Annotated in this window: 38 protein-coding genes and 1 tRNA gene (1 of these 39 running past the window's edge); 15 read left to right on the plus strand and 24 right to left on the minus strand. The window is 49.1% G+C overall.

The genetic code is table 11. The annotated features are described in order from the left end of the window. Positions 1-696 precede the first annotated feature (696 nt). Positions 697-1,041 carry a cupin domain-containing protein gene (locus M2133_RS13045; protein WP_277466616.1) on the plus strand — a complete coding sequence of 115 codons (345 nt, stop codon included), beginning with the start codon at positions 697-699 and terminating at the stop codon, positions 1,039-1,041. 248 nt (positions 1,042-1,289) lie between these two features. Here M2133_RS13045 and M2133_RS13050 read toward each other — a convergent pair whose 3' ends face one another. Genes M2133_RS13050 through M2133_RS13060 form a run of 3 tightly spaced genes read right to left on the minus strand, consistent with a single transcriptional unit; the run spans position 1,290 to position 3,972 of the window. Next, entirely contained in the window at positions 1,290-2,390 is a 1,101-nt protein-coding gene (locus tag M2133_RS13050) for an endonuclease/exonuclease/phosphatase family protein (RefSeq protein WP_277466617.1), read from the minus strand. A gap of 3 nt (positions 2,391-2,393) precedes the next feature. Next, entirely contained in the window at positions 2,394-3,272 is an 879-nt protein-coding gene (locus M2133_RS13055; RefSeq protein ID WP_277466618.1) for a rhomboid family intramembrane serine protease, read from the minus strand. After that, entirely contained in the window at positions 3,253-3,972 is a 720-nt protein-coding gene (locus tag M2133_RS13060) for a rhomboid family intramembrane serine protease (protein ID WP_277466619.1), read from the minus strand. The genes M2133_RS13055 and M2133_RS13060 overlap by 20 nt, the downstream gene beginning before the upstream one ends. Positions 3,973-4,163: 191 nt before the next feature. On the opposite strand from M2133_RS13060, the gene M2133_RS13065 reads away from it, so the two are divergent. Together M2133_RS13065 and argS are read left to right on the plus strand one after the other, a co-directional pair. Further along, on the plus strand, positions 4,164-4,436 hold the full coding sequence (locus M2133_RS13065) for an HU family DNA-binding protein (protein WP_277466620.1): 273 nt from the start codon (positions 4,164-4,166) through the stop codon (positions 4,434-4,436). A 172-nt stretch (positions 4,437-4,608) separates the two neighbouring features. Further along, positions 4,609-6,402 carry an arginine--tRNA ligase gene (gene argS / locus M2133_RS13070; RefSeq protein WP_277466621.1) on the plus strand — a complete coding sequence of 598 codons (1,794 nt, stop codon included), beginning with the start codon at positions 4,609-4,611 and terminating at the stop codon, positions 6,400-6,402. A 228-nt stretch (positions 6,403-6,630) separates the two neighbouring features. On the opposite strand, the gene topA is transcribed toward argS, so the two are convergent. Beyond that, positions 6,631-8,982, minus strand: a complete 2,352-nt coding sequence (topA, locus tag M2133_RS13075) for a type I DNA topoisomerase (RefSeq protein ID WP_277466622.1) — start codon at positions 8,980-8,982, stop codon at positions 6,631-6,633. A gap of 114 nt (positions 8,983-9,096) precedes the next feature. Next, on the minus strand, positions 9,097-11,793 hold the full coding sequence (locus M2133_RS13080) for a TonB-dependent receptor plug domain-containing protein (protein ID WP_277466623.1): 2,697 nt from the start codon (positions 11,791-11,793) through the stop codon (positions 9,097-9,099). A 114-nt stretch (positions 11,794-11,907) separates the two neighbouring features. Here M2133_RS13080 and M2133_RS13085 point away from each other — a divergent pair, with 114 nt between their 5' ends. Continuing rightward, positions 11,908-12,171: a tetratricopeptide repeat protein gene (locus M2133_RS13085; RefSeq protein WP_277466624.1), complete on the plus strand. Its 264-nt coding sequence runs from the start codon at positions 11,908-11,910 to the stop codon at positions 12,169-12,171. Between the two features lie 224 nt (positions 12,172-12,395). Next, positions 12,396-14,420 carry a choice-of-anchor Q domain-containing protein gene (locus tag M2133_RS13090; RefSeq protein ID WP_277466625.1) on the plus strand — a complete coding sequence of 675 codons (2,025 nt, stop codon included), beginning with the start codon at positions 12,396-12,398 and terminating at the stop codon, positions 14,418-14,420. 1,575 nt (positions 14,421-15,995) lie between these two features. Here M2133_RS13090 and M2133_RS13095 read toward each other — a convergent pair. The 6 genes from M2133_RS13095 to dusB form a co-directional block, all read right to left on the minus strand. Beyond that, positions 15,996-19,235, minus strand: coding sequence for an efflux RND transporter permease subunit (locus tag M2133_RS13095; protein ID WP_277466627.1), 3,240 nt, complete (start codon positions 19,233-19,235; stop codon positions 15,996-15,998). Continuing rightward, complete coding sequence (locus M2133_RS13100) at positions 19,225-20,700, minus strand: TolC family protein (RefSeq protein ID WP_277466628.1); 1,476 nt, start codon at positions 20,698-20,700, stop codon at positions 19,225-19,227. Before M2133_RS13100 ends, M2133_RS13095 begins: the two co-directional genes overlap by 11 nt. Positions 20,701-20,717: 17 nt before the next feature. Further along, entirely contained in the window at positions 20,718-23,873 is a 3,156-nt protein-coding gene (locus M2133_RS13105; RefSeq protein WP_277466629.1) for an efflux RND transporter permease subunit, read from the minus strand. A gap of 83 nt (positions 23,874-23,956) precedes the next feature. Then, a complete protein-coding gene (locus M2133_RS13110) occupies positions 23,957-25,045 on the minus strand; it encodes an efflux RND transporter periplasmic adaptor subunit (protein WP_277466630.1) in 1,089 nt (362 codons plus the stop codon). A 328-nt stretch (positions 25,046-25,373) separates the two neighbouring features. Further along, the gene (locus M2133_RS13115) at positions 25,374-26,375 is read right to left on the minus strand and encodes a hypothetical protein (RefSeq protein ID WP_277466631.1); all 1,002 of its coding nucleotides are present in this window, start codon (positions 26,373-26,375) and stop codon (positions 25,374-25,376) included. A gap of 661 nt (positions 26,376-27,036) precedes the next feature. Next, positions 27,037-28,023, minus strand: coding sequence for a tRNA dihydrouridine synthase DusB (dusB, locus tag M2133_RS13120; RefSeq protein WP_277466632.1), 987 nt, complete (start codon positions 28,021-28,023; stop codon positions 27,037-27,039). 138 nt (positions 28,024-28,161) lie between these two features. Between dusB and M2133_RS13125 the strand changes: the two genes are divergently transcribed. Continuing rightward, on the plus strand, positions 28,162-29,421 hold the full coding sequence (locus tag M2133_RS13125; protein ID WP_277466633.1) for a peptidase U32 family protein: 1,260 nt from the start codon (positions 28,162-28,164) through the stop codon (positions 29,419-29,421). Further along, positions 29,418-29,828 (plus strand): acyl-CoA thioesterase, encoded by a 411-nt coding sequence (locus M2133_RS13130; protein ID WP_277466634.1) that lies wholly within the window; start codon positions 29,418-29,420, stop codon positions 29,826-29,828. Before M2133_RS13125 ends, M2133_RS13130 begins: the two co-directional genes overlap by 4 nt. 51 nt (positions 29,829-29,879) lie before the next feature. On the opposite strand, the gene M2133_RS13135 is transcribed toward M2133_RS13130, so the two are convergent. After that, positions 29,880-32,363 carry a prolyl oligopeptidase family serine peptidase gene (locus M2133_RS13135; protein ID WP_277466636.1) on the minus strand — a complete coding sequence of 828 codons (2,484 nt, stop codon included), beginning with the start codon at positions 32,361-32,363 and terminating at the stop codon, positions 29,880-29,882. A gap of 189 nt (positions 32,364-32,552) precedes the next feature. Between M2133_RS13135 and dprA the strand changes: the two genes are divergently transcribed. Further along, on the plus strand, positions 32,553-33,662 hold the full coding sequence (gene dprA, locus M2133_RS13140; protein ID WP_277466637.1) for a DNA-processing protein DprA: 1,110 nt from the start codon (positions 32,553-32,555) through the stop codon (positions 33,660-33,662). 299 nt (positions 33,663-33,961) lie between these two features. Here the strand turns inward: dprA and M2133_RS13145 are convergent, their stop codons facing one another. From M2133_RS13145 to M2133_RS13155, 3 genes are all read right to left on the minus strand, one after another. Next, positions 33,962-35,002, minus strand: coding sequence for a Fic family protein (locus M2133_RS13145; RefSeq protein WP_277466638.1), 1,041 nt, complete (start codon positions 35,000-35,002; stop codon positions 33,962-33,964). Between the two features lie 590 nt (positions 35,003-35,592). After that, positions 35,593-35,668, minus strand: a tRNA-Lys gene (locus tag M2133_RS13150). 64 nt (positions 35,669-35,732) lie between these two features. Further along, positions 35,733-36,890 carry an AI-2E family transporter gene (locus M2133_RS13155; RefSeq protein WP_277466639.1) on the minus strand — a complete coding sequence of 386 codons (1,158 nt, stop codon included), beginning with the start codon at positions 36,888-36,890 and terminating at the stop codon, positions 35,733-35,735. Between the two features lie 80 nt (positions 36,891-36,970). Between M2133_RS13155 and dacB the strand changes: the two genes are divergently transcribed. Then, entirely contained in the window at positions 36,971-38,443 is a 1,473-nt protein-coding gene (gene dacB, locus M2133_RS13160) for a D-alanyl-D-alanine carboxypeptidase/D-alanyl-D-alanine-endopeptidase (RefSeq protein WP_277466640.1), read from the plus strand. 5 nt (positions 38,444-38,448) lie between these two features. Here the strand turns inward: dacB and M2133_RS13165 are convergent, their stop codons facing one another. From M2133_RS13165 to M2133_RS13190, 6 genes are all read right to left on the minus strand, one after another. Next, positions 38,449-39,204, minus strand: coding sequence for a LytTR family DNA-binding domain-containing protein (locus M2133_RS13165; protein ID WP_277466641.1), 756 nt, complete (start codon positions 39,202-39,204; stop codon positions 38,449-38,451). Continuing rightward, on the minus strand, positions 39,201-40,310 hold the full coding sequence (locus M2133_RS13170; RefSeq protein ID WP_277466642.1) for a histidine kinase: 1,110 nt from the start codon (positions 40,308-40,310) through the stop codon (positions 39,201-39,203). The genes M2133_RS13165 and M2133_RS13170 overlap by 4 nt, the downstream gene beginning before the upstream one ends. A gap of 18 nt (positions 40,311-40,328) precedes the next feature. After that, a complete protein-coding gene (locus M2133_RS13175; protein ID WP_277466643.1) occupies positions 40,329-41,549 on the minus strand; it encodes an ABC transporter permease in 1,221 nt (406 codons plus the stop codon). A gap of 114 nt (positions 41,550-41,663) precedes the next feature. Next, positions 41,664-42,455 carry an ABC transporter ATP-binding protein gene (locus tag M2133_RS13180; RefSeq protein WP_277466644.1) on the minus strand — a complete coding sequence of 264 codons (792 nt, stop codon included), beginning with the start codon at positions 42,453-42,455 and terminating at the stop codon, positions 41,664-41,666. Positions 42,456-42,527: 72 nt separating this feature from the next. Continuing rightward, on the minus strand, positions 42,528-43,712 hold the full coding sequence (locus tag M2133_RS13185) for an efflux RND transporter periplasmic adaptor subunit (RefSeq protein WP_277466645.1): 1,185 nt from the start codon (positions 43,710-43,712) through the stop codon (positions 42,528-42,530). A gap of 57 nt (positions 43,713-43,769) precedes the next feature. Beyond that, positions 43,770-45,098, minus strand: coding sequence for a TolC family protein (locus M2133_RS13190; RefSeq protein ID WP_277466646.1), 1,329 nt, complete (start codon positions 45,096-45,098; stop codon positions 43,770-43,772). Positions 45,099-45,295: 197 nt separating this feature from the next. Here M2133_RS13190 and M2133_RS13195 point away from each other — a divergent pair, with 197 nt between their 5' ends. Then, on the plus strand, positions 45,296-46,165 hold the full coding sequence (locus tag M2133_RS13195; RefSeq protein ID WP_277466647.1) for an alpha/beta hydrolase-fold protein: 870 nt from the start codon (positions 45,296-45,298) through the stop codon (positions 46,163-46,165). Between the two features lie 502 nt (positions 46,166-46,667). Continuing rightward, on the plus strand, positions 46,668-47,399 hold the full coding sequence (locus M2133_RS13200) for a hypothetical protein (protein ID WP_277466648.1): 732 nt from the start codon (positions 46,668-46,670) through the stop codon (positions 47,397-47,399). Between the two features lie 27 nt (positions 47,400-47,426). Here the strand turns inward: M2133_RS13200 and M2133_RS13205 are convergent, their stop codons facing one another. Next, complete coding sequence (locus M2133_RS13205; protein ID WP_277466650.1) at positions 47,427-49,646, minus strand: S9 family peptidase; 2,220 nt, start codon at positions 49,644-49,646, stop codon at positions 47,427-47,429. A gap of 176 nt (positions 49,647-49,822) precedes the next feature. Here M2133_RS13205 and M2133_RS13210 point away from each other — a divergent pair, with 176 nt between their 5' ends. From M2133_RS13210 to M2133_RS13225, 4 genes are all read left to right on the plus strand, one after another. Next, the gene (locus M2133_RS13210) at positions 49,823-51,715 is read left to right on the plus strand and encodes a C10 family peptidase (protein WP_277466651.1); all 1,893 of its coding nucleotides are present in this window, start codon (positions 49,823-49,825) and stop codon (positions 51,713-51,715) included. 85 nt (positions 51,716-51,800) lie between these two features. Further along, positions 51,801-52,163 (plus strand): BlaI/MecI/CopY family transcriptional regulator, encoded by a 363-nt coding sequence (locus M2133_RS13215; protein ID WP_277466653.1) that lies wholly within the window; start codon positions 51,801-51,803, stop codon positions 52,161-52,163. Between the two features lie 24 nt (positions 52,164-52,187). After that, complete coding sequence (locus tag M2133_RS13220) at positions 52,188-53,858, plus strand: M56 family metallopeptidase (RefSeq protein WP_277466691.1); 1,671 nt, start codon at positions 52,188-52,190, stop codon at positions 53,856-53,858. Between the two features lie 19 nt (positions 53,859-53,877). Beyond that, positions 53,878-55,380, plus strand: coding sequence for a hypothetical protein (locus tag M2133_RS13225; protein ID WP_277466654.1), 1,503 nt, complete (start codon positions 53,878-53,880; stop codon positions 55,378-55,380). Between the two features lie 12 nt (positions 55,381-55,392). On the opposite strand, the gene M2133_RS13230 is transcribed toward M2133_RS13225, so the two are convergent. Both M2133_RS13230 and M2133_RS13235 read right to left on the minus strand, forming a co-directional pair. Beyond that, positions 55,393-56,424: an AI-2E family transporter gene (locus tag M2133_RS13230; RefSeq protein WP_277466655.1), complete on the minus strand. Its 1,032-nt coding sequence runs from the start codon at positions 56,422-56,424 to the stop codon at positions 55,393-55,395. A 79-nt stretch (positions 56,425-56,503) separates the two neighbouring features. After that, positions 56,504-57,671, minus strand: the 3' portion of a protein-coding gene (locus tag M2133_RS13235; RefSeq protein WP_277466656.1) for a S41 family peptidase. It continues 284 nt past the right edge of the window; only the last 1,168 of its 1,452 coding nucleotides appear in the window; its start codon lies beyond the right edge, outside the window; its stop codon occupies positions 56,504-56,506.

Consider the following 57,671-nt stretch of genomic DNA (forward strand, 5'->3'; position numbering starts at 1 on the left):
CCTGAGCCAGGATCAAACTCTTCGTTGTATAAATTGTTTGTTTTATTTTTTTCCTATGACTCATGACGATTAACCTAAATTTAATAGATCAAGTATTTGACGGTGTTAATTCTGTTCTGTATATAAAAGTAAAAAAGCTTATCGCTGAAATCACTTTCAACTTTCAACTCTCAACTTTCAACTATACAAAAACGTCTCTTGTACTACTTGTTGGATGTAAATCTTTCAAAGAACTTTACGCTCATGTGCTAACTTTTTAGCGAACGTGGGTGCAAAGATAAGGGTTTTATTTTATCCGATCCAAATATTTCGTGAACTTTTTTGAAAGAATTTTGTTATATAAAGCTACCCTCCTCAATATGTGACAATTCCCCCTCAGACATCAAACAGTCCGGAACCGATCAAACCCACTCCAGCGGGCAACAAGAGGGCTTTTCTTACCACTACCATGCCCTAATCAGGAGACAAACTAAAGCGCAAATTTCCTCCGGTTTTCTCGACAACTATAAGTTCCTGTATCTGAAGCTATTCGCGGGAGCATTCATTTGTTGACGGTTATCAACAAACAAATAGTCCCGGCAAAAGGAGAAAATGGTTGCGCGAATTGGGGTAAAAAGTCTTTGAGGGGGAAGTTCTCTTCGCGTAGAAAGCGGTGCGTACTTTATAATGTAGTATTTTTGTCAGAAAACGATAGAGATGGAATTAAGAAGTAAAACTTTTCTTTTTGAAGAAGAGACCAGATGGGAGGCCGTCAATGAGAATGTAAAACGCCAGATCATGGCGTACGATGAGCAATTGATGGTCGTCAAAGTGCATTTCGCTACCGGAGGGATAGGAGATCCTCACCGGCATCCGCACACGCAATCCACTTTTGTGGCTTCCGGTGTATTTGAATTTACGGTAGAAGGAGAAACGCAAATAATCCGTACCGGGGATTGTGTGTATATACATCCCGAGGCATTGCATGGTTGCCAATGCCTGGAGGCAGGCATATTGATCGATACATTTTCTCCGGCAAGGAGGGATTTTCTGAGTGAATAGCGCGAATCTAACATCTTTTAGCAGGATTAGGCTTCGCGCTTAACATATATTACACAGAAAAGTATGGCCAGAAGCTTTCTGAGCCGTATCTTTGCAGTGTGGTTTTTTCATAATAGTATTAGATTTAAGGTTAACAAAGTTGGTTAGGGGTTGTCGTGAGACAGCCTTTAATTTTTTATATGCATACGAAATGAGCCTATTTCAAGCGAAGTAGGCTCATTTTTATTTTAGGAGGGGGAGGATTTCTTTTAATCGCCCAATTGCAGGTAGCACCACATCGGGTAGTGGTCGGAATATTTCACCCGGTCGACCGTGCAATTATAGGAGGTGATATTCGACGAATGCAGGATATTATCGATACGAAACAAAAAGAGATTCTGGTTGTAGGTCGTGCCCATGCCTTTTCCGGACGCGACAAAGGCATCGGTCAGATCGCCCTGGATCACCCGGTGGGCATAGGAAAGGGGGGTATCATTGAAGTCGCCGCATACGACAAGATAGTCGGTCTTTACGTTTTTAATCTCTTCGGCTACGATCGCGGCTTGTTTGGCACGCAAGAGGAATGCCGGACCCAGTTTTTGCTGGAATGTGCCCCGGATCTCACCCAAAGCGTCCGAATCGAGGGATTTGATCAGGGAAGAATATTGCGAGCGGTCTTTCTGGGTCAGTTTAAACGACTCCAGGTGGTTGTTGAGCAATGTCAGGGTTTTCCCGTTTATCTCCAGTTCATGCAGGACCGATCCGTTGTATTGGCTTCCATATTCGATCTTCCGCGACTTTTTGATCGGATATTTGGAGAAGACAGCCAGCCCCGACGTGCTGTACCGGTGCCCGTTGAGTACGACAACCGACCGGTAGGGATACATATCCAATGCTTTAAACACATCGTCTGAGGTTAGTTCTTTCCCCGACCGGGCTACGGTATATTCCTGCAGGCAAACGATATCGGCTCCCGACTGGGCGATATATTCAATCATCCGGTTGGGGGAAAGGGGGGTATGCCGTTTCCCGGCAAAGTTCATCACATTGTATGTCAATACTTTGACGACATTCTCTTTCGGCACTTCCTGTTTCAGGTGGAAAGGATAATAGCGGGATATCGGCCCCCAGCAAACAGCGAAGACACAGATACTGATCAACAGAAATTTCCATTCGCGCGTAAAGAGCCAGTACACGGCATAGCAGAAACTGACGGTAAAAATCACCGGGAAGACCAGTCCCAGATAAGCCATCAACAGGCTTTGATCGGGCGACACCCTATCGGAATAGGCTGCGGCCAACAGCAAAACGAGACATACGATATTTGCTGATATAAAAAGAAAACGGAATAAAATACGAAGGGATTTCATATACTATTTTTTACTCGCGTCAAACAATTGTTTTTTCTCTTCTTTCGACAGGCTATCATAACCGGATCGTTTCAGTTTGTCCAGAATATCATCCAGGTTTTTACTTTCTTCCTGTTTCCGGGCGTTATATTCCTGATCGGTTTCCGTCCGTTTATACGTAACCTTCATCTTGGGTTTCTTTTTGCCCAGGTTCACCAGCCAGTCGATCAGCCGGTTGACTGGTGCGGTCATATCTTTCCCTTTTTGGATCCGGGAGGCAAACCAAATGCCCAACAGCGCCCCACCGATATGCGCCAGATGGCCGCCGGCATTGGTCGAGGTGATGGCCAAGAGATCGACGATCAGCGTAAACAGCGCCAGCCAAATCAGTTTTACCCGTCCGATCAACAACAGATTGATCTCATACTCTTTCCGGTAGAACGACACGGCAAACACAATCGCCATCACAGAGGCAGAAGCACCCATCAGGAAACTGCTTCCGGCTACAGCCTGGAAATAAGGGAAGATATTGTAGGCCACCAGGAAGAGAAGCGCTCCCGCTATTCCGCCCAGGACATACATCCCGCCCAATTGACGCTCGTTAAAGAATTGCAGGAAGATGCCGCCGAACCAATACAGCCAAAGCATATTAAAAAGAATATGCAAGAAATCGTAATGGGTGAACATATAGGTGAACAGCGTCCACGGCCGGAGCAAGAGCAATACCGGCGAGGAAGGCATCTGCAAATATTCGAGGAACGGCAGACCGGCCACATTAAACAAAAGAAACAATACGGCCGCCAGGCGAAATAACAGGAAAACGCCTACATTAATATATATAAGCTTGACCAGGATATTCCCTGAGCGGAATATCCGTTTCAGGTTAGTAAAAATATCGCCCATTTTTCGCGTCTTTTTTCTTCCAGTACCGAATCATAAAGAAACCAAACAGCATCCCTCCCAGATGGGCAAAATGGGCAACCGTATCGCCTCCGAAATTGGATACGCCCAGGAAGAGTTCGATCAGTCCGTATCCCACCACAAACCATTTCGCTTTTATTGGAATAGGGATAAACATCAGATACAAGGGCACATTGGGGAATAACATGCCGAAAGCCAACAGGATACCAAAGACAGCGCCGGATGCCCCGATCGTCACGAAGAGGTTCAGGAATTCACCCTTAGCCAATAAGCGGGTACCATTCAGGTTGATCATATCCTGACTGCTGAATATCACGTCGCGCAGATCGAAAAACCAGACCAGCTCCTGTACCAGTCCCGCACCAATTCCCGTGACCAGGTAGAAGGTAAGAAACCGTTTGGGTCCCCATACATTTTCCAGGACGCGGCCGAACATATAAACGGCAAACATATTGAAAAACACATGCGAGATGGAATGCGTATCATGCATAAACATATACGTCACAAGCTGCCAGAGGCCAAAATCGGTTGCACCCGGGAAGTGAAGGCCTAAAAGTTCAACCAGGTCAATACCCACTTTAGGCAATACCAGGCTGGCCACCCATACCAGAAGATTTATGATAATCAGGTTTTTTGTTATTGGAGGAATACTACTGAGGAATCCGGAATTATGCTGATCCATACTGTACTTTAACGTTATTTTGGGCAAAGGTAAGTATATTTTGACTGTTTTTTCGTCAAAAGCCACTAAATCATAGGACTTAAACAAAAAAAACTACTGTTTTTTTTTGCGGTATATTAAATTAATAATACATTTGATGCCAACTTACTATTACATTAAGATTTGTTTAATATATTAACTATCAAACCATCATGAACAAGACAGAATTTATCAATGCTGTATCCGAAAAAGCCGGATTGAGCAAAGTTGACGCTAAAAAAGCGGTTGACGCATTCATCTCTACCGTATCTAACGAACTAAAGGCAGGGGGTAAAGTGGCCCTTTTAGGTTTTGGTTCTTTCACTGTTGCTGAAAAAGCAGCACGCAAAGGAGTTAACCCGAAGACCAAAGAAGCGATCAATATTCCGGCTAGAAAGTCAGTAAAATTCAAAGCAGGATCTGAACTGAACGAATTGGTAAAGTAAGTGAGACCCTTACATAATTGGGAAGGATGCAATCTGATTGTATCCTTTTTTTGTACCTTTGCTTCTTCGAATCGAAGATAGGATGCGCCTCGGCATAATCAAACAAGTTTGCTTCTGCGCTCGGCTTTCACTATCTTTGCGCCGGAAATCCGGAATATAAGATCCTAAATATATGACTATCGAACAACAAATCACTACTTCCGTAGTAGGTGCCATCAAGCAATTATACGGTGCGGACGCAACTGCCGATCAGGTACAGTTGCAAAAAACAAAGAAAGAGTTCAAGGGACATCTTACCCTGGTGGTATTCCCTTTTCTGCGGGTTTCGCGCCAATCGCCCGAAGAAACAGCACAGAAGATCGGCGAATATCTGCGGGAAAACGAACCGGCGGTTGCCGAGTTCAATGTGATCAAAGGGTTTCTGAACCTCACCGTCGCTTCTTCCTGTTGGGTCGCATTGCTCAATGAGGTGAACAGTCAACCGAATTACGGCCTGCGCGCCGCCACCGAACAGTCTCCGTTGGTGATGGTCGAATATTCTTCTCCGAACACCAACAAACCCCTGCACCTGGGACATATCCGCAACAACCTCTTGGGTTATAGCCTGGCAGAGATACTGAAAGCCAACGGCAACCGGGTGGTAAAAACCAATATCGTCAACGACCGGGGTATCCATATCTGCAAATCGATGCTCGCCTGGCAGAAATGGGGCAATGGCGCCACGCCGGAATCGACCGGCAAGAAAGGCGACCACCTGATTGGCGACTTCTACGTGCTCTTCGACAAGCACTACAAACAGGAACTCAAAGAGCTCGAAGCCAAAGGTCTGATCCCTAAAGAAGCCGAAGCCCAATCTACCCTGATGGCCGAAGCCCGCGAGATGCTTCGTCGCTGGGAAGCCGGCGACACGGAGATCTATGCCCTCTGGGAACGGATGAACAGTTGGGTATATGCCGGTTTCGATGAGACCTACAAAATGCTCGGCGTTGATTTCGATAAGATCTATTACGAGTCGCAAACCTATCTGGAAGGCAAAGGCGAGGTATTGAGAGGATTAGACAACGGTGTCTTCTACCGCAAGGACGACGACTCGGTCTGGGCCGACCTGACACCCGATGGATTGGATGAGAAATTATTGTTACGCGCCGACGGTACATCCGTTTACATGACCCAGGATATCGGTACGGCCAAACTGCGCTTCGACGATTTCCCGATCGACAAGATGATCTACGTCGTGGGCAACGAACAGAACTACCACTTCCAGGTGTTGTCGATCCTGTTGGATAAATTGGGTTATGCCTTCGGTAAAGGGCTGGTACACTTCTCTTATGGTATGGTAGAATTGCCCGAAGGAAAGATGAAAAGCCGGGAAGGAACCGTTGTCGATGCCGACGATCTGATGGCGGAGATGATCCATACCGCCCGCGAGATCTCCGAAGAATTAGGCAAGCTCGATGAGATGACACCCGACGAAGCTGCAGATATCTCACGTATCGTCGGACTGGGCTCACTGAAATACTTCATGTTGAAAGTAGATCCCCGGAAGAACATGACCTTCAACCCGAAAGAATCGATCGACTTCAATGGAAACACGGGACCATTTATCCAATACACCTATGCCCGTATCCGCTCCGTCCTGCGCAAGGCGGCGGAACAGCAGATCGAGCTGCCCACGCAATTACCGGCGAATACCCCATTGACCGAAAAAGAAGAAGGGCTTATCCAGTTGCTCGCCAACTATGCCTCAACGGTTGAAGAAGCAGGCCGCGAATACAGTCCGGCCCTGATCGCCAATTACGTCTACGACCTGGTCAAAGAATACAACCAGTTCTACCACGACTACTCCATCCTCCGGGAAGACGATCCGGAAATCAAAAAATGCCGCCTCGTCTTATCCGCCAACGTCGCCAAAGTCGTCAAATCCGGCATGGCACTACTCGGCATAGAGGTACCGGAAAGGATGTAATACATTTCTTCTGTGTAACTTCGTGTTCGTGGTGGTTCAAAATTCCGGGAAATAGCAATTTGTCACCCTATAGGTAGTATTTCGTCGTACTACCTATAGTATGGCGCCGTACTATAGGTAGTATGAGCGCGTACTATATATAGAAACACTTTTTAACATGTCGTTTTGATAGAAGACAAAAAAGCCGCTTGTTTCCAGGCGGCTTTCTATTTTTATTGTGAAGGAAGATCAGGATTTCTTCCGGACGGCTCTTTTCTTTGCCGGGGCGGGGTTTTTATCGGCTTCTGCGATGATGGCCATCGTTTCTTCCAAGGTCAGCTCTTCCGGTTTAGGGCCTTTCTTGGGGATCTTGTAATTCTTCTTTTTATAAGAGATATACGGACCGTAACGGCCATTGAGGATCTCCAGTTCGGGCTCGGCGTCGAACTTCTTGATAAAGCGCTGTTCGTCTTTTTGTTGTTTCTCTTCGATCAGGGTGATCGATTCGTCCAAGGTGATTGACAGCGGATTCAAATCTTTCGGTATGGAGATAAACTTCCCGGCATGGCGGATAAAAGGTCCGAAGCGACCGACTGCTGCCACGACTTCTTCGCCTTTGTATTCACCAACCGTACGGGGAAGGTCGAACAATTTCAAGGCTTCTTCCAGCGTGATCGTCTCGATCGATTGTCCTTTCATCAGCGAGGCGAATTGAGGCTTGGGTGCTTCTTTGTCTTCCGGGTTGGCTTGTCCGATCTGAGCGATCGGGCCGTAACGGCCGATCTTGACAAAGACCGGTTTACCGCTCTTGGGATCAACGCCCAGTTCACGCTCACCCACTCGATGTTCCGTGCGCTGTGCTTTTACTTCTTCCACCTGCGGATGGAAGAATTTATAGAATTTATCAATGGCTTTGCTCCAGACGAGCTGGCCTTCAGCGATGGCGTCAAAATCTTTCTCTACGTTAGCCGTGAAATTATATTCCAATACATTGGGGAAGTTCTCCATCAGGAAGTCGTTCACCACAATCCCGATATCGGTAGGGATCAATTTATTCCGGTCGGCGCCGACCTTTTCCGTTTTCACCTTTTCTTTCAGACTGCCTTTGGAGAGGGTGATCACTTCATACGAACGTTCCGTACCTTCTTTATCGCCTTTAATGACATACTCCCGGTTCTGGATCGTATGGATGGTCGGTGCATAGGTAGAAGGGCGTCCGATGCCCAGTTCTTCCATGCGGCGTACCAGGCTGGCTTCGGTATAACGCGGCGGACGCTGCGTGAACCGTTCGGTTGCCGTTATCTCTTTCAAGCTCAATGTCTCATTCAATTTCACCGGAGGCAACAGACCGTTTTCCTGTTCTTTCTCATTCTCGTCGTCATTGCTTTCGAGATAGACCTGAAGGAATCCGTCGAACGTGATGATCTCACCGGTTGCCACGAACTTCTCCGCCCTACTTCCGCTGATAGCCACGGAGATGGTCGTTCTTTCCAGTTCGGCATCCGCCATCTGGGAAGCGATCGTACGCTTACGGATCAGGTCATACAGTCTCTTTTCCTGGTTATTGCCACTGATCTCCACCTGGCTGATATAGGTCGGGCGGATAGCTTCATGCGCTTCCTGCGCCCCTTTGCTCTTGGTATGGTATTGACGGAATTTATGATATTTCTCGCCGTATTCTTCCAGTATAGCCTCTTTGGCCGTTCCCAAAGCCAGATCGCTCAGGTTGACGGAGTCGGTACGCATATAGGTGATAAACCCGGATTCGTACAGGCGTTGGGCCACAGTCATGGTCTGCGAAACGGAGAATCCCAGTTTACGCGCCGCTTCCTGCTGCAAGGTAGACGTGGTGAAAGGAGGAGCCGGCGACTTGCGTACCGGTTTCTTCGTGATATCTTCGATGGTAAAAGCGGCGTTCTTGCAAGATTCTAAGAACGCAACGACATCTTTCTTTTCTTTAAAGCGTTTGTTCAGTTCCGCTTTCAGGATCGTCGTGCCATCGGGCAGGATAAACTCGGCGATCACGCGATAGGCTGCCTCGGAGACGAAATCGTTGATCTCGCGCTCGCGCTCGACAACCAGGCGCACAGCTACCGATTGCACACGCCCGGCAGACAATGCCGGTTTCACTTTCTTCCACAACACGGGAGACAGTTCGAATCCGACAATACGGTCCAACACCCGGCGTGCCTGTTGGGCATTGACCAGGTCGATATTGATATCGCGGGGGGTTTCGATGGCATGCAGGATCGCCGTCTTTGTGATCTCATGGAAAACAATACGTTTCGTATTCTCAGGTTTCAGGTTCAATGCCTCGAACAAATGCCAGGAGATGGCTTCCCCTTCCCGGTCTTCATCGGAAGCGAGCCAGACCATCTCTGCTTTCTTGGCTTCGTTTTTCAGTTCGGTTACCAGCTTTTTCTTATCTGTAGGTATCACATATTCCGGTGCATAGTCGTGCTCGAAATCGATACCGATCTCTTTCGCCTTCAAATCGCGGATGTGCCCGTAGCTGGAAAGAACTTTATAGTCCTTTCCCAGAAACTTTTCAATGGTTTTGGCTTTTGCCGGGGACTCCACAATGACTAAATTCTTTTGCATATCTCGTTTCGTATTTTTAAAATCGAGTGCAAACATACATAAATAATTAACGTCATCGCGTATCTACCCGATAAAAAAACCTTTATTAATAGATTTGAGGCTCAACACTTAAGCCTATTCGATCCGGATTTTCTCCGTCTTTCGCACGGGTATTCCATCCGTGGTCAAACCTTCGAACACAACATCATAGACCGTCGGCGAATCGGCAGAATAAAATTCAAGGCGTGCCTTTCCATCCTCGTCTGTCAGCAGATCCGGCTTCCAATAGATGGTGGTGCGCAAGTCGGGCAGGTAAGAGCTCTTCTGCTGGGGTGTTTCGTATTTGGGCGCATAGAACTCGACGGGCCGTTGGAATCCCAAGAGTGTAGTACTCACCTTGTTAAAGTCGGGCAAGGTTTTCACATTCCCGCCTTTCTTATAGAGGATATTCACCACCCCATTGCCTCCCAGCAGACCAAATATGGCGGCATCCGCACCTTTGTACACTTCCACCGAAGCCACATCATGGACATTGATGGTTTTGAAGATCTCCGGGTCGTTCGTAGGAATACCGTCGACCAGGATCGTGGCAAAAATACCACTGTTTATGCTTCCGACACCCCGAATAATCAGGTGTTTATTATCGAATTCATCGGTAACCACCTGAACGCCGGGAATCTCATAAAACAGATCGGCCACCGAAGAATAATTCCGGGTCTCCATCTTCTCCTCAAAATCCACGACCGTGGTAAACTTCGACGCATAAACCGACCGTTCCGGTCCCGGATCCTTCTCGACTTTGAGCGCGGTGACCATAATCTCTTTCAGGTTGACCACCTGCATATTTTCATCATACTTCGCCCTCTCTTCCGCTTTCTTGAGTATAAGATTCAGATCTTCCTCTTCTTCAAAGGAGATATCCTCTTCGATTGTTTCCGGTGGCAGCTGCCGAAGGGCCCGGTCTAATGCCCCGGCAAAGGGATAGGTTATTTTATCCATATTCAGTTGAACATGATTTTTCCCTTTGAAATTCAGCGATTGCATAAATAGTTTGGTACTGTCTGAATATTCCATCCCGGGAAAAACAAATTGACCTTTTTCATTGGTAAAGGTCTGATCGATAAAGCTTCCCCCCTCCTGGTCGGTCAGCATCAGGGTAACCTCTCCTTTCGCGATGGGTTTATTCGATTCGATCTGCGTAACGGTGCCCGTCAGCGCCATCCCCATTTCCGGCCGGATCATCGGGTAGGTATAATTTCCTTTCAGCGCCTGCGCGACATCATAGCGCCGCCAGCCCTGGGTCATCAACAACAGGTCTAAAGCATACACGGCTTTCGTTTCGTCGGAACGGAAGTAATAGGCCGGATCTTCGATGTAGCCTTTCAGTTCCGAAGTCAGTAACAAGGTCGAAGCGATCGTATGCAGGCTATCGATTTCCACATCCCGGCTGTCCGTTATGGCCACAGACAAATTGCCTTTCAGCGGAGCGCCTTTTTCATCCCTCAGATCCAGTTCCATCGAGATCTTCTCGCGGATGGCATAGGCTGCCTTGTCGGCATTCATCCGCAATACCGGTTCATCCCTTACCGGAGAGAAAACCAAACGTTCGCTCAAGGGATTCAGGTCTTTGTCCAGCAGCATCACCTGCAGTATGCCCTGTGGCAGAATATCCCAGGGGAACACCATCTCTTTTCGCTTGGGAGAATACGAATCGAAGAAATACACCTCGCCGTTTTGGTGAATCAGAATGTACAGATTATCCTTCACCGGTTTATCGCCGGGGGCGACCAGATGCACAAACAGATTCCCCCCTCTCCCATTCGCTTGTATGCCATACACACCGGACACGCCTTTGGGCAGATCAAACCGTTTCTTCTGGTTCTTACTGTTCACGCATTCCAGGTAATAAGAATCCTTCTCCCCGGCAATAAGCCCGAACAGGCCCATACCATTATGTAGCGTTTGTATTTCGGTCCCCCCCTCCCCTTTATCGTTATAGATGGTGCCGGTGATCTCTTCCGGCAAACCCGCTGCGTTGACCGCTTTGAAGGCGACACGCGTCAGGGCGCCGTTAATCAGGTATCCACCTTCCGGATAGAAGGTCACCTCATAATCCTCATCGGCTGTGGGTAAAGGGATATAATGACTGAAGTTATCGACTTCCAGATAAATCGCGTGTTGCGGTTCGCCTTTCTTCGGCAGCTCATATGCAAAGCGGGCAACCGTATCTTTCTCCATACGTACCGGGCGCATCTCGCCTCTCCGGTTTAGTATCATCAACTTATCGGGTTTGATCTTCTCATCCGAATATCCGGCGGTATAATAAAGATCGATATGGACCTTCCGTTCTTCCGGCAGATAGTCCAACGTATAATGCGGACGGATCTGCGAAGCGATCACACTACTGACCTCTATCTTCCGCCGGAAATAGCTATCCTCACCCATATTCTCCATATACCGGGTATAGGCGCGCAGCGTATAGGTGCCTTCCGCCAGGTCTTCCGCTATGGGGCAATGGCCATAAAACAGGTCATTCTCCGGACGGATCATCACCCGTTCGACGACAGAGTCCGCCGGGTTGATCAATTCCACATACACATAACGGCTTCCCGCCTCCGACGAATGCAGGAAGGCATCTGTCAGATACGCTTTAAACCAGATCTTTTCTCCCTGAAAGAAAGAGGTCCGATCCAGGTGCAGATACAATTTCTCCTGCGGATAGATAGACACTTGCGCGCCCATCCGCTCCAAAACCATTTTTGAAGTAATCGAGGTTTGTGCCTGAAGAGAAAATGCCAGGAGAGAACTCAGGCAAAAGACTATGGCTAACATACATTTTTTCATAAAAAATAGATTGAATTGAGATTAAAAACAACTATCCACAAAATTAAAAAGATATTTCATATTTCCTAATCGCTCCATCAAAAGAATGGTTAACTTCGCTTTATGGAAACAATCAAACAATATATACGTGAAGGGCGGATTGATGAAGCCCTCCAACGCTTAGACAATTATATTTCAACCCATAACGATTCGGATGAAGCGTATTACCTGCGAGGGAATGCCTACCGAAAAAAGGGAGATATGCGCCAGGCGCTTAATAATTATCTGCAAGCGATAGAAATCAATCCCGAAAGCCCCGCCGTCCAAGCCCATAATATGTTAATCGACATCCTTAACTTCTACGACAAAACCCGGTATAATCCTTGAATTTTCTTCCCTTTTCTTCTCCATCTTCAAAAAAAAAACGCCCGAATTGTCGTAATGTCAAGAAAATTGTCGTAATGTCAAGAAAATTTGTCGTAATGTCAAGAAAAAGTTATGTTTTTCAAGGGCCAGTCTCATTTTCTGCCTTTACCTTTGCCACACGGAAAAGAAAATCCACCAACAGCTATCCGTATCTCAAGTATAAACATAAAGAAATCGTAAAACGTATGACAAAAAAATTACATCTGGTACTTACTCTATTCTTGATTGGGGTAACCCTTAGTTTAAATGCTTTCGCCGAAGGGGCGGAGCCAACAAAAATAATTCGAGTAGATCAGCAAGTTTCCGGCGGTGCCGGCGATGGCTCCTCCTGGGATAATGCTTATAAGGAATTGAGTGCTGCGCTGACGTATGCCGCCACCGACGACGGCGACGCAGGCGCAGAAGCCGCCCCCGCCCCCATCGAGATCTGGGTGGCTGCGGGGGAATATAAACCGACTGCAGTCACTGGCCCCATCACAGACGCTGACCGCGACGCCACCTTTGCAATCCCTGCCCATGTCACCGTCTATGGCGGCTTTGACGGAGGGGAAGAAAATCGCGATCAGCGCAACTGGGTTAATAACCAAACGATCCTCTCGGGGGATTTGTTAGGAGATGATACTGCCGGAGATCTTACCCTTAATAAAAACGACAACAGCTATACGGTGGTACGCCTTACTGGCGGCACGCTCGATGGGTTTTATATCACGGGAGGTAAGGGCGACGGCCAAGGCGGCGGAGTCTATGCCGAGGGCGGTACACTACGCAACAATACGATCTACGACAATAATTCCGCCAGCAGCGGCGGCGGAGTCTATGCCATCAACGGCGCCACCCTGACGAACAATACGATCTACGGCAATAAAGCCGGCTACGGCGGCGGAGTCTATGCCTACGGAGACGTCACGCTGACCAATAATACGATCTACGGCAATACAGTCTACATAGGCGGCGGAGTCCATGCCTACGGAGACGCCACGCTGACGAACAATACGATCTACGGTAATACAGCCTCCAGCGACGGCGGCGGAGTCTTTGCCTACGGAGACGCCACGCTGACCAATAATATCCTCTGGGAAAATAAACTTACGGCTGGCGGTATTCAGGATCTCTACGTTTCCTCCTCCGGCTCCTCCTCCGGCTCCGGCTCCCATAACCTGATCGGCAGCGAGATCGCGGGGGATGGTAGTTTTTCTGGCGATAACCCCCTGATCGGCTCCACCTATGACCCCCTCTTTGCCGATGCCGCCAACGGCGACTTCCGCCTGCTGGAAGGTAGCCCGGCCATCGATGCGGGAGATAACGACGCTTATAAAGGCAAAGGTTATCCTGACACCGACGCCGCCGGCGATAAGCGCATCCAGGGAACGATCAATATCGGCGCCTACGAAACGGTAGTGCCGACCAACGCCGACCCCGCCACCTACCACAGTCTCACCCTCGAGCTGGCCCCGGGCATCGACCTATACAACTATACCGCCGGAACGCATTCCATCGCCGAAGGCGATCACCTCTTCCTGCAGTTCCTGCCCGAAGACCCGACACTCACAGCGGAGGATCTTATGCTGGTGATCGATGGCGTCGACACGCCTTTTACCGTGCCCGCCGCCGGATCCTACTACAGCTATATCCTCAACCCCGTTACGGCCGATCATACGATCCTGATCGCCCAGCGCGAATATACCGTCACCCTGCCCGAAACGGAAGGCATCACCTATAATGTCGGCGCCGGAGCGCATAAAGTGGCCTATGGCGCACCGTTTAGCTTTACCCTTACGGGTGACTTCGACCCAGCACAGATCCATGTCTATCACAACGGCCAGGAGATAAGCCCCTCCAACCTCCCCGAAGGGGAGGCTCTGCGAAGCGAAGCGCTTCCTATCTCCTCCCCCTTGGGGGGAGGCCGGGTGGGGGCATCCCTTTCCTACACCATCGACCGTGTCACCGGCCCGATCACCATCACCCTCGAAGGCACCTCGCCCACGTCGAACACCTCGCTGACGCAAGGCATCCGACTGGCAATTGACAATGGACAATTGACAATTGACAATGAAATGGCCACTGCGGTCGACGTGGCGGTATATAACGTCACTGGCCAAAACGTGGTGCAACTTCGTGGACTTCGGGGTTCGAAAACAGTGGCTTTGGCCGCCGGTATCTATTTTGTTCGGGCAGGCAATCAGAGGTGGAAAGTGATGGTTAATGATTAATTGTTAATTTTTAATTTTTAATTGAGAAAGGGCCAGGGTAGACTTAGCGATAATACGCTGGGGTCTATCCTGGCTCTTCTGCGTACGCCTGACGCGCGCTTTCAAATGAAGATTTGCGATATCAGTATCTTGGCTCCTCTTCTTAGACAAGAAGAGGGGGACCACGGCTTGCCGTGGTGGAGCAGTTTGATCTTTTGAATCAGTTTGATCTCCTGGAGCAGTTTGATCTTTTGACAAATGATAAATACCTATCTCATACAAAATTAGGATCAAACTACCCCACCATCGCCTACGGCTCTGGTCCACGGGGTTGACTCAAAAGTATCAGATATACGAACTAAGTGTCCCCGCCTGGTCAGGCGGGGGGGACCGCTGCTTGCAGCGGTGGGGTGGTTGTCTTTTCTGTCAAGAATCTGTACTTCAGTACGGTATGTATGTAAACAACCACTCCACCATCGCAAGCGATGGTCCCCCTCGCCTGACCAGGCGAGGACACACAGATAGTATATCTTATACTTTTGGGTCAGCCCCAGCCGAGATAGTCCACTTGCTATTATCCTGCACCTTCACATTTCCTTCTATTTACCGCTCCGCGCCTACTAACTACTAACTACCCACTACTATCTTCTGAAGAAAATCGGAACGTTTGAAGTAGCGAGCGCAGAAGCCAAGTTTACTTGGATTATGCCGAGTCACGCCAAACGACTAATGTAAATGAAGATTTTCTTCAATGCGATTTCTAAACCATTGAAAAAGAGGCGCTAATATTTCCTTCAGAAACTACCGGTAGTTTGCGCACGAACTACCGGTAGTTTGTTCGCAAACTACTAATACTTTGTTCGCAAACTACCGGTAGTTTGAAAAAGGGGGATTGCGGCAGGTCCATAGATCGAATAATATGCGCTAAGACTTTTGCGTTCACTGACAAATATTCACCTGACTAACCCGGCATTTTTATCCTCCGGCAGCCCTTTGAAAAAGGCCGGCGGCCTTTTGCCAAACTCCGACGGCCTTTTCGGAAACCCTGCCGGCCTTTTCGGTAAAAGAGTCGGCTTGGTAGTCGAATGGTGGATGTTAACAAATGCAAATGGCAAACCATGGTAAACCGATCATCCCGAACATAGTTTTTCGTTTTTTTACTTGCATCATACAGCCGGAATAGGCAACCATGTTAAACCGATCACTATTGGGACTCTCCAACAGGTACCAGAAAGTTACTTACAGAAATTTCACTGCTTTTTTTATTATCTAAAACAGTTATATGATTGATAAACAGAGCTGAAAGAAAATCCTGTATGATGTAAGTAAAAAAACGAAAAACTCTGTTCGGAGGGTATTTTTGGTTTTAGCCACGGATCACACGGATTTAATATGTTAGTAAATTGCGCGCGAAGAATACAAAGTAAGAGCAGTGATGCTGGGGTTGAAACCCACAGCGGTAGAGGCTACGTCTCCGGCTTCAAATCCGTCAGTTGAAACTGACGGCAAAAGAGAGCCTTCGGCACGCGCTACGCGCGCTTTCCCATATTTTGAAACTTGAAGGCTCTTTCAGCGAAAGCTTTGAGGGCTTCACGCTCACTTCTCTCGCTTCAGGGAGAAGATCGGCAGGTAGAAGAAGATGCCGATAAAAGACATGATCAGACCGCCTATGGTGCCGGCGGCCAGGGGGAACCAGAAGGCTTCTTTGGTGGTGCCGACCATAAAGGGGATGAATCCCAGGACGGTCGATACGATGGTGAGGAAGATCGGGGCGATCTTTGCATTCCAGGCCTTGAGGTATAAACGCAGGGGCTTCATGCGGGGATGGCGCAGGCGCAATTGGTTGTACTCGTTGATAATATAGATACTGGCATTGATCGTGATCCCGCAAAGGATGACAAACGAAGCAAAGCCGCCCTGGTCGAAGTTGAGTTTGAACCCATAGAACGTCAGGAACACGCCGATATAGGAGATCGGGATCACAAAGATCACCGCCAGCGGCTGCTTCAACGAGTTGAAGAGGATACTGGTCGTGAAGAAGATGATCACAATGATCAACAATAATAACAGGTACTGCTTGTTGTCCTTTTTCCCCCAACCCCAGGAATAATCCGCTTTCTCCGCGGTATAACCCATGGGCAACTGGCGGTTGAATTCCTTGAGGACACGTTCCTGGATACGGCTACCCTGGTTGGAGGCCCCGATGTATTCGTATTGCAGGCATAAGACGTACTGCTGGTTTTCCTTGGCAACCTTTTGCGGCATCTGCCCTTTCTCGACTGTCGCCAGCTCTGCCAGTTTATACGGTATGCCTTTCACGTATTGCGGCACGTACTGCATATTCCAGATATCGAACGTCTTGGATTGGCGGGAGTTCAATTTCAGTCGCTCCGTTTCGTTATCGACCACGATCGTTCCCGTATAGCGGTCGCGCTCGAACACCGGGCGCAGGGAGGCAAACAACTGGATGGGCAGGATATCCTCCTGTGCCATCCGTTCTTTATTCAGTTTGAAGGAAAACTCCTGGTAGTCGTCTTTGTACCACGAAAATTCCGAATTGATCAATACTTCTTTGATACGGCGATAGGTCAATAGCTGCTCTTTCAACGTCTCGGCCCACTCAAAGAGCTCATCGTAATTGTATCCGTACATCCGGATGCGGTAGTTACCCGCCGACTCACGCACATCGTTGCTGAACCCCTGGTCCTGCAAGCCGTACACGCCCCAACTGCCGCCACCCAATTCGAGCGCTTTGCTGATCACCCGGCTTTTCAAGGTGTACGGGAAGCCTGTCCGCTCGCTCTCCCGGGTGAAGTAGACCCGGATATTCGCCTGACGGGCGCTATAGATGCTGGTTTGGAATTGTTTGATCTCCTGGTAGGTCGACAGGTAAGACTCCATGCGCCGGACCAGGTGGTTCATCTGTTCCAGGGTTGTTCCGTTAGGCATAGAGGCGGTGATAGTCAGGACAACCTCTTCGCTGCGGGTGAAATAACTGCCTTCGTAGACTTTCTGCACAAACAGGCGCAACGTTCCTCCCAAAGCCTTATCGATCACCGGCTTTACTTTTTCTTTATAGGTATCCTTCGCTACGAAGGCATTATACTTTTCGATCAGGTCTTTCTGGAAAGGCGAGAGCGTTTCCAGTTTTTCGTCTTCCGGCTCAATCTTATCGGGAAGCATAAAGACCGGCAGCCCGAACAACAGGATAATCAGGATGCAGGCAATCACTCGCCAGCGCACGAAGAAGCGGATTTGCCGCTCGTAGTAACGGGTAAAGTAGATCGGGAAGCGACGGGTGAAATGGTGTACGCCCTGCAGCCATTTCTTCGGTTTCTTCTCTTTGGTTTTCTGGCGAATCCTGAGCAGTCCCATCTTTTCGATCAGTGCGGGAACCAGGAAAAGGGCAATGAATAACGATACGCCGAGGTTGATAATCACAACCGCGGCAAAGTCCTGCAGGTTCAAACGGATTCGTTCATCCAGGAAAAAGATAATCGCCAACGCCCCGATGGTGGTCAGGGTGGCGGTCAGGATGGAAAGGAACGCACCCCGGTTTTGCCGGTTCCGGATATGGTCGGTCATCACAATCGTATTGTCGATCACCAGACTGAGTGAGATCGTGATACCCGCCAGGGAATAGAGCTGTATCTCCAGGTTGAACAGGTAATAGAAGATCACGGCTATGCCCAGGTTGACGCTCAGGCTGATGACGATCAGCAAGAGGTACTTGGCGTTCCGGGTGATCAATAAGACAAAGAGCAACAGGATCAATACGGTCAATCCCGTGCGGATATAGATCTTATCGAGCTCTTTTTGTATGTATTCAGTCGCGTCGTAGCTGGTATGGATCTCATAGCCTGCCGGAAGGATAGAACGGATATGTTCCATCTCTTCTTTTACTTTCGAAGCCAGATCCAACTGGTTCGCGGTCTCTTCTGCCCGAAGCGAGAGATAGATCGAATTGAGTCCGTTGATGCGGAAATAGTTTTGCGGCGCTTCTTCCTGACGGGTGACTTTCAGGATCTGGTCCAGGCGGATCAGTTTGCCTTCGGCTGTTGTCAGGGTGATGCGGGTCGGGTCGAAACCGTTGTCCAGCCGTTCGGGCACCAGGGCGAGCCGGATCCATTCTTCTCCTTCGGTCAAGGCTATACCCAGGAACTCTTTATGGTAATACTCGCTGATCGCGTTCTCGATCTCGGAAAGCGTAATGCCCAATAATACCAGTTGACGGCTGTCGTACTCCAACCGCCATTCCATCGGGGTTGCTCCGCTGACATCTACGCGGTAGATACCGGCAATACTGCCCAGCCGCGGTTTGATATTCTCTTCGGCGAAGCGTTGGATAAAGATCGGGGTGGCGGCCGCATTCAAGGTATAACTGATAAATGGCCGCGATTCGTTCTCATCGGGGCGGCTCATCTCGATCACCGGATAGCTCAGCCCATTGGGCAGGCCCGGCCAGGTTTGCCGTACGATGGTCGACGCTTCGAAGCGTGCCGCGTCGATATCCGTATATTTATCCAATTCCAATGTGATCCTTCCCCAGCCATTGCCCGAGGTCGAATTGAGGTTTTTAATGCCTTTGATGCGGGCCAGCATCGATTCCAACCGGGAGGTGACTTCCATCTCGATCACACGGGCGGAGTTGTTCGGCATATTGTAGCTGACAGTCAATTGCGGCAGTGTGCGCGAGGGCGATAACTTGATCGGCAGAAGTGGGACAAAAGCCAGTCCTGCCAATGCCAGACAGACAAAGGTGACGATAATAGAAAAAGAGGCCCCCCGGAAACCCAGGGGAGAAGAAGAGGATATTTTTTTCTGCTTATCGGACATAGTGTTTATAGTCGAAATCGCGGCTGAGCGAGATGCCCCGTTCAAAGTCGTATAGTGTCAGCTTGCGGATCTTGAAGTAGCTTAGCCAGTAATTGCAAAGGGCGGAGATATAGTTGCGCTGCGCCTCTTCCTGGCGGTTCTGGGAGAGGGTCAGGCTGCTGATGTCCGCTTTGCCGATCATAAAGCGCTGGCGCGTCTCGTTATAGGCACGGATCGCCAGATCGAGGGCCTCTTCGGCGCTGCCGATCAGGGATTGTTGAATATTGAAATCGCCTACGGTCATGATCACATCTTCTTCCACTGTCAGCTCTTCCTGACGGGCAGAGATCTGGGTCACACTCAGGTTGTTCTTGGCAATATTGTATTTGCCTTTACGTACGCCCCAGTCGATCAAGGGTATTTTCAGCGAGACCGTTACAATATCCTGCTGCAACGGATCGCGGTAGGCGTCTTTGAAGTTATCCGCCACCTGGTTAAAACCGATACTGGCATTGACCGAGGCGTTGAAAAGGGCTTCCTTACGGGTTCTGTCGACCTGCTGTTCGGCTTCCATCACCTGCTGGTCGAGCGCCAGGAACTTGGGATTGTTTTCGCGGGCATACGTCAAGGCTTCATCCACCTGTATCACCATATCCCGCGGACGGCTGGGCAGCTCGAGGCGGATCTCCGTATTCTTGTCGAAGTTGAGGTAAGACGCCAGGCTGAACATGGCGCGTTTGAGGGCAATATCGGCATTCTGCAACGCATTACGCGCATTCACGGCATCGAGCTTCAGGGTCAACAGGTCGCCCTGACTGATCGAGGCGATCTTATGGCGCTCCTGCCCGGTCCGGTAGAGGGTGTCGGAGGCGGCCACCTTATCGCGTGCCAGGTCGTATTCGGCCTGCGCCATGGCCAGATTGAAGAAATAGGTCGTCGCCTGTTCGCTCACCTGCTCGAGGTTGTAGAGGAATTCCCTTTTTACCTTTTCGTATTTGATCGGTTCGATCTTTCGTTCCCAACGGAAAGGATTATAGCCGAGCAGCGACTGGGAGTAGCCGACACGGATGGGTACGGTAGTCACCTGACTGTATGTATTATCCCCGAAGTTACGGATATAACCCAGATCGGAATCGATATAGAAGCGACCGCCCAGAAGGTCGAAGTTCTGCTCGACCAAAAGGTTACCGCCGGCATAGAACGACTGTTGCTTCCGGTAGACATCGATATCATTTTCCGAATCGTAACGCCGGGTGATATCCCGGTAGTACTGGGCGGGAGTGACATTCAGCGTCAGGCTGGGCAAACGTCCCGCCTGGAACGTGCGGTATTGCCAATACCCTGCCAGGTAAAGGTTCTTACTGCGAAACGCCTCCAACGAACTATCGGCCGCCAACGTAATGGTCTTCTCCAGCGTAAGATTCATCTGTGCCTGCGCACTCCACCCTATAAACAGGAGTAAACTTATAACTATCGCTCTTCTCATAATTGATAATTCATAATTCATAATTGATAATTCGTTTGGTCTTCCTTCCGGTAGATAAACCAGTAGACCAACGGAATCACAAACAGACTCACCAGTGTCCCAACCACCATCGAAGCAATCATAGCGATCGCCAAGGGCTTTTGCAATTCACTTCCCAGGTCGTACGTAAACAACATAGGCACCATCGCGAAAACAGAAGTGATCGACGTCATAATAATCGGACGGATACGCCTGCGCCCGGCTTCGTGGATCGCTTCCATCAAGGGCTCCCCTTTCTTCCGTAGTTCGTTGATCACATCCAGTTTGAGGATGGAGTCATTGATAATGATCGCACAGGTCACTACGATACCAATGGCGCTCATCAGGTTCAACGTATGCCCGCATACCCAGAGTACGATCAGGGACGCTGCGATATCGATCGGCAACTCCAATAAGACAATAAACGGTTGCTTGAAGCTCTCGAACTGGGCCGCCAGAATGAAATACATCAACAATACCGAGATCAACAGGATCACTACCAACTCGTTGATCATCTTTTTGTTGGAAAAGAAACTGCCGGAGAAATCGATATCCCATTTGGATTCCTGAGTCGCTGAACGGGAAGCTAACTTTTCGTCGTCGAAAGCCTGCCGGATCTGGGCAACCAGTTGTTCCGGTTTCTCCACCTGATAGAAGTTGAACGGGATAAACTCGCCGTTCTTCCCCGCGGTGATACTCTTCAGGTCTTCTCCCGGGCTGATACGTACCAATGCCTGTAATGGGATAAAAATAACTTCTCCTTTTTTGTCCGGTAAGGAACGGATCAAGGTGTTTTGTAAAATGTCATGAATGGTCTGTTCATTTCCCGCCAGGGTGATCGGCAGGTATTGCTGATACGACCGGAGGGTGGCCACTTCGTTTTCTTTGAAAGCGGTTTTCAATACCCGGTAGACTTCGCTGTAATCGATATTATACAGTAATAACTTCTGCCGGTCTACCGATATGTTCAACTGGTTTTCGAAGGCAATGCCCTCCGGGTTATATCCCGTAATGCCGGCAAGGGTCGTTTCGATGCCGCGGATAACCCTCGGATCGGGCGTTTCCGCTTTGTTGCGCGCATAGAATTCGGCAACGATATCGGCTTCGCCCGTGGTGAACAGTTTTTCGAATACGGTTTCCGGCGGGGCGAATGTATAGACGGCGTGCGGATAATGCGTTCGCAGCCATTTCTCTACTTTCTGCTGTAAGGAGGGGATCTCGGCTGTCTTTTCCGTTTTGAAGTATAGCTCCGCTTCCGAAACCGAGAGTTCTTCTTCCCGGTTGAGGATAAACTGTTGCTGCCCAATGTAAGCCGTATATTGCAGGCCCTCTTGTTGGGCATCGGCAAACAAGAGTCCGACCCGCTGGCGGTTTTCCTCAACGTGGATATTCTCGTTCCATTCCACGCGCACCACCATCTCATTCTGGTCGATCACCGGCATGCGGCTGGTAGGGATCAGGGAGAACAGGACGACACAAGCCGGCACGGCCAATACGACAAGCAACAGGAATGTCGTTTTATGGCTGAATACGAAATCGACTCCGGCGTCATAGCCTTTATTGAGCGTATGGGCTTTGATCGGGTTATTGAATTTGATGTTCCACTTTGTCTTTTTCATCTCGGGAATGCCATAGACCAGTTTGTAAAGGACAGGCAACAGCATGATGCCGGTAAAATAAGAAACCAATAAGCCGATCGTCACCGCGAAAGCCTGGTCGAAGAAGATCGCTCCGGCAATCCCACTCATAAAGACCAATGGAATGAATACGGAGATTGTCGTCAGGTTGGAGCTCAACATCGGCGTGATCACCTCGTTCGTGCCTTTTTCGCAGGCTTCATCCAGGCTGTAGCCCAAGGATCGGAACTGGACAATATTCTCCGTCACAATGATCGAGCTGTCGATCATCATACCCATCGCCAGGATCAACCCGGCCAAAGAAATAATATTCAGGGAGATATTGAACAGATAGAAAAAGAGGAAACTCATCACGATACTGGTAATCATACTCAATCCGATGATGAACGGACTTTTCACATCCCCAAGGAACAACATGGCCACCAGAAAGATAAAGGTAAAGCCCAGGAGGAAGTTTTGCTTCAGGTTCGTGATCGTATAGTCGAGCAGTTCGGTCTGGTTGCGGGAAATGCTAAATTCGATATCGGGATAGATCTCGGCAAAGTGATCGGTCACCTCCATCAGCGACTCTTTCATCTCATCCATATTCTCATCCGCCTGTTTGATCACCGCCAATGTGACCGCCCGTTTCCCGTCCGCCATCGAAAGACCGGTCTCTTTCTCCGGTGAAACCGCTATTTTTGCCAGTTCTTTCAACTGGAAAAGGCGCTCGCCCTGCCGGATAAAAATATTCCCTACATCTTCAGGCGTGCGCAAGAGGGCCGAGAACTTGATGTTGTATTCGTAGTATCCGTCGCGGACCGTCATGCTTCCCGGTTCTATATTGTTTGAGGTCAGCGCCGTCTCCAGATCCTGTAAAGAAAGCCCTGCAATCTCCATCTTATTCAGATCGGGCACGATCTGCAACTGTTTCTTCTGCATGCCCGTGATATCCACCATCGCCACTTCCGGCAACTGCTCGATCCGCCGCTTGATCACACTCTCGGCAAACTCACAGAGCTCTAAGAAGGCGACATCGCCTTCTTCAGTTGAAAGTTGAGAGTTGAAAGTTGAAAGTTGAGAAGAGGACATTTCACTTTTCCCTGTTTTAACCGTCAGGTTCAAGCAAAAGACAGGTATATCCGTCGCACTGGCTTTCACCACCCTCGGGCGATCGATCTCGCGGGGAAGGTAATTCATGGCCACGTCGATCTTTTCGTTCACTTCGATAAAGGCCAGGTCGGTATTGGTGCCAAAGTCGAAACTCAGGCGGATAATGCCGGTCCCGTCGCGCGTCTCACTCTGGATATCCCGCAGGCGGGCGACCTGCATCAGTTGTTGACGGATGGGTTTGACTACCGTATTCTCCAACTCCCGAGCGGAAGTGTTCTGTCCCGAGACCTGCACGGTGATCTCCGGAATCGCAATATCCGGCAACAAAGAAACCGGCAAAGTGAAATAAGTCACCAGCCCCACAATAAAGCAGGCGGTGAAGGCCATAAGGACGGCGATGGGACGCTGGAGTAAAAATTTTAGCATAGCGAAAATTTTTAAGTTGAAAGTTGAGAGTTGAAAGTTGAAAGCGAAAAGGGCAAAGCCTGATAACTTTCAACTTTCAATTTTCAATTGTCACCATCGTTGCCTTCGGCAATGATGGTGACCGGCGCTTCATGCGCCAGGTTAATATTCCCTGAAGTAATCACGATATCTCCCGGTTTCAATCCTTCCACAATCGTATAGTAGCCGGCATTTTCCAAACCGGTTTGCGCGTAATTCCAATAAGCTTTATCGTTTACAAGCGTGAAGACAACCTGTTTGCCCGAACGCAGAACCACCGCTTCTTTGGGTACGACCAATTGTTTGCCCACCGTTCGCTGCACACTGACCCGCACATTCATGCCTTCAAACAGATTGGAACGTTCGGACACGACCGCTTTGACCTGTACCATCCCATTCGTATCGACTACCGGATTGATCTCCGTGATACGGCCTTCCGCTTGGGTGTCCGGTGCGGCATAGGGGGTTACCTCCACCTTATCGCCCGTTTTAATCAAAGGCAACTCGCTTTCCAATACCGTAAAAGAGGCTTCCAGGCTGGATGGATCGATCACCGTACAGAACACCTCCGAAGTGGAAGAACTATTATATGCTTTTGCGAAAAGATTAGCCACAATACCATCGAAAGGAGCAGTCAATACGGCCTTTTCCTGTTCGTAAGTCGCCAGTTCATAAGCCGCCAAGGCCTGATCGTAACCACTTTTTACCCGGACCAGCCGCATCGTTTCCGCAGGCACCTTAGCCGAGTCTTCCAACAGATAGCCCTGTCCGATCAAGACATCCTGCAGTTCCAGTTTCGCCCTTTCCAATGCGTCTTTGGCTTGTACCTGTTTATTCCCCAATCGGAAAGTCGTCAGCTCCGCTAGTTTCTGCCCTTTCCGGACCCGGTCGCCGTTTTTCACATGAACCGCCGCAATCTCTTCCGTCGATTCAAACCGCAGGTCTGCCGACTTCCGTGCCGACAGTTTCCCGTTACTAATCAGTTCATGATGAAAATCAGACTCGTTCAGTGTTATTACTGTGACCTCGTTTGCCTCCTCCGGCAATACGGTCTCCACCGAATCCTCCGCTTCACTTGTCCCCTTCTTTTCCCCACTGCAGGCGCAATATAATCCGGATAAAAGAAGCAAGGTTAACAACTTGTAGTATTTCATACCTTTCTATTTTAGTAATCGCATCCGATAATCTGCAAATCTCGTGAAAGCCGAATGCAGAGATGAGCTTGCTCAATCTATGCTAAGGCGCATCCGATCTTCTGCAAATATAGCAATTTCCCAATACGATGTTATCGTAACCCCTTTAGAATTAAATTAATTAGAGTTAATTCACACTTTCGCAAACGCCTTCGTTTATATAATAATCACGCTTTCAATCCATTACCATTGTTAGATTATCTGGCTGCATCAAATTATTAATCACTGAAAGATATCCGTATATCAATCCGCACTAATTTAATTGGTATATAAACAATATAGAAATGAATCAGATCTCCAATTTTGCAATAGCGAAATCAGGAGACAAGCCAATAAGATAAACCGTATTATTTGATGGATCGCCCGCTAATCGCAATAGCGGTATCCCTAAATGGATAATTCGGATTAACTCAAGATCGTAATTGTATAAAAAAATCGTTTGCGGTAGTTTCTCAAAATCACGCCCCACCGTAGACTCATCGGTATGATCTGTAGAATAATCCCGTTGCAAAGCGACAATGTAATCTTGTGTCAAGGCAAGATCGCTTATGTTCTTTTGGGATACATCACCTTTTAATTCTCCGTCGATTATCTGAAAATTAGAAGAAAACAAAACTTCTTTATCCAGTATAAACTCCCCATTTTGCCGTTTATACATGGATATATAAGGAAATGAAAAAGGTGCATATACGAACACATCTCTTAAGGAGTTAAATTTGATACTGCCTTGGAAAACATCGTATCTATTCGCTATATCGCCTTCGTATGGTAATTTCCCAAAGGAATAGGAATCTTTTGTTCCTAAAACAGTAAATGGTTTATCTATTTTCGGATCAAAAACAAGATATTGGCTATTTCCCAACGGGACCATCCGCGTGATAAAACTTCCTTCTCCATAGTTTAGGACTACCTGCTCTTGTAACAAATCGCCTTCTTCTGTAATCCGAATCTCAAACTGTTTTCGTGAATTCGCATTATAGGCAAAAAGAGCGTTCTCTGGGTAATACGTCGAAAGGGAAGGTTGTACCAATTCCTCCGGACCGGAACCGATAGATATGGCTTGTCCGATCTCTATCCCCGTTTCCCGATCCACAATGTGAACAAAATTCTCCGTAGTAAATGGATTAGCCCACAAGATATAATCCTTTGTCAATCCTAATTCTCCAGGCATCATGGTCTCCAGATCATTTAAAATGATCTCGGGAATACCCTCGACTCGTTCTACCTCCCCTTGCTTCGAATGACACGAAACAAGTGCAATGAAAAGCGCTATAAACAATTTGTTTTTCATATTTCCTACTTCACTTTGTTTGACACAAAAGTAAATGGTATCCCATAAACCGGCAAATATTACTGATTACATTTTGATTATATACTGCTTGTCTCTAAATGTTTTTAAAATTTCCCCTAAGTGAAACAAAACACTCTCCTTTTTACCGCCACTACCCCTTGTCAATAATAGGAATATATAGTTGCTTCGATAATTTCAAGAATAGTAGGGCGTATTTTTTCTTTTCTGAGGGAGTATTTGTTTGTTGATAACCGTCAACACATTTGTTGATAATTATCAACAAATGAATGCTCCCGGCAATACGCTGAAATACAGCTGCGTATGAGCTTTCCGCTTTCTGCCTCAAATAAAGGGCTGTGTTCTTTCAGAATGAGTGCTGGAGATGTGAATGGACGCCACAAGATTATGGGGGTGATCCGAAGCGGGGAGGATTTCGGATAGGACGGAAAATAAAAAACCGTTTGGATAGTCCCAAACGGCTTTTCTTGCTTTCCAGTGGAATAGCCTCCCGACCGCTCCATTGCAAAGACTTGTTAACCTTAGATCTAAAATACTATGAAAAAAACTCACGGCAAAGATAGAATAAAATATCATTTGATAGCGGTAAGTTTTGTTATAAAAAAGTGTACAAATAGAACAATGCAGGCCTAATTGATATATATCAATTGATTTTGAACGGATCGGGGATATTGTCCAGGATGGTGAAAAGCTCGTCTACCGTGGCGGCACGCAACATGGCGATGCGGGTGGGTTTGAAGTCGGGAATGCCTTTGAACAGAGGGGTAGCGGCTAGGTGGCGACGGATATGCAGGATGCCTCGCCGTTCGTCCAGGCGCTCGATACTTTGGCGTACCTGTTGCTTGAGGATCTCGAGATACCAGGTGAAAGACTCGGTGGGAAGCTGCTCGCCGGTGGTCAGGTAATGTTTTACTTCCCTGAATATCCAGGGGCGGCCGATACTTCCGCGGCCGATCATTACGCCGTCGACACCGTAGCGGTCGAAACATTCACGGGCCCTTTCGGCAGAGGTCACGTCGCCATTGCCGATGATCGGGATCGTCATGCGGGGATTGTTGCGGACGGCACCGATCAGGGTCCAGTCGGCCTCGCCGGTGTACATCTGCGCACGCGTACGGCCATGGATCGAAAGGGCGGCAATGCCACAATCCTGCAACTGCTCGGCCAGGTCGACAATGATCCGGTTGTCGGCATCCCAGCCCAGGCGCGTCTTGACGGTGACCGGGATACGCACGGCCTTGACCACCTCCCGCGTGATCTCGAGCATCAGGGGAATATTGCGGAGCATACCCGCCCCGGCACCTTTGCCGGCAACTTTCTTCACCGGGCAGCCGAAGTTGATATCCAATAGGTCGGGACCAGCGGCTTCGCAGATGCGGGCGGCTTCGACCATGGCTTCCACTTCCCGCCCATAGATCTGGATCGCCACCGGGCGCTCCTCTTCGGAGACGGTCAGTTTCTGCTTCGTTTTGTTGACATGGCGGATCAGGGCGTCGCTCGACACAAATTCGGTATACACCATATCGGCGCCAAACTGCTTACACATCAGACGGAACCCCATATCCGTCACATCCTCCATTGGCGCTAAAAAAATCGGCTGTTCCCCTAAATCGATATTCCCTATCTTCATCTTTCTACTTTATTGAGACCACAAAAGTACAGCTTTTTAAGGAGATAAACTTAGTGTGTCGGCAGGGAAGTGCCGGGGTGGTGAAGGAGGCAATGGAAATAAGCCGTATATTTGTGGGGTAAAATAAAATAGGTAGTAGTGAATATACAAGATTTTGAAATTATGTCGCCGGTGGGTTCGTATGAATCGTTGATGGCGGCGATACAAGGCGGGGCCGATTCGATCTATTTCGGGATCGAGGGGTTGAATATGCGCTCTCGTTCTTCCCATAATTTTACGACCGAGGATCTGCATAAGATTGTTGCCATTTGTAAGGAAAATGGGTTAAAGAGTTATCTGACGGTCAATACGATCATTTACGGAGAGGATCTGGATAAGATGCGAGAGATTATCGATCATGCCAAAGCGGCGGATGTCTCGGCGATTATCGCGGCCGATGTGGCGGCGATGGAGTATGCCCGCCGGATCGGACAGGAGGTGCATCTTTCCACGCAGCTGAATATCTCAAATGTAGAGGCATTGCGGTTCTATGCCCATTTTGCGGATGTGGCCGTTCTTGCCCGGGAGCTGAACCTGGAGCAGGTGAAAGCGATCTACGATGAGATCGAATGCTCGCAGATCAAAGGCCCTAAAGGGGAACTGATCCGGATCGAGATGTTTGCGCATGGCGCATTGTGTATGGCGGTCTCCGGGAAGTGCTACCTGAGTCTGCACGAGATGAACTACTCGGCTAACCGGGGTTCCTGTATGCAGATCTGTCGCCGCGGCTATACCGTGAAAGATAAAGACAGCAATATCGAGCTGGATATCGAAAACCAGTATATCATGTCGCCGAAGGATTTGAAGACCATTCATTTTATGAATAAGATGATGGATGCGGGCGTGCGGGTCTTCAAGATCGAAGGGCGTGCCCGGGGGCCTGAATATGTTCGCCTGGTGACTGCCTGCTACAAAGAGGCGGTGCGGGCGTATTGCGAAGGGACCTTCACGGAAGAGAAGGTGGCGCAATGGGATGAACGCCTGGCTTCGGTCTTCAACCGTGGTTTTTGGGACGGCTATTATCTGGGGCAAAAGCTGGGCGAATGGAGTTCGGTCTACGGCTCGAATGCAACAAAGAAAAAGGTCTATGTCGCCAAGGGGGTTAAGTATTTCAGCGGACTGGGTGTTGCCGAGTTCGAGATGGAGTCGGGTTCCCTGCGCGTGGGCGACGAGATCCTGATCACCGGACCGACGACCGGTGCATTGACCCAAACGCTGGAAGAGATCCGTGTCGACCTGAAGCCGGTGGAAGAGACGGTCAAAGGCGAGCGCTTCTCCTTCAAGACCACGGAGAAGGTACGCCCGTCGGACAGATTATATAAGATGGTTCCTGTGAACCGAAAAGAGTCAATACAATGAAAGAATTTCTTTATACGTTGCCTTTCAAGGTGCGCGATTATGAGTGCGACCTACAGGGCGTAGTCAACAACTCCAACTATCAGCGCTATATGGAGCATACGCGGCATGAATACCTGGAGTCGTTGGGCGAAAACTTCGGGGATATGCACGATAAAGGGGTGGATGCTTTCGTGTCCCGTGTGGATATCCAGTTTAAACATTCCCTTCGAAGTGGCGATCATTTCCTCTCTTGCCTGAATATGCGGAAAGAGGGGCCCCGGTTGGTATTCGACCAGTATATCTACCGTGAGCCCGATCGGTTGCTGGCGGCGATAGGGCGGGTAGAGACTGTCGTTGTGGAGAATGGCCGGTTGACTCGGGGGGAGTATTTTGATGAGTTATTGGAAAGAGTGGCTAAGGAATCTTAGGAGCCTTAGGAGTCCTGGGAACTCCTAAGAATTCCCAAGACTCCTAAGCATTTAGAGCTCCCAGTTATTGGTAAAATACCCTGCCACTTCTACTTTCTCCAATCCGTCGCGCAATATGTCTGCCCGGAATATCATCAGATCGGGGAAGCCGGTTATGCCCGAGATATAGTTATTCGCGGAGGTCGCCATCCTGCCGGCCTCGCCTGTCCCGGCAACCACACCGACGGAAGCCGTCGGGCTCTGCGGATGGGGGTAGATGAAATAGGTTGCCAGATCCGCGCCGGTGAAGGTTTTGTCTCCTGCGGTGATTTGTTCTCTGTCGACCTGGATCGGGCAGTCTTTCAATAATATAGACCATGCCCGGTTGTTCTCTTTGTTTCCATAGATGACCACGTTGCGATCGGCATACTCAGCCAAAGAATACTCCGTGTCGGGGATCACATCGATAGAGCCGTTTCCCCTGTAATAGAATGTCTCCGCGTCGAAGCGGGCTTTGTTGCGGTACCATTCGTTTTCACTCCGGTTTCCTTGGGTCGCATAGACGAACACCACCTTATTCCGAAATGCCTGCTTGAATCCTCCGTAGCGGGCGGAATATTTTTGGCGGGTATCTATTCCTTCGATCGCTTTCCACTGGCCATCCATCAAAGACAGGTAAGCTTTCCGGTCGGTTGGGAAAGAGAGGTTCTCGCCTTCGATCGCGACTGTCGCCTCTGCGGACGTAAAAGTGAGTGCCGGCAGGTCGAGTACGAAGAGGGCGATATTCCCGATCCGGTCGATCCGGATCGTATCGTTTTCTTTGCGGGCTTGTATGTTGGAGAAAGCATACGGGATGAGCTGCTGTTCGACTGTGATCCAGTAGTCGGTAGCCGAGATCGCGGGCGATGCCGTATGGAAGTCGATCGCTTTCACCTCTTTGGCTTGGGGGATGGAGTGGCGCGAGAAGAATTCGAAGATCGGTTTCCAGTCCACACTGATATCGCCAAACCAATGTTCGCCACCGGGATATTCATAATAACAGAAGTCGGCATGGAATTTGCCCAGCTCCTCACGCATCCTACGCGCCTGTGCCGGCGGAACGACATTATCCGCATCGCCATGGAAGATATAGACACCCGATTGCTTCAGGTTTTGGATCAGCGATAAAGTTCTTCCCGCATTCGCGCCACGGGCAAACGCGTCATAGAAAGGACTGTCTCTGTGCATCTGGTCGGTGCGCCCCATTCCGTAAGTGGAGATGTCGGGGTATCCGGCACAGGGAGCGATCGCGGCAAACCGGTCCGGATAGGTCGTGCCCAGATGCCAGGTGCCATGCCCTCCCATCGAATGGCCGGTCAGATAGATCCGCGACCGGTCGGGCTGGAATACCCTTTGGGCTTCCTCCAATACCTCGAGGGCATCGATACGGCCCCATTCTTCCCAGTTGAAGCCATACGGGCGACGGTTGGTTGCTGCAATCACATCGGTCCAGTCTTTCCGTTTGTACGCCCGGGCCTGGTTGCGCGCCTCCACTCCGGCACCGTGTACGGAGAGTACCATGGCTTTCTGCTCGCCGGCAGCCGTACGGATAGCGGGGGCCACACTGTAATACTGCACGCTCCCGTCGATCGCGCTGATAAAGGTCCGTTCATGGTGGACCGACGAAGCCACCTGGCGCAGCTCGATCTGGGTCTGATCGATTGTTTTACCGTTTCTATCGAGTAGTTCAAGTGTCACAGTCGTGCGTTCTTCCGTATTGTTTTCTGCCACAGGCGGTAACTGGTAAGCCAGCTTTCTGACGGCCAGCGGCATGATATCGCGGGTTGGGGTCGTATAGGTCTGTCCGTCCGCAAGCGTAGCCCGTATACGCATTCCTTTTACTGCTTTTCCGGTGGTATTGATCACCCGGATCGCCGCCCATTTATTCTCTTTTTCACCGAAGATCAGATCGGGAACGGTCATATCGCGTTGGGTGAACATCACCGGCTTGTCGGCTTTCACCAGTTTGGCGGTGATGCGTCCGAAGCGACCCGGTGTGTGCACAACTTCGTTTCGCCCTTTTTCCAGCGTCACGGGGATCAGGGTGTAACCGAAGTCGTAATGGTCGCCTTCGTGCGGATAGCCGTTGACATACACCCGGGTGCTCCCCGTTGTCTCAAGCAGTACGGTCTGTTTCGCAGGCGAGTCGTACGCCATGTATAAATAGGCGGAGCGCATGAACGGGCTCTGGAACCGCCCGAGAGAGTCTGCCCGGATCGCCGTCCACTTCCATTGGGGCAGCGGGGTGAAGCGAGGCATTCTGCCTCCCGGAGGACGGGTCGGCAGCGGCTGCGCGTTGGGATAAACCCAAGAGAGCGAGTCGCCGGCTTGGGGGATGCTAAACTGACCGGTTGCATACATCCAGGCTACCATGTCCTGGCCATTGAAAAGAGTACCCGGATTGGCATTGCCGGGGAGGAGCATACCATCACGGAAGGTATGAAAGACCTGGCCTTCATCTGTCTTCTCGATCTTCTCCTGTCCGAAGATGGTGACGATGTTTTGCGCGGAAGCCATTGGCTTCAGAGAAGGGTTTATTATCCCTACGGAAAAAAGTGTGCACAAAAGGATTGCGCACCGTTGAGCTTTAGTTTTATTCATAAAAAATTTAGTTTAATAGCATGACAAATGTAGTCATATATTTTAAAGCATAAATGATACAAAGCGAACTTCTTTTTCGTATATTCGCAGAATAAAATCTTAGTTATGGAAAATAATCTTATCTATCAAATCGGCCTGACCCGGATCAATGGGGTGGGCGATGTGCTTGCCCGTCATTTGTTGGAAACCGTTGGGGATGCAAAAGCTGTGTTCACCGAAAAAGCACGCCTGTTGGAGAAGATCCCCGGCATAGGCGCGAAACATATTGCGGAGATCCGCCGCCCGGAGGTCCTTCGATTGGCAGAAGAGGAAGCAACCTTTGTGGAGAAACATAAAATAAAGACTTTCCTGATCACGGCGCCCGACTATCCGGCACGGCTAAAGGAATGCCCGGACGCTCCGGTCCTGTTCTATTTCAAAGGAAAAGCGGAACTGAATGCTTCCCGGGTGATCAGTCTCGTGGGAACACGCAAATCGACACCTTACGGGCGGGCGTTGACGGAAACGCTTATCCATGATCTCGCGGAGATCTATCCCGAATTATTGATTGTGAGCGGACTGGCCTATGGGATCGATATACAGGCACACCGCTCGGCACTGGAGGCGAACCTTCCGACGGTAGGCGTATTGGCGCATGGGCTCGACCTTATCTATCCGTCCATGCACCGGGATACGGCAAGGAATATGCTTGACCGGGGAGGCCTGTTGACCGACTATCCGAGCCGGACGAATCCGGACCGGCAGAACTTTGTCAAGCGCAACCGCATTGTTGCCGGACTATCGGAGGCTACGGTGGTGATCGAGTCCGCGGCAAAAGGAGGCTCACTGATCACTGCGGATATCGCCTTTTCGTATGGAAGAGATGTGTTGACTTTCCCCGGGCGCACGACCGATGAACAGTCGAAAGGCTGTAACGCCCTGATCCGACAGAACAAAGCCGCCCTGATCACCTCAGCAGACGACCTGATCGCCGCCTTATGCTGGGAAAATCCACTGCAACCCCATAACGCACCGCAACAAATCCCCATCACCTTCCCGGAAGACAGCGTGCACCAAAAAGTAGTTTCCCATTTCCGGACAACAAAAGAAATCCATATCAATACCTTGGCCCGGCTGGTGGAAATACCGGTCTACGAATTATCCTCCATCCTTTTCGACCTTGAAATGGAAGGAATCCTGAAGGTCTTACCCGGCGGAATGTACCGGTTGGCGTAAGAAAAAATATCGGAGCCAAACCATTGATTCCGAACCTCATGGATTTTCAGATCGGAAAGCCGGCAGCCTTTGAAAAAAAGCCGGCAGCCTTTTGAAAAACCCTGCCGGCCTTTTGGAAAACTCCGGCGGCCTTTTGGAAAACCCTGCCGGCCTTTTTAGGAATCACTCCGGGAAGTTGTGGAGTCGAAATCCGAATGGGTATTATGGCACGCAGATAACGCAGACTTCCAATATGAAAAGCCTGCCGCCGATTATGTTGTTTGTAGAATTCCAGGTTATTGTAGCTATTACTTGTAATCTTACTTCATAGCATAGTTTGTACCCCTTCCGCTTCCATGTTTTTCTATTAATCCTTTTTCAACCAGCTCTGAAAGAATCCGCTTTACCGTTGGATTTGGTATTGAAAGTTTTTCGGCAATATCCCCTGATTTACTTCCCGGATGATTTGATATAATTGTTATGATTGCCTTTTCTCTTGGCGAAAGTTGCGATTCTGTTCCACTTTGTTCCAATTTTATCATTAATTGTGATTGAATATTTTTTAATGCATCAAGGAAGAAAAATACCCAATCCGTAATATCTTCATTCGGTCTTTGAGCCTGACAGCTTCGTAAAACTCTGTAATATTCTGTCTTGCGATTTTCTATTTCGTGTTCAAAACTTACATACTGAATCCAACTATAACTATTTTTCATCAACAGAAGAGTGGATAACAGACGGCTCAATCGCCCATTGCCATCCTGAAAGGGGTGGATACTCAGAAACTCATACGTGAAAACAGCACTTTTAATCAAAGCGTGAACCTCCTTTTCTGTATTATACCAAACAATTAATTTTCTGATTGCGTCTTCAGTTGCATATCCCGCTTCTGAGGTTTGAAAAATGATTTGCTTTTCGCCATTAGGAAATGTAGCTTCAACAGCATTGTTATGAATTTTGTAATTTCCTTTATGCCAATCATCCTTTTTGCTGTATCGCATCAGGATGTTATGCAGGTTTTTTAAATCATTTTCTGAAATGGTAATCTCAGCATACGATTCCGAAATTGTATCAAGCGTTTCAAAATACCCTACTACCTCTTGGGAATCACGATCTTCCAGTTTTGTTATGTCTATTTCTTGTAGTAAAACATTGATTTCCTCATCGCTCATTTTAGAACCTTCGATTCTTGTCGAGGATCCAACGCTTCTAACAGTCGCAATACTTTTTAGTTGTTTGAGACTTTGACCCTCCTTCCTCTCAATTGCACTCCATTGTGAGTCAAAACGGTCGATTTGGCTGATTAGATTGATTAGTTTCCAATCAATATTGAGTTTGAAGTCATATACATTGTTTTCCATATTCTCCTTTTATGATACGTTTCGATACGCAAATATACAAATATAATACGAATAAACACATGTCTTGTGATACGATTCGATACGTATTTATTCGATTGTGATACGATAATCCGATACTGCTTCGTTTTATGAAATTGTAGTTATTATACTAATTACGAGACAAATCACTCAAATATACCTATGTAAGATTCTGTGTCAACAGAGTGTTGGCTAAAAGTCCACCTACTTAGCTCCGTTTTGATGCATTAATCCGGGGTCACCCCGAACCGAAGGTCGCTTAGCGAAGCGTAAAGCAAATCTTGTGGAAAACTTCGTTTGAGATTGATTTCACAAAGGGCAACGACCTACAAAGTAATGAATAAGGCCCAGCTTCTAATCTATTGATAATGAGTCGTTAATATTCTCTTCAGAAAGTACCGGTAGTTTGCGAACAAAATACCAGTAGTTTGTCGACAAAATATTAGTAGTTTGCGCGTAAAGTACCGGTAGTTTATTCGGAGGGGTTAAATCCGTTAAAACGGGATGATCCATTATCATTTATATTGCTCCACGAAAGCGCACAAAAAAAGCCGCTCATTGAGCAGCTTTTGTGGTGATTTGCCTGGGGTTCGAACCCAGGACCCCATCCTTAAAAGGGATGTGCTCTACCTGCTGAGCTAGCAAATCTCCGGTGCATTACTTTTGGAATGCGGGTGCAAAGGTAGAGGTATTTTTTTAATATGCAAAAAGATCAATGCTTTTTTTCCTCATTTTCTATGGGGTCGGGGTGGTCATCGGGGTCTTCGGCCACAATCTTAGCGTATTCGTCGCCTTCCATCAGGACAAATCGGCGGTAATAAGAGAGGCATAAGGTGGTCAATGGTAAGGCGACAATCAGGCCGATAAAGCCCAACAGGGTTCCCCAGATCGAGAGGGAGAGCAGGATAAAGGCGGGGTTAAGTCCCATCGCTTTGCCCATAATGCGCGGCACGAGGTAGAGGTCTTGTATGACCTGTACAATGCCCAATACCAGCAGTGCCAGACCGAAGATCAGCCAGAAGCTCTGCCCTGTCTCTGCCGAACGCAACAGGCTCAAGAGGATCATCGGGATGATACCGATCGTTTGCAGGTAAGGGATCAGGTTTAAGACACCGATGAAAAGGCCCAGCGTCACGCCCAATGGGAAATTGATAATGCGGAAACCGATTGCCAATAGGATGCCGACACAGAGGGCCACCAGCGACTGCCCACGGAAATAACGGTTCATGCTGTATTCCACATCGTCGCTCAGGCCTTCCACAAACGGACGGTATTTATCCGGGATCAGGTTGCGCCAGCTGTTGGCGATCTTTTCGTAATCCAATAGGATAAAGATAAAATAGAGCAGGATCACAAATACGATCGTAATACTGAACAAGACGGAGAAGGTATTGGTCAATAGCGTCCAGAACTTTGGCGCGATCTGCCGGATCGCATTCAGGATATTGTCACGGCTCAATAGCTCCATCCATTCCTCCACATTGATATTCTGCTGAAGATACTGCAGCCAGGCTTCCGGAATGAAAGGGATCGTGCGCCCTTCCATATTATAGGTACGCAAGAGTTCGAGAGTCTTCTCCGTTTCCTGCGCGATTGAAGGAACGACCAGGACGGAGATCAGAGCCAGGACCGCCAGAATGACCAGTATCACCGCAACGATCGACAATATCCGGCTTTTCAGTTTGAGTTTATATTGAAAGAACCTAACCAGCGGTTGCAACAGATAAGCAAACAGCCAGGCGATCAGAAAGGGCAACAACGCGTTCTTCAACACCGAGATCATATAAATAATCACCCCGATAATCAACAGACTGAAGACAATCCGCACTACACGATCGAAAGTATAGGGTTTATCAAATAGAGGATTCATGGTCATAAATTATTATTGAATAAGAAAGGATACACTATCTTTGTTCACAAAGATAAAACAAAGTAGAAAAGAATTCGATTATGTATAGGAAATTATTTCTCTGGCTCGTCTGTACTGCTTTTCTGTTACCCGTTGTAGCACAAGTCCCCCAGCCCATCCGTCAGTTCTTGAAAGCAGACGATCTGCAGGGGGCATCCTTCGCGCTGATGGCTCGGGATATCCGTACCGGAGAAGTGATTTACAGTTGCGACGAGCTCCGGCAGCTGACACCCGCCTCTGTGCTCAAGATCGTTACGACGGCCACCGCCTTGGAGTTGCTGGGGGAAGATTACCGCTTCCCGACGACATTGGAATATACCGGCGAGATTACTGATGGTGTATTGAGAGGCGATCTGTATATCAAAGGCAGCGGTGATCCCTCCCTGGGTTCGGCCCATGGTGTGGCCGACCGGAACAGCTTCACGCTTGAGCAAGCAACGTTTATTCCCCAATGGATCGACGCGTTGCGTAAGGCGGGCATCACCCGCATAGAAGGGCGACTTATTGCCGACGAGACGGTCTTTGATACGGAAGCGATCTCACCCAAATGGTTGCAGGAGGACCTCGGGAGCTATTACGGTGCCGGCAGCTACGGCTTGAATATCTTCGATAACCTCTATCATCTGCACCTGGCATCCGGTGCCCCCGGCGGAACACCACGCATCACCGGCAGTGAGCCGGATATGGCCGGACTGCGCTTCCATAACTATCTGCAGACGGCGGCTGTGCCGACCGACAGCGCGTTCATTATCGGCGGTCCTTACGCGGCCGACCGCTACCTCTACGGTGTTATCCCCGCCCATCAAAGTCGCCGTACGATCAAAGGGGATATCCCCAACCCGCCCCTGTTTCTGGCCCAATACCTGAAGAAACGTTTGCAGCAGGCCGGTATATCGGTTGAGAAAGAAGCCACCTCGATCCGTAGCCTGGGACAAGACCCCGGCGCAGGCAAACAGAAGCATACTGTCATCACCACCTATTCGCCCACCCTGCGCGAGTTGATCCGGGTGACCAATGAGCGAAGCCATAACCTCTACGCAGACGCGCTTTTCAAAACGATTGGCCAGACCTACCACCCGATCGACGGCGAGGTGATCTCCTCCTTTGGCCGGGGAGTAAAGGCAGTTAGCACGTTCTGGAAAGAAAAAGGACTGGATATTTCCGCTTTACAGATTTACGACGGCAGTGGCCTGGCGGCCACCGATAAGGTATCTGCCCGCCTGATCACGGATCTCTTGGTTTATATGGCCTCCCAATCGCCTAATGCCGAAGTGTTCCGGCAGTCGCTCCCCCTCGCCGGGCGGGAGGGCACGGTCCGCAACTTCCTGAAAGGCACCGTTCTGGAAGGAAAAGCCTATCTGAAAAGCGGAGGCATGAGCCGGGTAAAGAGCTATGCCGGTTATATCCGGAAAGACGGGCGGGAGTACGCTGTCACCTTGATCATCAACAACTACAACTGCGAAGGCCGGGAGATGACTCAGGCTTTGGAACGGCTGATGGTGGCGCTGTTTTGACCCTTTTACGGCTTCAGCAATAACGACCGTTGCGTCAGAAACTCATAGAATTTGTCTTTGTAGGTGTCGGAGATGGGGATGTATTCTTTGCCGAAGACGATGCGGTTGCGTTCGATCACTTTGATCTTCTCGGGCTGCACGATGAAGGAGCGGTGAACCCGGATAAAACGGTTGGCAGGCAGCATGTCTTCCAGGGTTTTCATGCTGATCAACGAAAGAATGGCGCGCGTCTCTCCTTCGACATAGATCTTGACGTAATCTTTCAGTCCTTCGATATACAGAATCTTGCGCAATTCGACCTGCACCAATTTGTATTCTGTTTTGATAAAGATACTTTCCAGCTCCTCTTTACCGGTAGATGAGTCTTCATTTTTTGACGGATTCACCGGTATTTTCCGGCTTATCTCGAACCATTGCAACGCCTTGTTCGATGCTGCCAGGAAGTCGGTATAATTGATCGGCTTTAAGAGGTAGTCCAGTGCATTGACTTTATAACTGTCGATCGCATACTGATCGAACGCCGTGGTAAAGATCACCCGCGTTTCGGGCGGCAGGATGCGCGAAAACTCCAGTCCGGTAAGCTCCGGCATCTGGATATCCAGGAAGAGCAGGTCGACCGGTTCTTCGGTCAGCATCTCCATGGCCTGAATGGCACTGTTGTACTTCCCTTTCAGTTCCAGAAAAGGCGTTTTCAAGGCGTAACTCTCGAGCAGGCTGACCGCTAACGGTTCGTCGTCAACAATGACACAGGTGATTTTCATAACGCGGGTACTTGAGTGAGGTTAATCGATAAATAGGCACGGTAGTTCTCCCCTTCGCGTCCGCAATGGAGTTCATGCTTTCCCGGATAAAGCAGATCGAGTCGCTTCCGGAGATTGGGCAGTCCGATGCCCGAACCGCTTTTGTCGCGTTCCATATCCTTGGGGAAATAACTGTTTTCGATCAGGCAGACCACCTCTTCTTCGTTCTGATGGATCTCAATCCGGATAGAAGACGGTTTACTGTTGCTCACCCCATGCTTGAAGGCATTCTCTATCAGTGAGATAAAGAGCAACGGAGCCACTTCAACTAAGGGAGTCTCAGCAGAGAGCGAGGTCTCTACCGTCACATGCCCCGGCTGACGGATCCGCATCAGCTCCACGTAGTTACGAATAAAGTCCAATTCCTTTTCCAGAGGAACCAGGGGCTGGCTGCTGTCGTGCATCACATAACGCAACAAACGGCTCAGTTCATGCACCGATTCCTGTGCTTTCTCCTGGCTGATGGCAATCAGGCTATAGATGTTATTCAATGTGTTAAAGAGGAAATGCGGGTTCAGCTGACTCTTCAGGTTTTGCAATTCCGCCTCGCTACGGTTGCGTTCCAGCTCTTTGCGTTCGGCTTCGACGCGAAACCAGCTGATGGTCGAGCGAAAAGCGACACTCAGGGCGATCACAAAGATATAGATCATCGCGTTCCAGAGGTAAAAGCCCAGGCGAAGCACGTCTTTGGGCGGGCGGTCGCGATGTTCAGCTCGTCCGGCCGGCTCGGGCAGGAGCTCCATGCAGCAATGCACCACCGTGATAATCCCGATAATCAATGCGATATTGATCAGGATAAACCATCCGCTCCTTTTGGTGAACAGGAAATGATCGACCAGGAAGAGAAAATTCGTGTAAAACATCAACACGATGGAAGAAAACATTATCAGGAAACGGGCATAGAAGTCCCAACTGACCGGCTGTCCGTTATGATTGGTCAGCGTCATGACCACCGGGAACGCCGCCAACACCGCCCAGGCTCCGGCATGAATAAGCCATCCATACCGCCGGATCGACTGCCCGGTACGCGTTTTATCTGCCGCCAGGATATGTGTTGTGTCTTTCATAATCGCAAAGATAATAAACTATTCGTACCGTATCGCCTCGATCGGATCGAGTTGTGCCGCTTTCTGTGCCGGATACCAGCCGAAGAAGACCCCGGTGAAGGTACAGACGGCGAAAGAGAGAAAGATCGTCCACGCCTGAATGGAGATGGGGAAGTTCACCACCACATTGACCAAAAAAGCGGCCCCCACACCGAAGATCACACCGATCAGGCCACCAGTCACACTGATCAGGATCGACTCGATCAGGAACTGTGCCAGAATATCCCTCCCTTTAGCACCGATACTCATCCGCAAACCGATCTCACGAGTCCGCTCGGTGACCGAGACATACATAATATTCATAATCCCGATCCCGCCGACCAGGAGAGAGATACCGGCAACCGCAGCCAGCAGTACGGTCATCAAATCCGTTGTTGTTGTCATCATCTTGCTCAATTCCTCCATGGAACGGATCGTAAAATCATCCTCATCAGTCTCCCGTAGTTTGTGGTTGCGGCGCAGGATCTCCGTAATCTCGTCGATCGCCTGATCGGTATATTCCTCTTTGATCGCGGAAGCGTTCAATCCTTGCAAGTGGGTGATGGCCAGGACTCTCTTTTGAATGGTTGTGTATGGAGCTAAAATTAGATCGTCCTGGTCCATCCCCATGCTATTATATCCTTTACTGGTGAGTACACCGATAATACGAAACGGTATTTTATTGAAACGGATGACTTTTCCTACCGGGTCTTCCCCGTTGGTAAAGAGCTCATCGACCACCGTCTTACCCACGACACAGACTTTGGCTGCCGAGTTAATGTCCTGCTCGGAAAACATACTGCCGTCGGCCACTGAATAACGGCGGATATCGAGGTACTCCTCATTCACACCATAAACGGTAGTCGGCCGGTTATTCGCGCCGTAGATCACCTGCCCGCTGCTGTTCACCGTCGGTGAGATCGATGCCAGGTAGCGCGTTTCGTTGCGTATACTGTTATAATCCGCCAGTTTCAGCGTCTCCATCGAAGAGGCACTCTGACGCACTCCCCCACGCATATCCCCACCGGGCTGGATCATGATCATATTCGATCCCATCTCACTGATCTGCGACTGGATACTCTTTTTCGATCCCTGTCCGATCGCCAGCATGGTAATCACCGAAGCTACGCCGATAATAATGCCCAGCATGGTCAGGAACCCTCGCATCTTATTGTTCGAGATTGCCTTAAGAGCTATTTTGATTAAGTTTGTTCCGTTCATAAATCAAAGTTCCTTTGACTTAATTGACAATTGACAGTTGACAATTGACAATTAATAGTTACTACTATTTTCCTATTTGAGACTATCCCCCAATTAATCATTAAACATTAATCATTAATCATTCTCTCTCGGTAGCCTTGCTAACTCTTCGGCTGCGGATTGAATAGCATTATTTACCGTATCACTCACCACCCTCCCGTCTTTCAACAGGATATTGCGGCTGCTGTATTGGGCGATTTCCGGGTTATGGGTGACGAAGATGATCGTTCGCCCTTCGGCATGCAAGCGTTGGAAGAGCACAAGGATCTCATAGCTCGTGCGCGTATCCAGGTTACCGGTTGCCTCATCCGCCAGGATCACTGCCGGGTCGTTGACCAACGCCCGGGCGATAGCCACACGTTGCATCTGTCCGCCCGACATCTGGTTGCTCTTATGCTGTAGGCGATCACCTAATCCTACGGCAATCAGCGACTCTATCGCTTTCTGTTTCCGTGCCGACGCACTATACGACGGGTTGTACATCAACGGCAGTTCCACGTTCTCTATCGCCGTAGTCTTGGGCAGAAGGTTATAGCTCTGAAACACAAATCCGATCTTCCGGTTGCGCAAAGTCGCCCGGTCGTTCTTACCCATCTTACGGACAGAAACTCCATCCAAGTAGTATTCCCCGGCAGTCGGTGTATCCAGGCAGCCCAACGTATTGAGCAACGTACTCTTGCCCGAGCCGGAGGTACCCATGATCGTCACAAACTCCCCTTCATTGATCGCGAAAGAGACATTGCGTAAGGCATGTACGGTCTCTTCCCCCACCTGGAAATCGCGTTTGATCTGATCGAGCCGGATGACAGCTCCCTCAGTCCTTCCATCCCCCAAAAGGGGTATTTCTATGTTAGTTTTCTTTGTCATAATTCATTTTTCCCAATGTCTTATGTAATCTATCTTAACTCCTCCCCTTGAGAGAGGTTGGCTGAAGCCTCATTATCTCCTTCCCGGAGGACCCGGCATGAAAGGACTCCGTTCAACACCACCGGCGGCAGTCATCGATCCGTTAGAGACCAATTCTACGACCACTTCTTCCCCATCGGAGAGTCCTTCCAATACCTCTGTCATTGTTCCACTGGTGGCGCCCACCGTAATCATCTTCGCTTTCAAGGTGTTGCCCTGTCGTTCCCAAATCATCTTCTTGCCCGGCTCCGGCATGGCTGCCAGTTCCTCCACTGTGATATGCATCGCCTGCAGTTGCTCCTCATCCGGGATAAACCGTAGGGCCTTGCTGGGAATCGTCAACACATCGGGGCGTTCCAGTGTATATATCGTTACGTTAGCCGTCAGACCGGGTTTCAGTTTCAGGTCGGGATTGTAAGCGCTGATTACCACTTCGTAGGTGACTACGTTCGAGGTCGTTGTCGCTTCCAGGCGTACCTGGGTCACTTTCCCTTCGAATACATCCTCCGGATAGGCATCGACCTCAAAGCGCACGTTCTGTCCTTCCTCTACCTGCCCTATATCTGCCTCATCCACATCGGCGATCACCCGCATCTGTGTCAGGTCATTGGCGATGGTAAACAAAGTAGGCGTGCTGAAACCTGCCGCTACGGTCTGTCCTTCTTCCACAGCACGATTGATCACTACCCCATCGATCGGGCTGGTGATCGTTGCGTATTCCAGGTTACGACGCACCTTGACCATATCGGATTGAAGCTGGTCGTAGCTGCTCTTTGCCTTTTCGTACGTATAGGTTGCCGTTTCGAAATCGGTATCGCTAATCAGTTGTTTGTCGTGTAAGATCTTACTGCGCGTATAGTTACTTAACTGATATTCATACTCTGTCTTGCTACTTGCCAGTTGTGCCTCTTTCGAAACCATTTCTGCCTGCAGGTTGACCTTATCCATCTCCGCCAACAGTTGGCCTTTGGTCACCACACTGTTGAAATCGACATGAATCCGGTCGATAATGCCCGACACCTGTGTACCGACCTCTACTTTCACCACGGGCTCAACCGTACCGGTCGCCATCACCGTATTCGTGATCGAGATCCGCCCTGCTTTTGCCATCTCCAGCCGTAAAGACTTTTTGCCGGATTTGCCCTTTACCAAAGGGACACAGATCAGGGCTGCCACAACCACCACCCCGAGGCCTATGATTATTGTTCTCTTTTTCATACTGTATATCTTATTACTGTTATTTATCTCTCACTATTGAAGCTAACCGAAAGTGATTTAGATTGTTGGATCAGCCTGCACGTCAACCGGCTTCTTCTGATAGATATTCAACAACTGAATACTCATCACCGCCATATATTTCGATTGCAATACTTCCTGCTGCGCATTCAGTTGATTGTTCTTCTCCGTCAGCATCTCCAGCGTATTTTTCATACCCAGGTTGAACTGTTCTTCGGTCAACCGGTAACTCTCACTGACATATTTCAAGCGCTCCGTAGCCGAAAGGTATTGGTTCTGCGCCGATGTGGCGTCCAAGTAAATACCTTCGACCGTACTCAGGAGGTTCTTCTGCGTGTTCAACAGTTCCAGTTGGCTGGTGGTCAGCGCGTATTTCGCTTTGTTGACTGCCGTCTTATTCTCCCGGTTGCTGTAGATCGGGATACTGATACTCAAACCGAAGCTCTCGTTAAAGCTGTTCCACACCTGACTGCCGAATGTATAACTCGATCCAGAAAGATGCCCCGTGCCGATACCCGCGTTCAGGGAAACCGACGGCAGGTAACCCCCTTTCGCGCTCTTAATCGCCAGTTCGGACTGCTCAATCGCCAAGGCAGAGCTCTTCACACCGGGCATAACCGCCAGAGACGTCTGATACACCTCCTGCTTATCCGGCAAGAGCCGCATCACATCTTCGTCGGTCAGTTGCAGTTCGACCAGCTCCATCTCTTCCGTGATATCCAGTTCCAATAGCTGTTTCAACTGTAACTTATAATTATCAAGCGAAGTATGAGAAACCACCAATTGGTATTTGTCCGAGCTGTACTGGCTCTCCAGTTGTGCCAGCTCCACGCGTGAGATTGATCCGGCCGCCAACAGCTGCTCGGCGCGGTCGCGCTGTGCCCGCGATACCTCCACCGTATTCTCGTTGATACGCACCGACTCCATGGCGTACATCACCTGCAGATACGTCCGGACAATGGAGATACGGATATCATCTTCACTCTGCTCCGTAGAGAGCGCGTTTCGCTCGTTTTGTATCTCCTGTTGTTTGATATTGTTCGTTCGCCGGCCGCCATCAAACAATGTCCAGTTCGCATTTACGCTATAATTTCCGGAATAGGAATTATTCCGTTCCACCTCGTTCGAAGGATAATTGACAAACCCCTGGGAGACCGAAGCGGAAAGCGAAGGGAATAATTTCGCTTTCGCCTGCAGATAATCCTCATCACCCGATAATTGAGAGATCTTACTCTTCTGCACCTGGATATTATGCGTCAAGGCATAGTCCAGACAGTCTTGCAATGTCCACTGCGCCGGTTTCTCCTGCGCCGTTATCCCCAGCGAGATAAACAGTAAACCGTAGAGTATGATAATAACCTGTTTCATACGAAATCTTTTTGCCTTTGTTTCTTAATGTCACAAAATTACTTCGGCCTTTTTCGTGCTACAAGCAGTTTCGCCACAGAGGGAAAAACAATAGACGAAAGGCTGGTTTTAATCGATGAAAAGAAATATCAATCCATGGAAATACAACGCATTGAAATATTATATACCTTGCATGCTCCAATTAAAAATACAGATTTATGAGAAAACAACTGATTATGGCCATAGCGTTGATCTGTGCAACAACGATGGCCCTGGCCCAAGGCGGCCGTGTGTATGAAACGCGTACGGTGAAGAGTAACATTCTCAAGGCGGATCGCCAGTATGCCATCTATCTGCCCCCCGGCTACGACGATACGGATCAGAGCTACCCGGTGCTCTACCTCTTGCATGGCGGGGGCGACGATCATACCGGCTGGGTGCAGTTCGGACAGACCAAACACATTGCCGATAAGGCGATTGCCGAAGGTAAATGCGGCCCGATGATTATCGTGATGCCCGACGCGAATACCGAACGCCGGGGCTATTTCAATGATATCAAAGGAGATTTCAACTACGAAGACTTCTTCTTTCAGGAACTGATCCCGCATATCGAGAAGACCTACCGCGTCCGAAGCGAACGGCGCTACCGGGCGGTTGCCGGCCTCTCGATGGGTGGTGGCGGCACGATCTATTATGCCCTGCACCATCCTGAGCTCTTCGCTGCCGCCTGTCCATTAAGTGCTTCTACCGGCAGTTGGGACATCGAACAAGTACGCCAACGTATGGGTAACCAACCGGGAGTAACCGAAGCGAAGCTACAACAGTACTTCCAGCGCCACAGTGTTGAAGGTATGTTATCTAATGCCTCAGAAGAACAATTGAAACAAATCAAAAGTATCCGCTGGTATATCAGTTGTGGTGACGATGATTTCCTTTACGAAGGAAACGCCCTGATGCATATCGCATTCCGGAAGAAAGAGATCCCGCACGAATACCGCGTCAAAGACGGCGCCCATACCTGGAGCTACTGGCGTATGGAACTGCCGCTCGTCCTGGAATACATCGCCAAGTCATTTATGCAGCATTGATTTATTTCGCTTTTAATCGATAAAGAACAATCTCAACAGGATCATCCTAAAAAGTTATGGATAGCTTAGAACTCTTCCATAACTTTTTAGGATGATTCCTCTATTTTGCGCCTACCCATCTTAGTTTAATTTCCGTTTTATACCCATTTTGATTCTTATAAGAACCGGATTTATTTACTATAAGAACCAAATTTATTCATCATAAGAATCGAATTTATTTACTATAAGAACCGGATTGACTCACGATAAAAATAGCTATGATTTCCCGTAAGAACAGTAATTATTACCTATAGAATCAGTCTGCCATTTTGTCTTATTTTGCCTCTGCCTTCGATGTGCCTTCGATATGCCTTCGATATGTCTTCGATGTAAATTCGATCAATCTTCGACAAAGAAACGATTTGGATATGTAAAAAACTTATTGTATCTTTAGCACAACATTAGAGGCATTCCTATGCCAATACCTTACATATAGTTTAATAACCAAAAAACAACTAAAATTATGGCTATCATTAGAAACCCCCTATTTGTGAATGTCAGTAGATCCATTGGTGACATAACGCTAAGGAACGTAAACGGCCGGACGATTGCCAGTAAACGGATCTATACGAACAAGAGTAAATCAGATAAACAACTATCCCGCAGAAGTAGTTTTTCACTTATGTCCCAATTAGGAAGAGATCTCAGGCCAATCTTAGAAATAGGTTTTCCAGCTAAAAATGGTTCTTATCCGCACACGAGTTTTATTAAGTGGAATAACACTCTGGCGAACTACTTTTCAACCTATACATCACCTTCTGAGTATAATTCGGTCTTATTTGATTTGCATACTGCCTTATTAGATCCCTTGTTTTTTGGACAAGTCTTATCTTCAAGCGGTAATTTGCATACCAAGGGATTTTTTAAGATCAACGACGAAAAACTACCGGAGGGCGCACTGGCTTTATCCTGTGATTATGAGGAAAACGATAGGGTGATATTAGGTGTATGTGCTGTTTTCTATTATGAAAACGTATATCATGGACAGATTAGACTGTTCAAAAAAAGCATTAACCTTCAGCAGGATATCGATTCGGATTGCCCTACTATTTTTAGGATAAACGAAACGACTATGCCTGAGTTGCAAAGCTGTACCTCTCTTCCTCCCGGAGCCATGCTGACAGGTTACATTCTGACAGGGATTGTACTCCGGAAAGAAGAAAGGTCTACTGCTACTTTTATGGCGATAAGCTAAAAATAAGACTTAGGCTTAGGCTCTTGTTTATTCCCACTCCGGCGGATCCTGTTTCTTGATGTGGCGGACAAAGAAGTCGTGTAAACGGTGCAATTCATAGGCGCCACCCAAGGCATGGCCGCGGGCGGGCAGGTAGAGCTGGTCGAAGTTCTTATTGGCTTTCACCAGGGCATTGACTACCTGCAGGGTGGATGTCGGGTCGACATTGTCGTCCAGTTCGCCGTTGACCAGGAAGAGTTTGCCTTTCAACAGGTGAGCATTCTCCATATTGGAGGAACGGACATACGCCTCATCCAGCGGATAACCCATCCACTGCTCGTTCCACCAGATCTTGTCCATCCGGTTGTCGTGGCAACCACAGAAGGCAACAGCTACCTTATAGAAGTCATTATGGAACAAGAGCGCTGCCATCGCATTCTGTCCACCGGCCGACCAGCCATAGATGCCCACATTGGAGATATCCATATAATTATATTTCGCTGCCGCCGCTTTCATCCACAGGATACGGTCGGGGAAGCCGGCATCTTTCAGGTTCTTCCAGCATACATCATGAAAAGCTTTCGAGCGGTTGGCTGTGCCCATCCCATCGATAGAAACGACAATAAAGCCCAGGTCCGCCAGTTTGGAGATGAGATGGTAAGTGGGACGGAAGCTTTTATCGACATGAGAGTCGTGCGGACCGGCATAAATCATCTCGATCACCGGGTAGGTCTTATTCGGATCGAAGTGGGAAGGGCGGATGATATTGCCCCAGATATCCGTTTTTCCATCGCGTCCTTTGGCATGGAACACCTCGGGCATCGTCCAGCCGTCGGCAACGAGTTCGGTGATATCACAACGTTCAAGTTCAAGTGTCACGCTGCCGTCGGCAGTCTTCTTCAATTGGCTGACCGGAGGAAGGTCGGGACGCGACCAGGCATCGACATAATAACGGTAATCTTTCGAGAAAGTCACCTGGTGGTTGGCATTCTCCGGTGTCAGATCGGTAAAGCCGCTACCGTCCAGGGCGATACGGCAATAGTGCACATTGTATGGGTCTTCATCCGGATTGAATCCCGAGGCGGTGAAATAGATCTGTTGACCCGCTTCATCGACATGGATTACGTCGCGCACGACCCATTGCCCGCGGGTAACTTGCCGTTTGACTGCACCTGTCCGACCATCCAATACGTATATGTGACGCCAACCGTCGCGTTCAGAGATCCAGAGTGTCTCTTCGCCATCGTTCAGGAAATGACGGTAGAGCGCGTTGTAATAGATAAATGTATTCGATTGTTCATCCACCACATGGCGGATGTCGCCCGTCGCGGCATCAACCTCGCCGATGATATAACGTTGGTGTCCGCGCTGGTTGTATTCAAAGGTAAAGGCACGGCTGTCTTTCCGCCAGCCGGTCACGTACAAGGCATACTGAGAGGCATACATCTCCGTTTGCAAAGGAATAAGTTTGCGTTCTTTCACATCGACCAGTACCGGATAGGCCACGGGCAGGACATCCCCCGGTTTGGCATAATCGCGCCATTGCAGGATAGGCTGCAACTGGCTTTCGGGCGACGACTGGATAAGCGGGATACGGCGTTCTTCGACATCACGCACCTTGACCGTTGCCAGCTTTTTGGAGTCGGGCGACCAGCTGATCTGGGAGCTATAATAGAAATGAGGAGCGCCATCGGAAGTGATGCGGATCTCATCTTTTTGTCCAACGGCACGTATATAGATATTGTTATCCTTGATATAGGCCTCCCACGCCTGGTCGGGCGACGCCACCTTGGTCGTGTCCCGGTGGCTCCGGCGCCAGCGCCTCGGCAGGGTCGGTTCCGTATCCTTGTTTTCCGTCAGCTTATTCTGACGTATAGCGTAGTCCCAGCTTTTCCCGTTGAGCGTGAAACTCAGTTTTTCTTTGCTCTCGAATTTGACATCTCGCAAGGGGAGTTTCCCGGCTTCAATAGGTAGGCCGGCTTCTTTGCTTAACAGCTGCGCCAGCTTTTGCTGATCGAAAGCTTTTTCTTTCTTGCCCTTTTCGGCATCCACCATATAATAGATGTCCCCTTCTTTTTCATGGTTCAGGTACCAAAAGGAAGGGGTATCCCCAATCCATTGGGGCCGGACCGCGGTGGAATAGGCTTTTTCATTCCGTTTCAACAGGGTGTCGACCCGTTCATAATCTGCTTTTGTGACCTGTGCTTTGAGTGATGACAGGCAGAAGAAAGCGATAAATAAAAGACTGATTACTTGTGCTCTTTTCATGACTTTTACGTTTAATGGCATAACTAATTATTTGTGTTTATAGATAAAAAACGCTTTTTTATCGGTATGAACAGCAAATGTATAGAAAAGATTTAGTTAAAGAGATGTTGTTTTGGATAGATTTTCATGAAGTTATCCTACTTTTGTACAATTATCTTATCTTATTGGATTAATATATGACTCGCCACCATTACTCTTTCGTTTGCCGGGCCTTGTCCCTTCTTTCTTTATGGTTACTGACACAATCTGTATTTGCCGGTCCGGTAGAGGAGTCGGCAGCCCGGAAGGTTGCCCAACGCTTTGTATCGGCTGTCGCGCCGTTGCGCGCGTCGGGCGACGAGCTGACACTGGTGCTTTCGGGTGAGACTCATCCGGCAACAGCCCTGCGCAGCGGGCAACAGGCGGCGCTTTACTATATCTATTCGCTGGGCGAAGGAAACGGTTTTGTGATTATCTCCGGTGAGGATACGGCATATCCTATCCTGGGTTATGCCACGGAAGGCATATTCCGGACGGATCAGATGCCGGACAACCTGACGCACTGGCTCTCGTTCTACCAGAAAGAGATGATCTTTGCCATTGAATCGGGTCTTCCGGCTACGGATGAAATCATCGCCCAATGGCATAATCCGGGAGAAAGAGCGAGCCTGATCCAGCCGGCGGTATTGCTGCCGACGGCGAATTGGGATCAGAGCGCACCTTATAATAATCTTTGCCCGACGGATGCATTAGGGAAAACATCGGTCACCGGATGTGTGGCTACGGCTATGGGTATTGTGATGAAACATTATAACTGGCCGGAGAAAGGCACAGGTATGCATACGTACCGGACCAAGACTGATTCGATCCGAGTGACGGCCTCTTTCAATACCTCTTACGACTGGGGGAATATGCTCGATAAATATACACAAACCGGTAGTCTTCCGAACTGGACGACCACCCAGGGCGAGGCTGTTGCCACGTTACTCTTTCACTGCGGTGTTTCGGTTGATATGAATTATACTTCGAAATCGAGTGGTGCCTATACCAACGATGTGATCACGGCACTTGTCGATCATTTCGATTACGACAAAAGCATCTCTTTATTGTCGCGTGATCTCTATTCGAGTGAAGAGTGGATGGCGATTGTCCGGGCGGAGTTGGACCTGAACTATCCCCTGATGTACGGCGGGGCTACCGAAGATATGGCCGGCCATTTCTTTATTATCGACGGCTATGCGACGACAGAGGATTATTTCCATGTGAACTGGGGATGGAGCGGTTATTCAGACGGGTATTACCGCCTGTCGAGCCTGGCGCCTACCTATCAGGGCATCGGTGGTAGTACGCCGGGTGCCGGTTACTCTTATTTGCAGGACGTGGTGGTCGGCATGCGCCGGGCCGAAAGCGGCTCTTATATTAATAATGAGTTGTATTTCTATGTCCCACAGAACGATAGCGCGAAAGGAGATTACGGCCTTTATCTCAAAGACACAGAGTATATTCTCCGGAACGAGCCTTTTTTACTTTGTTATACCTACTTCGCCGATTACGGATGGCGGGATTTCCATGGGGAGATCGGCGTATTCCATGAAGACAAGAACCAAATGGTGAAAGATACGCTCGATATTATGGTTACCGACGAGAAAGGGCTGCCTGCCGGTTACTCGTACTACGACAATGAAGGCATGGAGCTGACTGTGAAGAGCGAGGTAGACGAAGGCGACAGGATCCGGATGTATTACCGGCCGGAAGGGCATGACTGGCGTCCGCTGCGGGGAGAACCGGGCACGGTAAGCCATCTGGCGGTTTATAATGAATCGCCGACAAATACGACTGTCATTACCCAAGAAGAAACGATTCGCACGACCATGGAAGCAGGAAAGCTATTGATTCATTTCTCACCGGGTACGGAGATCCGGCAGGTGAAAGCCTATACGCTACAGGGACAGGAGGTGGTTGCCCGAGTTTACCAGAGCAATGTTTCGCCGATTGTCGCCGACCTGAGCGACTTTGCCAACCGGGCATTGGTCGTGACGATCCAGACCGCCGAAGGGGTGATCTCGCGGAAGGTAATCCCCCGGAAATAACAACTGTTAATACTATTTAACTCCTTTTCTTTTGCTTGTTTACGACTTATTCGTAGGTTTGTCTGGTAGTCATAAAATAAGTATCATGGAAAAGTTGACAATACAGGAAGAGGAAGCGATGCGCCGGATATGGAAAGCCGCTCCCTGTTTCATCAAAGACATTCTGGCCACCTACGAGGAGCCTAAGCCTCCTTATACCACATTGGCCTCTGTGGTTAAGAATCTGGAACGGAAAAAGTATGTAAAAGCCAAACGGTGTGGAAACACCTATCAATACTACCCTTTGATTGAAGAAGGGGAGTATAAGCGTACGTTTATGAGTGGAGTAGTGACCAACTATTTTGCCAGCTCGTACAAAGAAATGGTTTCCTTTTTTGCCAAGGAGCAGAAGATATCCTCGGACGACCTGAAGGAGATCATTCATATGATTGAGAAAGGAAGAGAATAATCCCTTAAAACGTGCTGTATGCCTATAAGTCCCGAATTGGCCTACTTCCTGAAGGTAAATGTGGCCTTCGCATTCTTTTACGCCTTCTACCGGTTGCTCTTTTATAAGGACACCTTCTTCAAATTACGCCGTGCGATCCTGTTGGCTTTCTTCGGGCTGGCGATGGTCTATCCTTTGTTCAATATGCAGGAATGGGTCAGGGAACAGGAACCGATCGCGGAGGTGATCTACTATTATTCCCTATTGATCACTCCGGAAGTGGAGGCGGCAGAAGCGGCCGGACCGGATTGGATCAGTATCCTGGGAACGGGTTTAGGGCTGACGTATATCGCCGGGATTTTGGGGTTGACGATCCGTTTCTTCGTGCAGTTGGGCAGTATCATCTGGCTGGCCAGACGGAGTAAAAAGATCATGATTGGAGATGTTCAGGTTTTTGCCCTTGATAAACCGGCAGGGCCTTTCAGTTTCTTCCGCTGGATCTTTATCCATCCCGGAAGCCATTCGGAGAAAGAAACGGACGAGATCCTGACGCATGAATGCACGCATGTCAGTCAGTGGCACTCCATCGATGTGATTATCAGTGAATTTATAACGATAACCTGCTGGTTCAATCCTTTTACCTGGTTATTGAAAAGGGAGGTGCGGCATAACCTCGAATACCTGGCGGATAATACGGTACTGGAATCGGGGTACGACAGTCGGAGTTACCAGTATCACCTCCTGGGCCTTGCGCATCATAAGGGCTCGACGCATCTGTACAACAGCTTCAATGTATTGCACCTGAAGAACCGGATCGGTATGATGAACAAAAAGCGCAGTCGGGGGATCGGACGCACCAAATACCTGATGTTCGTGCCGTTGGTGCTTTTGTTGATGATAGTCAGCAATATCGAAGCCGTCGCGCGTATCACGAAGAACGTTGCCCGCGACATCACGCCTCCCCTGCTGCAGGCGATAGAGAATATATCTCCATTATATACACTCAAAGAGACGGAAACACCTGTTACGGCTTCGGTGGAAGAAGAGGTAGAAGAGGAGGTCACTTCAGAGGTCTTCACGGTAGTGGAAAAGATGCCCCGTTTCCCGGGTGGGGATGCGGTATTATTGAAGCACCTCAGTAAGAACCTGGTATATCCCAGGGATGCAGCGTCTGCGCGTATCGAAGGGCGGGTGGTTGTTTCTTTTGTCGTGCGGAAAGATGGTTCGGTTACGGATCCGGTAGTGGTACGAGGCATACACCATAGCTTAGATGCCGAAGCGATACGGGTGGTCGGCGACATGCCCAAATGGGAACCCGGGACGCAAAGAGGCAAACCGGTGAATGTGAAATACACCGTTCCCGTTCAATTCCGCTTACCTGCGGAAGAGCAGGCTGAAGGTCATGTATTCACCGTCGTAGAGCAAATGCCCCGTTTCCCGGGTGGCGAAGCGGCACTATTGAAATACATCAGCTCGCAAATCAAGTATCCGGTGCGGGCACAGGAGGAAGGCATCCAGGGACGCGTCGTGGCATCGATGGTGGTCGATGCGGACGGCAATATAAAAGATATTGAAGTGATTCGCGGTATTGATCCGGATCTGGACAGAGAAGCCAAGCGCGTAATCAGCTTATTGCCCAAATGGCAACCCGGAGAACAACGGGGCAGGAAGGTCAGCGTCAAATATACTATTCCGATACAATTCCGACTACAATAGATACATAAATACAGTACATATGAAAAGGTTCTTTTTATTTTTCTGTTGCCTCACCATCACCGGGGCAGCACAGGACATCTCATTGCAAGAATTAGTGAACCGCAAGCAGTTTGCAGAGGTCATCAATCAGGCGAAACACTTTACGGCAACCGACTCGGCCGACTACGCATCCATGTATGCCGCCGGACAGGCGTATGAAGGACTATTGCGTTATCCGGCAGCCTACAATTACTTCCGCCATTGTCTGGATATGGACACGACCAATATCGATATACTGAATACGCTGGCCCGTCTGGCAACCAATATCGGGAAAGCAACCGATGCCAAGCAATACTTCCACAAAGTACTGGAGAAAGACAGTATGAACTTTTATGCCAACTACCAGTTGGCCCGCCTGCACCAGCAGTTGGGGGAATACGAGATGGCGATCGATAAATATCGGTTCCTGCAAGGCGATGGGGAAGACAATCCGGTGTTGCTGCGCAATATGGGCGACTGCTACACGCGCATGGAGTCGTTCCAGGGCGCCTCGCTCTGTTATTTCCGGGCATACAATGTGAACCGGGAGAACGCCTCACTGGCCAGCGCATTGATCAACACTTTGTTACGGATGGGACCCGCCACTGCAGGGGATGCCCTGGCGATCTGTGACACCGCGCTCTATTACAATCCGGAAAACAAGCAATTGCTCAGCAATAAGGGCATGGCACTTTATATGAACAAGAAATACCTGGAAGCCGATACGCTCTACACCCAACTGATGGAGGCCGGCGACTCGACATTCCTCACCGTCAAATACGCCGGGGTATGCCGCTATTATGGGGGTAAATTTCTGGATGCCATCGAGCCGTTGGAACTGACTTACGAGAGAGATACGACCGCCGCCGATGTATGCCTGTTGTTGGGCTCGGCATTGGGTAAGACCTATGACCGCAAGCGGGCGTTTGTATTGCTCAATAAAGCAGAGGAAAACATGAAACCGGATCCTTTCCTGGTGCGCCAACTCTTACGCTACCGGGCAGAGACCTACCGCAAGGACGGCAATATCGAGATGTCCGACAAACTCTATTATCAGGCGTGGAAAGAGGAGCCGGAGAACCTCGATCTATTGGCTTACCTGGTCAGTTCGGGACATAACCAGTCGCACATTGAGTTTCTGGATATAAACAAGAACGAGCGAGCGCGTCAGAAGACCATCTTCCTGCGGGTATTGTATATGCGGGAGAGTATCAAGGCGAATCAGATCAAGCCTTCTTTTCACTACCACCGCTATTTCCTTGAGACGCTCTATAACGATATGTTTTTCCGCAGTGTGACGGAAGAGCCGATGCTCGCACCGGACGGGAAGAAGAGCACGATTAATGTGGTCGACTTGCGGTATATCATCAATCAATTACCCGAGATGCCGGAAGAGGCCAGAGAAGACCGGGAGAAGGAGCTTAAGTTGCTCAACGATATGCGGGAATACATGAAAAAGCAGGAAGAGGAGAAAGCAAAAATAAAAGCCAAGAGCGGGGAATAACAGTCTATTCCCCTATCCCGCTTCAGCATTGCTCTTTTTCTTCTCATCAAGGAATTCTTCCTTGAAGATATTGACGCATAAAAGGAAAGCAGCAATCAGGATCGGGCCGAAGATCACGCCGATAAAGCCGAACAGCGATAGGCCGATAACGACTCCGAAGATGGTCACCAAGGGGTGCGTATCCGCCATCTGCTTCTGCAGCATGAAACGGATCAGGTTATCGATATTGGAGATGACCAGCAGCGCGTAGATTGCCAGACCGATCGCGTTGAACCAATCGCCCGTCAACGCCAGATAGGCGGCCAACGGGAACCAGACCAGGCCGGTGCCTACGATCGGGATCACGGTCGCCACACAGGTGATAAGCCCAAAGACCAGGGGTTGAGGTGTCTGGAAAATGAAATAGCCGATCGTAGCGATCGCGCCCTGGATCACAGCCAATAAGGGGATACCGATCGCGTTGGATTTAACCAATACATAGATTTCTTTCACTACCCGGTCTTTATTCCGTTTGCTGAAAGGCAAAAGGGTATAGATATACGCTTCGAAGGGACGGATGCTGACCAGCATAAAATAGAGCACAAAGAGTAGGGTCACGGCATTGATCGCAAAACTGCTGATATTGCCCATCAGGGACTGCCCGATCTTAGGCAGCAGCGTGGCTACGGAAACCACATTATCCATATTAAAGATATTGTAACCGGTCTTCTCGAGGATCAGGTCCGACACATGCTGCGCGGCCGCAATCAACGCGGCAGTATCCAGATTGAAATCTTGTAGTTTATTGATAAACAACCAGATCATCAGCGACAGCGGAACCAGTACCACCAGGACAATCTCGCCCAATAGCAATAAAGCCGCCCAGCTCGGTTTCATCTGTTTCTTCTCCGTCAGATAAAGCATCTGCCGGCGCACGAGCACGTAAATGGTAAACGCCCCCAGGATCCCACCCAGGAAAGGCAACATCTCCCGAAAAAGCACTACACCCAGCCCGACAATCAATACGACCAGAGCTACCCGGCTATACACTTCCTTTTCTGTCATTTCTTATCTATTTCTATTGTCTAAGAAAAACAGTTGAATTCTCCCGATTGTTCTCCTTTTGCCGGAGAATGTATAGAACTTAATCCTCTTGCGGAACAATCAATCCTTGATTCGGTCTTCTTTCCAGGGAAGAGGCGACCGGGATCATTCCTGAAGAGTGATCGGGAGTTGCCGGGGCGCTGCGTAAGCCGAAGCTGCTCTTACCAGTGATTTCGTCCAATGCCGTCGATAAGAGGGTTTCCCGGGTATCCCCTAAAGGATAAAGTTTGCTATTGAGATGATACTCATAGATCTCCACATCGGGTTCAAAACCGATCTGGCTGTATGCGGCATCGTCTACGTCTACCGCGTTACGGATCCTCAACGTAATCGGATGGAGGATCCAGCCATAGTCTAAATTATCGCCGTACGTATTGGAGCCGACAGCCTTGCCGACAGTCCAATCACCGATCAGGCGCACACTACTCATATAAGGCTTCAACCCGTTGATCACGGCTTCCGAAGAGGAGGCAGTAAACTGCCCGGTTAAGACCCAGAGACGATTCAGATCCAGATTCTCTGCCGCAACCGTCTTCGAGAACGGGATAATGGTTTCGTTATTGGCCTGTTTGCCGTTATAAGTCATTTTGCTGAAAGTCTTGCCCAAGGCGTTAGCCGGCGCCAGGTAAGAAGCCAACAGTGTCGCACACGAGACCAATCCGCCCCCGTTAAAGCGCAGGTCGAGCACAAACTCATTGACTCCCTGGGCTTTGAAATCGGCAAAGATAGCTTTCATCTGGTTGTCGTATGCCTTATCCGTTTTCCCTTCCGCCTGCGAAGAGAAATGGTTATACACCAGATAGCCGATTTTCTTTCCTTCGATCTGATAGACCGAGTCTTTCAAGAAAGGATTGTTCTCCACAAGACGTGCGGCAGGCATATTTATATCCGGTTTGTTTTCCAATCGCTGCGTTTCGGGGTTATAAAACCCGACTTTAAAGACAGACGCGTTTCCGCCTTCCAATTGGGCCATATAGTCCGTAATATTATTTTCTTTGCCATCCACGCCATAGATCCAGTCATCGCGCAGCAACCCCGCTTCTTCTGCCGGAGAACCGGGCAAAACATAAAGCACCCGGGCGTAATAGTATCCCGCAGCATTGCCTTGCTGGTTCGTAACCGTATAGACGATATACTGAAACCCATAACTCGGGTCCAGGTCTGATGCCGCCTTGGTATCTTCCCTTTTCTTCTCAATATAAGAGAAA

Source organism: Parabacteroides sp. PF5-6, from assembly GCF_029504695.1.
In the GTDB taxonomy this organism is placed as follows: Bacteria; Bacteroidota; Bacteroidia; order Bacteroidales; family Tannerellaceae; genus QVMG01.

Bases quoted from the DNA above. Each gene is read 5' to 3' on its own strand.
- M2133_RS13045 (WP_277466616.1), top strand. From the start codon at position 697: ATGGAATTAAGAAGTAAAACTTTTCTTTTTGAAGAAGAGACCAGATGG.
- M2133_RS13050 (WP_277466617.1), bottom strand. From the start codon at position 2,390: ATGAAATCCCTTCGTATTTTATTCCGTTTTCTTTTTATATCAGCAAAT.
- M2133_RS13055 (WP_277466618.1), bottom strand. From the start codon at position 3,272: ATGGGCGATATTTTTACTAACCTGAAACGGATATTCCGCTCAGGGAAT.
- M2133_RS13060 (WP_277466619.1), bottom strand. From the start codon at position 3,972: ATGGATCAGCATAATTCCGGATTCCTCAGTAGTATTCCTCCAATAACA.
- M2133_RS13065 (WP_277466620.1), top strand. From the start codon at position 4,164: ATGAACAAGACAGAATTTATCAATGCTGTATCCGAAAAAGCCGGATTG.
- argS (WP_277466621.1), top strand. From the start codon at position 4,609: ATGACTATCGAACAACAAATCACTACTTCCGTAGTAGGTGCCATCAAG.
- topA (WP_277466622.1), bottom strand. From the start codon at position 8,982: ATGCAAAAGAATTTAGTCATTGTGGAGTCCCCGGCAAAAGCCAAAACC.
- M2133_RS13080 (WP_277466623.1), bottom strand. From the start codon at position 11,793: ATGTTAGCCATAGTCTTTTGCCTGAGTTCTCTCCTGGCATTTTCTCTT.
- M2133_RS13085 (WP_277466624.1), top strand. From the start codon at position 11,908: ATGGAAACAATCAAACAATATATACGTGAAGGGCGGATTGATGAAGCC.
- M2133_RS13090 (WP_277466625.1), top strand. From the start codon at position 12,396: ATGACAAAAAAATTACATCTGGTACTTACTCTATTCTTGATTGGGGTA.
- M2133_RS13095 (WP_277466627.1), bottom strand. From the start codon at position 19,235: ATGTCCGATAAGCAGAAAAAAATATCCTCTTCTTCTCCCCTGGGTTTC.
- M2133_RS13100 (WP_277466628.1), bottom strand. From the start codon at position 20,700: ATGAGAAGAGCGATAGTTATAAGTTTACTCCTGTTTATAGGGTGGAGT.
- M2133_RS13105 (WP_277466629.1), bottom strand. From the start codon at position 23,873: ATGCTAAAATTTTTACTCCAGCGTCCCATCGCCGTCCTTATGGCCTTC.
- M2133_RS13110 (WP_277466630.1), bottom strand. From the start codon at position 25,045: ATGAAATACTACAAGTTGTTAACCTTGCTTCTTTTATCCGGATTATAT.
- M2133_RS13115 (WP_277466631.1), bottom strand. From the start codon at position 26,375: ATGAAAAACAAATTGTTTATAGCGCTTTTCATTGCACTTGTTTCGTGT.
- dusB (WP_277466632.1), bottom strand. From the start codon at position 28,023: ATGAAGATAGGGAATATCGATTTAGGGGAACAGCCGATTTTTTTAGCG.
- M2133_RS13130 (WP_277466634.1), top strand. From the start codon at position 29,418: ATGAAAGAATTTCTTTATACGTTGCCTTTCAAGGTGCGCGATTATGAG.
- M2133_RS13135 (WP_277466636.1), bottom strand. From the start codon at position 32,363: ATGGCTTCCGCGCAAAACATCGTCACCATCTTCGGACAGGAGAAGATC.
- dprA (WP_277466637.1), top strand. From the start codon at position 32,553: ATGGAAAATAATCTTATCTATCAAATCGGCCTGACCCGGATCAATGGG.
- M2133_RS13145 (WP_277466638.1), bottom strand. From the start codon at position 35,002: ATGGAAAACAATGTATATGACTTCAAACTCAATATTGATTGGAAACTA.
- M2133_RS13155 (WP_277466639.1), bottom strand. From the start codon at position 36,890: ATGAATCCTCTATTTGATAAACCCTATACTTTCGATCGTGTAGTGCGG.
- dacB (WP_277466640.1), top strand. From the start codon at position 36,971: ATGTATAGGAAATTATTTCTCTGGCTCGTCTGTACTGCTTTTCTGTTA.
- M2133_RS13165 (WP_277466641.1), bottom strand. From the start codon at position 39,204: ATGAAAATCACCTGTGTCATTGTTGACGACGAACCGTTAGCGGTCAGC.
- M2133_RS13170 (WP_277466642.1), bottom strand. From the start codon at position 40,310: ATGAAAGACACAACACATATCCTGGCGGCAGATAAAACGCGTACCGGG.
- M2133_RS13175 (WP_277466643.1), bottom strand. From the start codon at position 41,549: ATGAACGGAACAAACTTAATCAAAATAGCTCTTAAGGCAATCTCGAAC.
- M2133_RS13180 (WP_277466644.1), bottom strand. From the start codon at position 42,455: ATGACAAAGAAAACTAACATAGAAATACCCCTTTTGGGGGATGGAAGG.
- M2133_RS13185 (WP_277466645.1), bottom strand. From the start codon at position 43,712: ATGAAAAAGAGAACAATAATCATAGGCCTCGGGGTGGTGGTTGTGGCA.
- M2133_RS13190 (WP_277466646.1), bottom strand. From the start codon at position 45,098: ATGAAACAGGTTATTATCATACTCTACGGTTTACTGTTTATCTCGCTG.
- M2133_RS13195 (WP_277466647.1), top strand. From the start codon at position 45,296: ATGAGAAAACAACTGATTATGGCCATAGCGTTGATCTGTGCAACAACG.
- M2133_RS13200 (WP_277466648.1), top strand. From the start codon at position 46,668: ATGGCTATCATTAGAAACCCCCTATTTGTGAATGTCAGTAGATCCATT.
- M2133_RS13205 (WP_277466650.1), bottom strand. From the start codon at position 49,646: ATGAAAAGAGCACAAGTAATCAGTCTTTTATTTATCGCTTTCTTCTGC.
- M2133_RS13210 (WP_277466651.1), top strand. From the start codon at position 49,823: ATGACTCGCCACCATTACTCTTTCGTTTGCCGGGCCTTGTCCCTTCTT.
- M2133_RS13215 (WP_277466653.1), top strand. From the start codon at position 51,801: ATGGAAAAGTTGACAATACAGGAAGAGGAAGCGATGCGCCGGATATGG.
- M2133_RS13225 (WP_277466654.1), top strand. From the start codon at position 53,878: ATGAAAAGGTTCTTTTTATTTTTCTGTTGCCTCACCATCACCGGGGCA.
- M2133_RS13230 (WP_277466655.1), bottom strand. From the start codon at position 56,424: ATGACAGAAAAGGAAGTGTATAGCCGGGTAGCTCTGGTCGTATTGATT.